We start from the raw sequence: 57,671 nt of genomic DNA, 5'->3' as shown, positions 1-57,671 counted from the left end.
TTCAAATGGTTGGACGTCAACTAACCCACAAACCCTGCCGCTTGCTTGCGGCAGGGTTTGTTTGTTGGGGCTATGCCGTTGTGACGCAAAAAAAGGGGACGTACCACGAAGTTGTGGTATGTCCCTTATCTAGATGATTACGCTTCGCGCTCAGTCCGCATATCGGCTGGTACGCGTCCGCGTTTCGAGATAATTTGCGCAATGACGAGCGCCACGACGAACGTCGCGAGGGCTGCGAAGAATCCGACCCACATCGAGTCTGAGATTCCAAGGACCAAGTAACCGACCGCTGCCACGCCGGCTGAAATCAAGGCGTACGGCAACTGCGTCAACACGTGGTCGATATGGTGCGACCCGGCACCCGTCGAACTGAGAATCGTCGTATCCGAGATTGGTGAACAGTGGTCTCCGAACACCGCTCCGGCGAGAACAGCGGCAAGTGTCGGTAGCAAGAGCTCCGGCTCGACTGCCATAATCAAATCGGCTCCGATTGGAAGCATGAGACCGAACGTTCCCCAGCTCGTTCCTGTCGAGAACGCCATCAGACCGGCGATCAAGAACAAGAGGAACGGCAAGTAAGATGGTGAAATCGAATCTGTAACGAAACTTGCCAAGTAGTCACCTGTCTTCATGTCACCGATGACGGCGATAATCGTCCAAGCAAACAACAAGATGAGCACGGCTGGCCACATGGCGCGAATTCCGCCCCATGTCGCTTGTCCATAGTCTTTCGCGGGAATCTTGCGGCCAATCAACAATAAGAGGGCGACAATCAAGCTGATGACAGCACCCGTTACGAGGGAACGTGTCACGTCTGTTGATTCGAACGCTCCGATCAACGAGAAGCTCTGACCGTCAGCGGCAAGCGCCTGTCCGCCCGTGTAGAGCATGGCCGACACCGTCGCGATAATCAAGGCGATAATCGGAACGATCAAGTCACGTACTTTCCCGCCTTCATGCTCGTTCAAGTCTTCACTCATCCCCATCGGTGCACCTTTCGATGTATCGTAGAGCTCCCCTTGGAGGGCACGGAGTTCATGTGTGCGCATCGGTCCGATGGCAAGTCCCGTGTAGGCGACGTAAGCCGTCAAGAGAAGCGCGAATACCGCGTAGAAGTTCATCGGGATGATTTGGATGAACGCTGAGAACGATGAGTAGCTATCAATCGAATACTTCGCCAGGATACCTGCGATGATGGCGATGATATAAGCTCCCCAACTCGAGAGCGGGCTGATGACGCAGACCGGTGCGGCCGTTGAGTCAATCATGTAGGCGAGTTTCGCACGTGATACTTTTTTACGGTCTGTGAGCGGTCGGCTGATATTCCCGACGGCGAGACTGTTGAAGTAATCGTCGATGAAAATTAAAATCCCAAGTCCGAACGAGACGAGACGAGCACCACGGGCTGTCTTGACATTTGAAGCGGCCCATTCTCCGAACGCGCGGGCGCCACCCGACGTTTGAATGATCGATGACAAAATCCCAAGCAAGAGCAAGAACGCAATCAAGAGCACGTTCCATTCATTAATGGCTCCGTCGGCCCAGAATAAGGCGATGACGTTCGACCACAAATATTGAATCGATTCGAGAGGATTAAAATTGTGAAGCAATAAGACCCCTGCAATAATCCCGACACCGAGTGACGGAATGACTTTCCGTGTTGTGATGGCCATAATAATGGCCAATAAAGCCGGTACGAGTGAGAGTACCGAAGTTGAATAATCTACCATGTGATTTCCTCCTCTTTTGTTAGAGATGAGGCCCCCCTATGCTTAAAAAAACGCAAAGCGAGGGCATCGGCAACAAAGCCGACACCCTCGCTGGATGTTCCGTCTTTCTTAGCCGACTTGGAGCGCTCCATACGTAAATATGTATGGCAGTCTGACGGGTATTTCCCGTCAGCCCAGCACAAAGTCAGAGACATGACTTTACACTTCGGCGATCTTGCCTTTCTGTAGTCTTCACCGTTGTCATCCTCGGACTACTTACTCATCAGCATCGCACCTCTACCTCATCGATAGCACGAATATTCATTTAAAGTTACGTCTAAATTATCATAGGTCATAGTGACTAATCAATAGTTTTTTTCATCTCGGATGATTTGTTTCAACACCGCGAGTGCAGCCTGGTCGTCTGACTCGACCGCTTTAAAGAAATCACTAAAGAAATGATATAAGACAAAACGCTCGGCGTGTGACGTCGTATGTTCTTTGATTGTTAAGAAAATAAGGTGACGCAATCGCCGTTTCGTCCGCGTCTCGTCGGGCAATTCTTGACATCGGTCTTGGAAGGCACGATATACAGAATTGATCAAATCCCCATGTTCATCATACGACCGGTTGTATGCAACTTGTTCCATCTGTGATATCCCCCCTTTCCATATTTACCGATGAAACTTGTCGTAACTATACCAACTTAAGCCGATCCATTCAATCGTTTCGGGTCGTTCTTAACAAAAATCATACGTTAGACTGACTTACGACTCGATGAATGAGAACGTCGTCACATCGAATAGTCCCATATCGGTCAACTTCAAATCCGGGATGACCGGAAGCGCGAGGAACGACATCGTCAAATACGGGTTGAAGTGACGATGGGCCCCGACGACGTCGAGCGCATCGTTCAACTGTTCGAGCACGTCCGCCACTTCCGCATACGGACGTTTCGTCATGAGTCCGCCAATCTCAAGAGGTAAGACGGCCAGCACCTTGCCCTCTGACACCGCGACGACCCCACCGCCCACTTTTTCAAGCGTCTCGGCTGCGAGCAACATGTCGTCCGGGCTCACCCCGGCGATGACGAGGTTGTGGCTGTCATGGGCGACCGTCGCTGCGAGTGCCCCTCGTTTCAAGCCGAAACCGGTCACCGGCGCGAGCGCCATATGACCCGTCCCGTGATGACGTTCGATGACAGCGAGTGTGGCGATATCTTGCGTGAGATCGGCACCCGACGCGTCCGGATTAAAGACGAGCCGCTCCCGTTTCGTTAAGAGACTGTTCGGCAGCACTTGAATCACATCGACCGCCTCTTCCTTCACGGCCAAGCGGAATGACTCCGGCGTCAAGTCCGGCAGCTTCAGCTCGCCTCGCATCGGTTTCGGCACTTCGATCCCATCAGCCTCGAACGTGGCCTTGCCTGCCTTGGCGACGACTTCCCCGTTCACGTACACGGTATCGATTGTTACCGATTCGACGTCTGACAAGATGACAAAGTTCGCGCGCTTGCCCGGTGCGATGGCCCCCACTTCTTTCAACCCGTACGCCTCGGCCGCGTGCAGGCTGGCGACAGCATACGCCGTTTCCGGCTTGACGCCTTGTTTGATCGCCATGCGAATGTTGTAGTCGATGCCACCCTCGGCGACGAGATTGTCCAAATGCTTGTCGTCCGTACAGAACAAGAACCGGTGGGCGTTGCTCTCGGTGATGGCCAAACTGACCTGCTCGACGTTCCGGGCGACCGATCCTTCCCGAATCTGAACGTAAAAACCGCGGCGCACCCGTTCGAGCGCCTCTTCAGCGGTCGTGCATTCATGATCGGTCATGATACCGGCCGTGCGATACACGTTCAACTGATCCGGACCAAGACCTGAGGCATGGCCGTCGACGACTTTCCCGGCAAGTTCGGTCTGGGCGATCTTTTGAAGCATGTCCGCACTCCCCGACTCGACGGACGGATAATCCATCACTTCGCCGAGACCGTGCACCCCTGGATCGCCTAAAAACGGCGCCAAGTCCTCGGCGTATAGTTTCGCCCCTGCGTGCTCGAACGGCGTCGCCGGTACACAGCTCGGGAGCATCATGCGCACGTCGAGCGGCAACCCCTCAGCATCCGCGAGCATATACTCAATCCCGAGTGCCCCGTTGACGTTCGCGATCTCGTGCGGATCGGCGATGACCGTCGTCACACCGAGCGGCAGGACCGCTTTGGCGAACTCGTGGGGTGGAACCATCGATGACTCAATATGGACGTGGGAATCGATGAACGATGGTGCCAATGTCCAAGACGGGTCGTGATACTCTGTCTCCCCTTCGTAGCCGTCCCCGATGGCCACGATGTATCCTGCGTCGATGGCGACATCCGTGCGAATCGTCTCGCGACTGTAGACGTCAATGACCGCCACATCTTTAAAGACGACCGCTGCTTTCTTTTTCTTCGCCGCGATGTCAATCAAATGTTGTTTCTCCATCTGTGTGTCTCCTTTTTTTTCTACGTATTTTTACTATCTTAACAAGAATAATCTTTCAGGCGCAATTTCTTTTTCAACTTATGCGACAATGAAAGCATATCTGTTTGAAAGGGGTTACACATATGCAATACAAATTAGGCGAATTGACGCCGCAAGTCGACGAGACGGTGTTTCTCGCACCCGGAGCCCATGTCATCGGTGATGTCACAATCGGTGCCCATTCCGGCGTCTGGTTCAATACGGTCATTCGGGGAGATGAAGGACCGATTCGCATCGGTTCTTACGTGAACATCCAAGACGGATCGATGGTGCACCAATATGAAGGCTCTCCGACGGTCATCCATGACCGCGTCTCCATCGGACATATGGCGATGATTCACGGCTGTGAGATTGAAGAAGGCTGTCTCATCGGCATGCATGCGACCGTCCTCGACGGGGCAAAGATTGGGAAGGGGTCGTTCATCGCCGCCGGGGCGCTCGTCACACCGAACATGCAAATCCCGGAAGGCGTCATGGTCATGGGTGTCCCCGCCAAAGTCGTCCGTCCGCTCAATGATGAGGATCGCTTTATCATGGAACGGACCGTCAACAAATACGCGAAGCGGGCCGAGCAGTACAAACAGACGTGTGAACCACTGACATCTACACAAAGTTTGTGAAAGCGTTTGCAATATTCATAAAGTGTTAACGATTCCCCCGATTTTTCTTCATGTTCCCCCTGTATACTGAGGATGTAGTCAAGCCGACGTTTCGAAAGGGGCCAATTGTATGTATCCAAACCATGCCGAACTGATTCTAGACTTGTACGCCTCGTCCATTAACCCAAGTCATTACCTGCATATCGAGGATTCATTTGACGATACGCTTCAAGGAACACATCGCGAGGTTTGGGAACGACTGCAATTGGATAATAGTATAGAGCAAGAAATTAAAATTGAGGGAACGTGAACACAATGATTCCAACGAATGTCATTCAAGACTGGCTTGCAGGCAAGTTAAAAAAATAAACTGAGCGCTCATGCGAACCACTCAGTCTCATTGACCAATAAATATAGGCCCGACCGTAGTCATCTACGGCCGGGCCTATTTGCTCACTCGAAAATCGTGAGACAGCTGTCAATCGACTGACGCCGCTTGTTCGGTGGCACGTCCTCGAATCGTCCGAGTTGGAGCAACCCGACGAACGTCTCCCCTTCCGCCCCGATCATGTCCTGCAGACGCGCGTCCTCAAAGATGCCCCCGGTCCGCCAGACGAGGCCGATGTCCCGCTCGCTGCACAGCAAGTGGAAGTTTTGAATGAACGTCGCTGTCGCAAGCAACGCATCCTTCCGATCTTTCTCCGTTTCGAACGCCTTCGTCGTCACGTAGACACATGCGGCCGCGTTACGAATCCGCCCGGCAATCTTTTCACGTTTCGAATCCGGTCCATCTTGAAACGCCGGCTCTAGCGCGGACAGTAACACATCTTTCCCGTCTCCGTTGAACAAGTAAACATTCCATGGTTCTACCTTATTGTGAAACGGCGCTTGGTGCGCCGAGGCGAGTAACGAGTATAGTTCTGACGTGTCGAGCGTACCTTCCGTAAACATGCGAATCGTCCGCCGCGATTCAATCAACTGTTGTCCTACTGTCTTTTCCATTGAAGTCACTTCCCCCTCTATTCTCTCTCTCATCATAATTGAAAACATTTCTCATTTGAAGAAGAACGACTCCTCAAAAAAACGCATCCCTGATTCAGGAATGCGTTCATCACATTATGTCGACTGTCCGACAATCTCACAGGCGACCAAATCTTCGAGTGTCTGTCTGCGGACGACGAGACGATGTGTCCCGTCCTTCACGAAGACGACGGCTGGACGGAGCATCTGGTTATAGTTGCTCGCCATCGAGAAGTTATATGCCCCTGTCGCTTTGACGAGCAAGAGATCACCGGCCTCGACCGGCGGGATGAGCGAGCGGTTCGAGATGATATCACCCGACTCGCAGCACGCCCCGACGATTTTCGCCTCGAGCGTCTTCGCCTCATCCATCCGTGTCGCCGCGATGACATCGTACTCGGCGTCATACAGGGCGGGACGAATGTTATCCGTCATCCCCCCATCGACCGAGACGTACGTGCGGACACCGCTCACTTCTTTCACCGTCCCGACTTCATAGAGCGTCGCACCGGCGTTGGCGACGAGCCAGCGGCCCGGCTCGATGCCGATTTTCGGGAGCGGTAGGCCGAAGCGTTCCACTTCCGCGACGAGCGTGTCCATCACTTGCGTCATCGTGTCGGCGAAGTCGAGCGGGTCATCCGACTCGAGATAGGCGACTCCGAAGCCGCCACCGATATTCAAGACGTCGGCCGTATACCCCGTCTCTTGACGAATCGTCTCGATGAAATTGACCATCGTCTTGACCGTATTGATGAACAGCGTCGGCTCTTGAATCTGCGAACCGACGTGACAATGAATCCCCGTCAAGTTCAACCGTTCCGCTTGCAGCGTCGCCTTGATCGCTTCGAGATACGTGTCGTCATGGGTCGGGAAGCCGAACTTCGTATCGACCCCGCCCGTCTGAATCGCCTCGTGGGCGCCTCCGACGACTTGTGGGACGATGCGGAGCAATACATCAACGTCTACCCCTTGCGCAGCGGCCAGACCCGACAACAGCCCAATCTCACGCATGTTGTCGATCGTGAAGTGAGTGATTCCGTTCTCGAGCGCGAACGTGATGTCCTGCACCGTCTTGTTCGACCCGTGGACGTGAATCCGGTCGGCCGGGACACCGGCGTGGAGCGCGACGAACATCTCGCCGCGCGAGACGACGTCGATGCTCAGACCGGCTGCCATCACTTTGTCGTACACGGCCGAGATCGACATCGCTTTCGATGCGTACAGCGCGTACGTGTTCGGATACTTGTCGAGGAACGCGTTCCGGATGAGGCCGAGGCGACGTTCGAGTTCAGGCTCGCTCATGATATAGAGCGGTGTCCCGTACGTCGCTTGAAGTTCACGGACGGACACGCCTTCGATCATACAAACTGATTGGTTGGTGGTGTACATACATTGCCTCCTTCAAAGCGATGCGGGACACGCCATGAGCGTGCGCATAATTGTTCTGAGTTGTTGGCGTGCCCGGTGCGGGTCACGTCATCGATTTTCGTGAGATGGCCGTAAAGCTCGACCTGGTCTCCGACTTGAATCGTGTCATCGACGCGTAGGAAGCTGTGGCTCATGAAGATGTTACTGATGAACGGATAGGCCCGTCCTTCGATGTGGGCCGGTAAGAAGCGCCGGGCCCGCATGAGTCCGTCGCCATAGCCGACCGCGAGCACGGCGATGCGTTCTTTCGTCTCGGCCGTGTAGCCCGTGCCGTAACCGACGTGGGCACCGGCCTCGATGTCGTGCACGGCGACGACTTCTGTCTCCCAGCGAAACGCCGGGACGAGCCAATCGACCGGTTCGACCGAAGAGTAGCCATACAGAAAGATGCCGACACGTACGTGCGTGCAATGTCCGAGACGCGGATCCGCTTGAAGCGTCGCCGCACTGTTGGCCGCATGCAAGATCTCGAACGTGTGCCGTTCCATGAGACGATTCGACCAGTCGGCGAACCGTTGCACGTGCACACTATGCTCGATTTCGGCGTTATCCGCGTCCGCGAGTGGGAAGTGTGTACATAAGCCGACAAGGTCGAGCCCTTCGTCTTGGCAAAAGGCGACGATGGCCAACGCTTCCTGGAACGTCTTCGCACCGAAACGGTTCATGCCGACGTCGAGCTTCAAATGAAGCCGGACCCCGTCGAGCTGGTCCCGTTGCGAGACGAGCCAATCGTAAGAACCGATGGCGACGTCAAGATGGTCCCGATGGACGCTTGTCCACTCGTAGACCGGGTTCATGACAAGGACGCGCGCTTCCGGAGCTGATGCCCGGACCTCGCTCGCCTCGTCAAGCGTCGTCACCATGAAGTGACGCACCCCTTCTTCGTACAGTGTCGTCACAACTGGCTCCATCCCTAAGTTATAGGCGTTGTTTTTTACGACGGCGAACACCGGTCGGCCAAGCGCTTCAATCCGACGTTTGTTTTCGCGAATCGCATTCAAGTCAATTGTGACTCCCATACAAAAAACTCCTTTATTCTTTGACTCCGGCTTTGACGAACGTGACCCAATCACGGTGGCCCGCGATTTGTCCGGTCACGGCCTCACGGTAACGCGTGAGCATGTTCGTCGCGACCGTTTGGACGCCGCCGCCAATCGAGATGTTGTCGATTTCGATGACGCTCGTCACTTCAGCCGCCGTTCCTGTTAAGAAGATCTCATCTGCGACATATAGTTCGTCACGTCCGATGTGGCGTTCGATGACCTCGAACCCTTCCTCACGGGCAAGTTCGATCACCGTTTGACGCGTGATGCCGTCGAGCACCGAGCAATCGAGTGACGGTGTGAAAATTTTGTTTCCTTTGACGAGGAAGATGTTGGCGACGCTCGCCTCGCTGACGTTTCCGTTCATGTCGAGGGCGATCGCTTCGTCATACCCGTCGCGGACCGCTTCTCCTTTAAGGAGTTGTGAGTTCATATAGTTCGCTGCCGCTTTCGCTTGCATCGGCATCATCGTCGAAGAGACGCGACGATACGAGGCGACTTTCGCGCGGATCCCGACCGTCTTGCTGAAATATTCGCCGAGCGGCCAGCATGAGATGGCAACGTGTACTTTCGTTTCCTGTGTCGGCATGAGTGCCTGCCAAGGTGTGCCGAGGAAAACGAATGGGCGGATGTAACAAGCTTCGAATCCGTTGCGTTCAATCAATTCGATTGTCGCTTGTTCGAGCTCATCGACCGTGTACGGCAAGTCGACGTGATAGTATGCACACGAACGAACGAGTCGCTCCAAGTGTTCACGGAGTCGGAAGATGGCCGGGCCTTCCTCTGTGTGGTATGCCCGAATTCCTTCAAAGAACCCGCTACCGTAGTGAATCGCGTGTGTCATGATACTCGTGTTCGCGTCACTCGGCTCGATCCAAGCCCCGTCTTGCCACATCCATTGTCCATACTGTTCCATTGTTCAACTCTCCCATTCATTTTTGATATTTTCTGTCTATTATACGTTACAGGGAGCGTAAGTCATCAACAAGTTGTGTTTTTTCTGCGGTTTTTTCATCTTTTTGCTTAATGACGCGGGCTGGTGTACCGGCAACGACGACGCCTGGCGGTACGTCTTGTGTGACGACACTACCTGCTGCGACAACGGCATTTTCACCGATGCGGACGCCTTCCAAAATGACGGCGTTCGCACCGACCATGACGCCATCTTCGATGATGACCGGATCTTTTGAAGGTGGCTCAAGGACACCCGCCACGACAGCGCCAGCGCCAAGGTGGACGTTTTTCCCGAGCGTCCCGCGGGCACCGATGACCGCGTTCATATCGACCATCGACCCGTCACCGATGACGGCACCGATATTGATGACAGCACCCATCATGACGACGACGTTATTCCCGATTTGAACGTGGTCGCGAATGAACGAACCTGGTTCGATGCGGGCATTCAACTGCGTCGTATCAAGCATCGGTACGGCGCTGTTGCGGCGGTCGTACTCGAGGTGCGTGTCCGTGATGACGGTAGCGTTCGCTTCTAGGAAAGCAGCCGCACGTTCAGCCGTCGTGAGGAACAGTTTCGACTCGTCCGTTCCAAAAGCTTTGGCATCTTCGATCGTCAGACCGGCCAATTGACCATTGACGTACAATTTGACAGGCGTTTCTTTCTTGGCATCTTTAATGTATTGCGCGATTTCATAAGCGTTTGTGAGTAACATGAGTGGCCTCCTCGTATAGGTTCGTTAAATTGTATAATCCGGCTGGGCGGTCAAGAATCGTTGCCGCCGCAGCGAGTGCCCCGTTCGCGAAGACGCGTTTGGACAGGGCCGTGTGTTTCAATTCAAGCATTTCGTCGTCTCCGGCAAAGAGGACGGTATGTTCACCGAAAATCGTCCCCCCGCGTACCGAATGCATGCCGAGTTCATCGGCTGCGCGCGCTTCACGACGCGGTGTACGGTCATATACCGGTGTCACGTCGCGTTTCGCCTCGATGGCACGGGCGAGCAGTTCCGCCGTCCCGCTCGGTGCATCGACTTTCTTACGGTGGTGCGCCTCAATCACTTCGATGTCATAACCGAGCGTGAGCGGGACGAGTTGGTCGAGCAACTGTTTCAAAAGAGCGATCCCGTAAGACGTATTATACGACTGGAAAATCGGGATCTCTTGAGACGCCGCCTCAATTTTGGCGAGCTCTGCTTCCGAGAAGCCCGTCGTCGCGATGACGAGCGGGATTTGTTTAGCTTTTCCAAACGCAAGCACATCATCCAACAGCGCCGGGTTCGAGAAGTCGATGACGACATCGACCTCGGCCTCGACATCTTGTAGCGAGACAGGATGTTCCCCTCCGGCCGGCGAAACAATGGCCGCAACGTTCAAATTTTGTGTCCGGGCGACTTCTTCGACGATTTGTCCCATCGCGCCGTATCCATGAATGAGTAAGTTCACTGTCTCACCTCATTGAACTGCTCCATTGCCGACAACAAGCGGGCCTCGGCCGTCGCACTCATCGGGACGAGCGGGAGACGTGGTGCACCGAACTCGAATCCGCGTGCATTCAATGCTGCTTTGACCGGAATCGGGTTCACTTCCGCGAACAATTCGTCGATGACCGGGAGCAGTCGGAGCTGCCATGTGCGTGCCGTTTCCAAATCTCCGGCGAGGAGCGCTTCAGCTAAAGCGACCGTCGCACCCGGATAGACGTTCGAGAGGACCGATACAACACCTTGCGCCCCCCAAGCCATATAAGGAAGGATTTGATCATCGTTCCCGCAATAAACTGGGAACCCTTCCGGCACATGCGCCATCATTTGAGCCATCACTGAGATATCCCCACTCGCTTCTTTAAGCGCAGCGATGCGTGGGTGATCAGCGAGTTCCCCAACCGTTGCCGGATCAAGTGCGACGCCCGTCCGCGATGGTACGTTGTAGAGCATGAGCGGAATCGGTGACGCGTCGGCAATCGCTGTGAAGTGGGCAATCAGACCCGCTTGCGTCGACTTGTTGTAATAAGGCGTGACGACCATCGCCATCTCGGCTCCGAGTTCGGCGGCCCGTTTCGTCTTTTGAATGCTGAGCGCCGTGTTGTTTGACCCGGTTCCCGCGATGATAACGGCGCGGCCGGCAGCGACTTCAATCGCTTTGACGAGAAGCGTCTCGAACTCTTCGTCCGTGATGGTCATGCCTTCACCAGTCGTTCCCCCGATGACGAGACCGCCGACACCTTCTTTAATTTGATCTTCAATCAACGCTTCCCACGCTGTGAGATTTAGCAGACCGTCTGCTTGAAACGGTGTAGCGAGTGCGGTTGCGACTCCTGTGAACATATAATTTCCCCCTTATTTCGTAGCAGTCTGCCCAATCATACATTGGGCGATTTGGACGGCGTTCGCTGCCGCGCCTTTTCGAACGTTATCAGCGACGCACCAGAGATGGAACGTGTTCGGCTGTGACTCGTCGACACGGATACGACCGACGTACACGTCGTCTGTCCCGTTCGCATCGAGTGGTGTCGGATAGACGAGCTCCCCTGGGTTGTCCATCAAGACGACACCTGGCGCGTCCGCGAGCACGGCTTTTACCTCGGCGAGCGTCGCGTCGCGGTCGAGCGTGACCGTGATGGAGACGGCGTGGCTGTTGCGGACCGGGACACGGACACATGTCGCTGTGACACCGAGGTTCGGCGCGTTTAAAATTTTGCGTGTTTCTTCAATCATCTTCTGTTCTTCTTTCGTATAACCGTTCTCTAAGAACACATCAATGTGTGGCAAGACGTTATCGTAAATCGGATACGGGTAGTTCTTCGGCTCTTCCCCACGTGCTCCGCGTTCCAAGTCCTCTATCCCTTTTTGGCCCGAGCCAGAGACGGCTTGATACGATGTATAGGCGACACGCGTCAACCCGTATACTTCCGCGAGTGGTGCGAGCGCGACGACCGATTGGATCGTCGAGCAGTTCGGGTTGGCGATGAGCGTCTTGTCCGGGCTCAATTCGACTCGGTTCACTTCCGGTACGATGAGCGGAATGTCCGTTTTCATCCGGAATGCGCTCGAGTTGTCGATGACGATGACACCTTGTTCGCTCAGGCGAGGCGCATATTGTTCACTGATGCTCCCACCGGCTGAGAAGAGCGCGATATCGATTGGGTCCTCATAAATCGCGTCCGACAGTTCTCTGATGACGACGTCCTTGCCGTTCACGTTCACGGTCTTCCCGGCTGAACGGGCCGATGCGTACAACATCAATTCGTTGATTGGAAATTCATACTCGGTCAATACTTCAATCATCTTTTGGCCGACGGCACCGGTCGCACCGACGACGGCTACGTTATACATGTGGCGTCCTCCTTATAACTTGAAGCGGGTCGCGATGGCCGCGACAGCTGCTTCGACGTCTTGTTCGTTAATCGTGTACGAGATGCTAATCTCGGATGTCGTGACTTGATAGAATGGAATCCCGCTCTCGCGGAACGTGGCGAACAGTTCGGCAGCGACACCGGTCGCATCACGCATGCCGATGCCGACGACCGAGATTTTCGCATGCTCGGTATGACGGTCGATTTTGATTTGTGGGAACGTCTCAGTCAGTTCCGCGAGTGCCTCTTCGAGAAACGCCTCTTCATCGAGCGGACAGGTGAACGACAGGAATACTTCACCATCGAACGCCGTCTGACTGATCATATCGATATTGACATGACGCTGTGACAATTTCTCGAAAATGTCGGCAACTCCTGCCACCGAATGTGGAATATGTTTGATTGAGACGCTGAGCACGTTCTTCACGACGCTCACGCTCGTCACCGCTTTTTGTTCCATCGCCTGTGTCATATCCATGATCCATGTTCCTCCTTCGCTCGCAAGCGTCTTTCCTACAAAGATGTTCACATCAAATTTTTTCGCGAGCTCTACGCTACGCATCTCCATCACTTTCGACCCGAGCGCGCTCATTTCCATCATCTCGTCATACAAGACGGTATCTAATCGGCGGGCCGTCGGATGGATGCGCGGGTCAGCCGTATAGACACCGGCGACGTCCGTGTAAATCTCACAGCGTTTGCTGAGGACGGCGGCCAAGGCGACAGCAGTCGTATCCGATCCGCCTCGTCCGAGCGTCGTCACATCGCCGAACTCGTTGACGCCTTGGAAACCGGCGACGATGACGACGTCATATGTCCGGAGCTTCTCTTCGAGCACCTCTTTGCGAATCGCTTTGATTTTACTTTTCGTGTGAATACCCATCGTGTCTATCCCGGCTTGTTGTCCGGTAAGCGAGATGGCCGCCACGCCTCGAGAGTTCAATGCGATGCTGAGCAGGCTGATCGTCTGCTCCTCACCGACCGCAAGCAGGCGGTCCAGTTCACGGATCATCGGGCGTTCCGTGATTTGTTTGGCGAGTGACAACAGTGAGTCAGTCGTTTTCCCCATCGCGGAGACGACGACGACAAGTTTCTCTCCGGCCGCGGCCCGTGTCTGTAAATATTCGGAAATGGCCTGGATTTGTTCAATCGTGGCAACGGAGCTGCCTCCAAATTTCAATACGGTTGTCATCAGGTTCCCCACTTTCATGATGTCCACCAACAGAAAAAGCGGCAGACCGGTAGGAAGCACTCTCCCTACGGTCTGCCGCTTGTACGCGCAGTTGAAAAACGATTAAAGAATCGTTCCGTAGATAGCGCTCCATGGCATTTCATCCATGGCAGTGTAGGCGTTATTCACGACTACCCCAGCCTTCGTTCGTACGCATGCGAACGTCGACTTCGGCGAAATTCCCCTTTCGGCTCGATCCGGAATGCGTCCGTGTCGATCAAGCGTACTCATGTCATTCGCAACCTCTATCTGTCAGTTGTTAGTTTTAGTTATAACAAATGCATCCCGGCTTGCCAACCTTTTTTTAGAAAAAAGGAAAATTTCTAAAAACAGTCACCACGTCTTCTTCATCATCCGATGCGGAATGTCCGCGTCTAAAAAATTGTCCCCGTACGCCTCGTATCCGAGACGCTCGTAAAACGGCAGAGCCGTCAGTTGGGCACCAAGTTTGAGCTCGTGCAACTCGCTCGTCCGGGCGACGGATTCGATGGCGAGCATGATTTCCTTGGCATACCCGTTGCCTCGTGCCAAAGCGAGCGTGGCGACCCGTTCCACTTTTCCGACCCCGTCGCCGATCGGACGCAGGCGCGCCGTCGTCACCGGCTCACCGTCCACCGTCCCGACGAAATGGATGCAGTCTGGGTCGAGCTCGTCATACTCGAGTTCGGGGTCGATGCCTTGCTCGTGAATAAACACTGTCGCTCGCACAACCCGTGCCTGTTCAATCAGTTCTGCTTCCGTACCGTGCTCAATCTTCAACATGATACCATTCCTTCCTGAAGCCGTTTCACGATTTCTGCCGTCGCACGTTCCAACTCGATGACCGATTCGAATCGGGCCTGGGCTTGTTTATGACTGCCGCCACCGCGACCGATGCCGAGGTCGTCGAGCGTCCGTTTTAAGAATTTACCGATGGCGATGTCATGTGTCCCGTCATGCATGAGCCATAGCTTTTGACCCGTATGATTGGCTCCGACAGCGATTCGGCCCGTCGCAGCGATGCGTTCGACGATGGTCGTCGTCAACGTTTCCGCTTCCGTCTTACCGATATGGGTGATGACGTAATTGTCTTCCTGCAAAAAGGCAGCGACTTTCGCTTTCGCGACGCGCGCCTCGAGCGCCTTCACTTCCTTGTCCCGCTCGAGACGAAGATTTCGTTCCTCGAGGACACGGGCAGCGACCGTCTCGTTTGTCGTCGATAACGTGTGGTGAATCGTCCGCAGCGCTGTCCGTGACGAATGGATGGCGGACAAGGCCCGGTGACCGGCCACATACGTCAGGCGGACGTTCCCACGAACTTTTTTCATCGAGGTCACATGGACGATCCCAAGTTGGCCGGTCGTCTCGACATGTGTCCCACCGCACGCGTTGTAATCGAGTCCCTCAATGTCGACAATCCGGATCATCCCGGTGCGGTCGGTCGGTTTGCGTAACCGATCGACCTCGACCTCTGCGGACGTGAGTTCGTACGTGGAGACGGGACGGTTCTCAAAGATAATGCGTTGCACGTCTCGTTCCAACGACTCGATTTGAGTCCAATCGAGCGTCTCTGTCTCGATTTCAAGCGACGACTCCTCTTGTCCGATGCCGAAGCTGAGCGTCTGAATACCGTATTCGTCTTCCAATAAAGCCGTCAACACGTGCTGAGCCGTGTGTTGAATCGAGTGGTCGTGCCGGACCGCGTCATCGACCATTCCAGTCACGAACTTCCCACGTTCGAGCCCCGTTTCGACTAAATGCCAGACGATTTCCTCGACCCGTTGGACATCGAGAACGGGTTGTCCGTCGAGTGTTCCGACGTCCGGAGGTTGGCCCCCGCCTTCCGCATAAAATAATGTGGATTCAAGCGCGACCCACGTCCCGCGCGCATCGGTGCGCACGTCGGTCACCGTCGTTTCAAATTGCCATGGCTTCATCTTGATCGCCGCCTTTTCTGTAGGATATGTTCAGACAACTAGTCTAATTTGGTCTATAATAAGAAACACTTACTTTAGCAGTCAGGAGCGATATGCATGTTACAGATTGATAAACAATCACCGCTACCTATTTATTATCAAATCGAAGCCTATTTAAAGCAACAAATAGATGCCGGCGAGCTTCAACCGGGAGAATCCATCCCATCCGAACGGGAGTTTTCCGAGCGCTATAACGTCAGCCGGATGACGGTCCGCCAAGCGATCACGAACTTGGTCAACGCCGGTTATTTGAGCCGTCAAAAAGGCCGAGGCACGTTCGTCGCCAAAAAAAAAATCACGATGGCCTTGTCCGGATTGACAAGTTTCTCGGAAGAAATCAAACATCGGGGCATGCGTCCGTTTAGCCGCCTGTTATCGTTCCAAACGATTCCGGCACCAGCCAAAATCGCCCAAAAACTGAGTGTCGCGCTCGACACCCCCGTCTATGAGATGCGACGTCTCCGTCTCGCCGATGAGAACGTGCTCGCCCTCGAGACAGCATACATCCCGGTCGCCTTACTACCGAACTTGACCGAGACAGATGCCGTCGGTTCGATTTACGAGTTCGCCGAGCAGTCCGGATTGCGACTAAAAAATGCGACCCAAACGCTTGAAGCACGGAGCGCGGGACCGGAGGAAGCGAAGCTGTTGACGATTTCTTCGAACGCCCCTGTGCTCTTAATCGACCAACGGACGTATCTCGAGAACGGGGACATGTTCGAGTATAGCCGTTCCTTGTTCCGCGGCGACGCCTACTCATTCACCGTCGCGATGGAACGCACATAAAAAATGGTTTGCCGCGGACGGCAAACCATTTTTTATTGTGCTTCGTACGTGATTCCAGCTGGGTCGTACATATACGTCTCAAGCTCGGTATCGGTCATCGGCTCGACTTCATTCCCGGCATCGGCCTGTTGGACGCGATAACGGACTTCTTCGAGCAACGGCTCGTTCAAGAAGTAATAGAAATGACCGTCGACACCGCGGGCCCCTTCACCGGTCAACTGATATTGAACCGTGTTGTTGAGGGCGCCGACGTCCTCGATTAAACGCATATAGTCGTTCGGACCGAGCGTCGTCTGCATGTTGTCCCCGACTGCTTTCAACACTTTGTCGTAGTTGTTGATGAGCGACGTGCCGAGCGCTTGGTCAAGGACGGCATTGATGACTTCCATCTGACGCTGTCCGCGACCGATGTCTCCGCGTGGGTCGTCATAACGGTTACGGACGTAAGCAAGTGCCTCTTCGCCCGATAGCCGCTGACGGCCCTCTTCGACACGAATCACTTCTTTTGACGTAGTGTGTTTAATTGTTTCAAAAGGAAATGCAACATTAACAGTCACGCCATTTACCGAGTCAATGAAGTCAATAAATCCTTGGAAGTTGAGCGAAACGACGTGATCGATATCGATACCAATCAAATCTTCGATAGCATTAGTCGCCACACGCATGCCGTTGTTCGGGTTCGATTCATCCATCGAACCGAAATAGTGCGCGTGCGTGATTTTATCTTGATCGAGACCCGTCTTACCGTACGGGATATTGAAGCCCGTATAGTCGATATTGACGTACGAATCACGCGGGATGCTGAGCATCGTCGTCTGTTTGTGCTTCTTGTTCAGAATGACAACGATCATGACGTCAGACCGACCGTACGCACCTTTGGCTTTCATTTTCGGGGACAAGTCTGTCCCGAGCACGAGGAAGCTCTCGGTATCCTCTTTATCAAATCGAGTCGGTTCGATAGTCGGATCATCCTCAAGCGTCACTTGAGTACCTGACAGCATGTTATGCGCTTTATAAAAAGCCGTTCCATACATGCTTGAGCCAACGATGACGGCAATCAATACAAGGGCGCTGAACAGCTTATAAAACGCAGACGGGCCTTTGCGCCGTCTACGAGCTTGGGTTCTTGAATTCATGAGTTTCTCCTTCGCAATCGAGTGATATGAGCTTCACTTATTATAGAGGAAACCTCGACTTTTGTCGAAAACGTTTTGATTACAAATCCATTTCCATACAATTTCCCACAGTTAACGAGAAAAAAACCTGGAGACACTTGTCTCCAGGTCATCAAGCTCGAATCGAAAAGAATCGGTCGGCCGCTTCACTGCCACGCGCCTGTAACACATTGCTACAAGCCGAGGCCGCCTCGGCATCGAGCACGATGGTCACACTTGGATGCGCCTGTAAGATGGAAGCCGGCCAGTCAATCGTCGGCACGCTCTCAATCATGTGATGCACGGCTTCGGCTTTACGGGTACCGGTCGCGACGAGGACGATCTCGCGTGCGTTCATAATCGTATCGAGTCCCATCGTGATGGCCTGCGTCGGCACGTCTTCGATTGAATCGAAGAAACGGCGGTTCGCTTCACGCGTCGACTCGGTCAGTTCGGTCACATGCGTCTTCGCATCGAGCGCGGTACCCGGCTCATTGAAGGCGATATGTCCGTTCTCTCCGATGCCTAGCAATTGCAGGTCGACACCAATCGAGCGGATGAGCTGTTCATAGCGGGCCGCTTCCGCTTCCGGGTCGGCCGCGTCACCATGAGGCAGATGGCTCTGTTTGAATGGGATGTCATTGAACAGCTTCTCTTCCATGAAGTGATGATAGCTTTGCGGATGGCTCGGTGCGAGCCCGATATACTCATCTAGATTGACGCTCGTCACGTGACTGCAGTCGAGTTGATCTCGTTTGAACATCTGATACATCCCGACCGGTGTACTGCCCGTCGCGAGTCCGAGCACGAAATCGCGCTTCCCGGCGACCCGCTCTTTGATGAGTGTATAGGCGATTTCTTCCGCATCCGTCGGTGTGTTCGCCACTAATATGTTCATTACATGTCCTCCTTCAAATAACTGACCTGTCCTTGATGAATCGTCGTTATAACCGTCATTGCATCATCCCAAATGACGAGATCCGCGTCGAAGCCAGGCGCGATGGCCCCTTTGTTCGTCAAGCCGAACTCACGCGCTTGGTTCGCTGACGTCATCTTCACCGCTTCTTGCACCGTGCATCCCGTGAACGCGATTACGTTGCGGAACGCCGCGTCCATCGTCAAGACGCTGCCGGCCAAGTTCCCGGCTTCGAGTCGAGCCGCCCCGCCTTCGACGATGACCGGTTGACCCCCGAGTTCATAACGGCCGTCCGGAAAACCTTTGGCGCGCATCGCATCCGTAATGACGACGAGACCGTCCGCCCCTTTCATGCGATAGGCGAAGTCGACCATCTCGCGCCGGCTGTGAATCCCGTCTGGAATGATTTCAACCATGACTTCCCGCTCCAACAGACAATAGCCGACCGTTCCCGGCTCCCGATGATGAATCCCTCGCATCTGATTGTATAAGTGCGTGCCATGCTTGACGTTCGCTTCCTTGTTCTCGGCAAACGTGGCGTTCGTGTGTCCGGTCGATCCGATTGCACCGGTCTCACCCATCACCTGTTCAAGCTCACGTGCTCCCGGACGTTCCGGCGCATACGTGACGAGGCGAATGTGACCGCCCGCTTCCTGTTGCCATGTGCGGAATTGACTTGCATCGGGATCGATAATATATTCGGCCGGCTGTGCCCCCGCATTGTCGACGTTGACGAACGGTCCCTCTAGATGGATGCCGACGAGTGACGTGTCTCCCGCCTCGATGACAGTCCGGGCTGCTTGCAGCGCCTTCGTAATGGCAGCCGGTGACTGTGTAATCGTCGTCGCAAAATAAGACGTCACACCTTCAGCGAGCATCGAACGGCTGAGATGACGTAGTCGATCCACGTCCGCATCCATCGTATCGACGTCGTAACCTCCATGAATGTGGACGTCAATCATGCCTGGCGTCACGAGCGCCCCGTGAACGTCAATCTCTTTATTTGTTCCTGCCTGATAGTCCTCCATCGCACCGACGCTCACAATCGTCGTGCCATCGAACTCGATATAGCCTCGTTCCCACGTTTCGTCCCCCGAAACGATGTGTGCATTGATGATCACCATAATCGGTCATCCACCTTTCTTCAAGTAGCTTCATCGTTATCATATCAAAAACCAGTATAGTTGTATAGACCAATTCAACTGACTAATAAACTCTATTTCCCCAATTCTTTGCCCGTCCTGTTTCCCCCTCAAACAACAAAAAAGGCTGACGCCGTAGCGTCAACCTGTCTTGTTTAGGATGTTTCGTTCGTAATCGGTTGGGCCTCATACCGTTTGACGATATGGATGAGACGCATGACCAGCAACACGGCTCCAGCCGCTAGACCCGCAATCAAACCGATCCAATAGCCGTCCGGTCCGAACCCGAACTGTTCGGCGAGCGCATAGCCGAGCGGGAGGCCGATGACCCAATAGGCAATGAGCGACAAGATGAGCGTCACGTTGACGTCCTTGAACCCACGCAAAATCCCTTGAATCGGGGCGGCGACCGCATCCGATAATTGGAAGAAGACCGCAAAAATCATGAAGTGGGCCGCGAGTTCCACGACGGCCGCGTCGTTCGTATAGATGGCGGCGACCCGTTCATTCTGCCAAAACAAAAGCCCACCGGAAAAGAGCGACACAGCCAGGCAGAGCACAATGCCGATTTTGGCGTAGCGTACGGCATCCTTCAGCCGCCGGGCCCCGAGCTCATAGCCGACGACAATCGTGAGCGCGCTCGACGCGGACAACGGCAACATGTAGACGAATGATGCGAAGTTGATGGCCGCTTGGTGGGCCGCGACGATATTGTCACCGTACTCACTCAAGAGCAACGTCACCGCCGCAAAGATGCTCACTTCCGCAAAAATGGCGAGCCCGATCGGCGTCCCGAGCTTGAGCAGTTCTTTCTGTCTCGGCCAGAAGATACGCTCCACTGAGCGCAAGAAACGATATTCAAGGAAAGGCTTGCCGTTCCGGACAAACGCGAACGCCATAAAGAAGAGCAGCCAATACGTGATGGCCGAGGCGATTCCCGCCCCGACACCGCCATACGCCGGGACGCCGAGTTTTCCAAAGATGAAGATGTAATTTAATCCGACGTTAATGGGTAACCCTAATAGTATAAGCAGCATTGAGATTCGTGTCTTGCCGAGTGAGTCCATGAGCGTGCGTAGCACGTTGAACAAGAACATCGGCAACACTCCGAATCCGAGTGCGAGCAAATACCCTTTGGCAATCCGTTTTCCTTCCTCGCTCAGTCCCATGCCGTCGACAGCCGTCGGCACGAGCCAAAAGCCGAGGACGAGCGTCGCGATGCTTAAACCGATTGCTAAGTACACGCCTTGGTACAGCGTCCGTTGAATTTGTTGGATATTACGGGCACCAAGCGCCTGAGCGACAATCGGTGCGACGGCGAGCAGAATCCCGCTCAACCCCGTATACACCGGCATCCATAAACTCGACCCGACACCGACACCCGCCAAATCGACGGCGCCGGCTCGGCCCGACATGACTGTGTCAAAAAAGCTGATTAAGTAAAAGGACACTTGTGTCACCAAAATCGGGAAGAAGATGGTGAAGAACAGTTTGATTTTTTCATTTAGTGAATGTGTTTGATACATGGGCAACCTCATCTCATTTCAGAAAGGAAAAATTAGAATGAATCAACGGAATGCGGAAAAATTAAAATATGAGCTGTTAGAGACGTGGAATACGTTCAATCATTACATGACCGAAGCGCTGACGTTTCAAAACAGCGAAGATATCCATCAAGCTCGGGTCCACTTGCGCAAGCTATTGACGTTCATCCAATTGTACGACACGAAGCCCTCGACGTATCGTCAATTAAAGCAGTTGATGGAGGCGCTCGGTGCGGTGCGTGAAGGAGACGTCCTGCTTGAAGGGCTCGCCGTCGAGACCGAGCTCGATCAAGCTTTTGTTGAGCATGTCGAAACACAACGGGCCAAGGACCGCACGCTGTTGAAAGCGCGTGTGACCGAAAAAATGACGCCTTCGCTCGACCAGCAAGTCCGTCGCTTCATTGGCGGGCAGCTGTTCCGCGCCTTTCGCAAACAAGACGCGGCGGTGTTTCTCGATAAAGCCAAAGCCGACCGCAAGCGCCGCATCGCGACCCATCACGCAGCGACGAAACGGAACGACCGGCTCGATACCCTCCACAAAGTCCGGCTCGCCGTGAAGCGGGAGCGCTATTTAAATGAGTACTTATTGAACTATGAGCCGAGCGCCTCAAAAGACCAAGTTCAAAAACTGAAGCGGCTCCAGACCGAACTTGGTGATATGAATGACCGGCATCAGCTGTTGTTGCGCTGGACCGATTTCACGCCGCCAGCCGCCTTGACCGACGACTATGAACAAGTCGTCCAGCAATTGCACACCCGGCTCGACGAATCGGTCGACGCCATCAAGCTTTAGCGCGACGTGTAGCGTTCGACGAGCAGTTCGAGCAACTTCATCCCAGCAATCGAGTTCCCTTTTGAATCGAGGGCAGGCCCAAAAATACCAAAGCCGACATCACTCAATCCGAGCTCGTGTTTGCCGGTCGCAAGAATCGCACCCGACACCCCGCTCTTTCCGGGCAGGCCGACACGGACGGCAAACTCACCCGATGCATCGTACATGCCGCACGTCGTCATGATGGCTTTGACGATACGGACGACACGACGTGGAATCAACTCTTCGCCGGTGACCGGGTCTTCTCCGTTACTTGATAGAATCCGGCCGATGCGAGCCAAGTCAAAACAATCGATTTCGATGGCACACTGTTTCGTGTACACATCGATAATCTCATCGACATCGCCCTCGACGATTCCGTGATGGCGCATGAAATAGAGCAAGGCCCGGTTCAAGTCGGTCGTCTCGTATTCCGAGCGGGCGACTTTTTCGTTATACGTGACTTCCTCGACCGGGACATCGAGCAACGTCGCCAAAAATTGACGGAACTGATAGATTTTCAGCTCCGCCGTGTCCCCTAAAATCATGCTCGTGACCGCGAGCGCCCCGGCGTTAATCATCGGATTGAGCGGTTTCGATGGCACCGTCTCTTCGAGTTTGGCAATCGAATTGAATGCATCCCCCGTCGGTTCCATACCGACTTTTGAGAACACGTAATCTTCTCCGAACTCCATCAAGACGTAACAGAGCGTCAACGCCTTCGAGACGCTTTGAATCGTGAACTTATGATGGGCGTCCCCCGCATGAATATAAGAACCATCAGGTAGGCAAATCGCCACGCCGAGCAAATCATCTTGTACATGCGCGAGCTCCGGAATATAGTCGGCGACTTTTCCTTGTGCTGTGTACGGACGACACTCGTCGACCAAATGCGCCAACTGCTGTTCCAATACGTTCATCCAATCACCCCATGTCCGATAGTTTTTACCCGGGTCATCTTAACATATTTGAAGACGGTTAACCATCAAGTGGACCGTCTTCCTTGTCCGGCTTATACCATTCCTCGTCGGCCCATATGACCGGCGGGCTGTCCTCGTCACCTTCGAGCTTCTCGCCATGCCGATTCATCGAGACGATGAACGCGATGATGCCGACGACGACGACCGCGGCCGTTATCCCGAACCAAACCATAGGTGGTCCTCCTTCCAATCGTGACGAATTTGTCTTGAACCGTGTGAGACTTATCCTATGTCTACGTCAACATTCTCGGTACCGTTAGTAGGAATACTACATAGAAATGGGTGAATGGATTGAACAAGATTGCAATCATCGGTGGAGGGATTACTGGCATGGCTGCCGCGTATTATGCGAAACAGGCGGGAGCGCACATCACATTGTATGAAGCAAGTGACCGGATTGGCGGAAAAATCAAGACCGTTTATCGGGACGGCTTCGTCTTAGAATGTGGGCCGGACGGATATATGGCCCGTAAGCCGACATTGACCGAGCTGATCACCGAACTTGGGCTTGACGACGATCTCGTCCGGTCGATGACCGGGACCTCGTACATTTACGTCCGGAACCGACTGCGACAGATGCCTGCAGGTTCGGTCATGGGCATCCCGACCAAGTTCTGGCCGATGGTCAAAACGGATCTGTTCACGTGGCGCGGCAAGTTTCGGGCCGGTATGGATCTCGTGTTACCCCGCGTCTATGCGGGATCAGATATCTCGCTCGATACGTTTTTTCGGGCTCGGCTCGGGTCGGAAGTCGTCGAGGCGATGATCGAACCGCTCCTGTCAGGGATTTACAATGGTACGCTCGACGATATGAGCATCGAGTCTACTTTCCCTCAGTTTATCACGATTGAACGAAAAACACGCAGCCTGATTCTCGGTATGAAAGCATTGACACCTCCTGTCCAAGCCGGTGTCAAACCGCGCGAGGCCGGTAAATTTTTATCGCTCGGCCAAGGGCTTGGTGTCTTGATCGAGGCGCTCCGTCCATCGATTGATCGCCTCTGTCTCGAGACACGAGTCGCGGCAGTCCGGCCCCATGAAGTGGTGCTCGAGGACGGAAGGGTCGAGTCGTTTGACGGCATCGTGTTAGCTACCTCGCCGAACGCGCTCGGCCCGCTCCTCGGTCTCCCGGAAGCGGAACGGTTGTCGTCATTGAAACGCACGTCTTCCATCACCGTGCTCACGGCGTTCGAGAAAGCAGACGTCGAGGCACTCGACGGGACGGGCTACGTCATCGCCAAAGGCGAAGGCAACGCCTTGACCGCTTGTAGCTGGATGCATAAGAAATGGCCGCATATGGCACCCGAAAACAAGGCGCTGTTACGCGTCTACATCGGCTCCGCGTTCGTTCCCGACTTGTTGACAGAATCCGACGACACGATTGCCGACTTCGCGCTCCGTGAACTTCGGAAAATTCAACACGTCGGTACCCCGATCTTCACGAGAGTCGAGCGTCACGTCGACACGATGCCGCAGTATGAGGTCGGTCATAAACAATACGTGCGCGCGTTCGAGGAGACGATGTCCTCCCTCGACGGCGTCGAAGCTTGCGGGGCGATTTTACACGGCGTCGGTCTCCCTGACTGCGTCGACTCGGCCAAACAAGCCGTCACACGCATCACGGCAAGACAGGCGGTGTCCGTATGAAACGAATCGACTACAACGAGAATCCGTTCATCGTCATTTGGGAAGTGACACGCGCCTGTGCGCTTTCCTGCGTCCATTGCCGGGCCGAGGCCCAGTTCCATCGTTATCCGGATGAACTCGACACCTCCCAAGGTAAGGCGCTCATCCGCGACATACATGCGATGGACAATCCGATTCTCGTCTTTACCGGGGGCGACCCGCTCATGCGCGAAGACTTGTTCGAGTTGACGGCATACGCCGCTTCGCTCGGCATGCGCGTATCGATGACCCCATCGGCAACGCCACGCGTGACCCATGACGCCGTCAAACGGGCGAAAGATGCCGGATTGACGCGCTGGGCGTTCTCGCTCGACGGTCCGGACGCCAAGTCGCACGACTATTTTCGGGGTACCCGTGGCAGTTTCGAACGGACGTTGCGCGGTATCTCTTACTTCCGGGAAGAAGGCATGTCATTCCAAATCAATACGACGGTCACGGAATATAACGTCGATCAACTCCCGGAAATCGCCAAACTCGTCGGTGAGCTCGGGGTGTCGGTGTGGACGCTGTTCTTCCTCGTTCCGACCGGCCGCGGGTCGCTCCTGCAGCCCATCTCTCCGGGACGGCATGAAGATGTGCTCCGCTGGGCGTTCGCCTTGCAAGAACACGTCCCATTCATCATCTCGACGACCGAAGCCCAGTTTTATCGGCGCATCGCCCGGCAAGAAAACTTGAACCGAAAACAAGTTGGATTGTCACCCATCGGCCATCCGCATGACGATCTCGCCAAAGCACCCCGCGGCACGAATGACGGGAACGGTTTCGTGTTTATCTCGCATACGGGCGACGTGCAGCCGTCCGGCTTTTTACCAATCACGTGCGGCAACGTGAAACAGACACCGCTCGCCGAGATTTATCGGCACCACCCGGTTTTTAAATCACTACGCGATCCCGATACTCATCACGGAAAATGCGGCTACTGCGAGTATCGTTACGTCTGCGGCGGCTCGCGGGCCCGAGCTTATGCCGTCACCGGCGACTATAAGGCCGAAGAACCATACTGCATCTATCAACCCGCACCCGTCTCCTAAACAAAGAGCGCCGGCATCAGCCAGCGCTCTTTCAATGTTTAATGCGTCACCGTTGCGGGACGAAGCGTCAGCTCGTCGTTCTCGACATCGATGACGACCGTCTGGCCGTCCTCGATGTCTCCGGCGAGGATGCTACGGGCGAGTTTCGTCTCAATCGTCCGTTGTACGTACCGGTTGATCGGACGGGCCCCGAACTGTGGCTCATACGCCTCGTCGGCGATGAACACTTTCGCGGCATCCGTGATCTCGATTTGAATCGAGCGCGCCGTCAAGCGACTACCCATGCGCGCGACTGCTTTTTCGACGATTTGGCCGATTTGGGCCCGCGTGAGCGGATGGAACAAAATCGTCTCATCGACCCGGTTCAAAAACTCGGGACGGAAGTGGCGGCGGAGCCGCTCGATGACTTGGCGTTCTTCCGCCTCATCGATGACACCATCTTTCGCCGCTTCGAGCAAGATGTCGGCCCCGATGTTCGATGTCATGATGACGATTGTGTTTTTGAAGTCGACGACGCGTCCGTGCGAATCGGTCAAGCGACCATCATCGAGCAGTTGCAGCAAGATGTTGAACACATCGGCGTGCGCTTTCTCGACCTCATCGAGCAGGAGCACCGAGTACGGGTTGCGGCGGACCGCTTCCGTCAACTGGCCACCCTCTTCATAGCCGATATAACCCGGAGGTGCTCCGACGAGACGCGACACGGCGTGTTTCTCCATATACTCGCTCATGTCGAGACGTACGATATGGTCTTCCGAGTCGAACATCGCCTCGGCGAGCGCTTTCCCGAGTTCGGTCTTCCCGACACCGGTCGGCCCGAGGAAGAGGAACGATCCAATCGGACGGTTCGGATCTTTAATGCCGGCTCGAGCCCGAATGACGGCATCACTGACGAGGCGAATCGCATCGTCTTGTCCAAAGACACGTTGATGGAGCACCGTCTCGAGGTTGAGCAACTTATCTCGTTCTCCTTCGGTCAATTTCGTCACGGGAATGCCCGTCCATTTCGAGACGACCTCGGCGATCTCTTCCTCGGTCACTTCTTCGCGGACGAGTTCACGTGTCACCGAACCGGCGAGCCGTTCTGCTTCCGCGAGTTCACGCTCGAGTTCCGGGATACGGCCATATTTGAGCTCGGAGGCCCGGTTCAAATCGTAGCGGCTCTCAGCTTCTTGCAGTTCGAGCTTCACTTTTTCTAAGTCGCCACGGATGTGTTGCACTCGGTGCGTCGACTCTTTCTCGTTCTCCCAGCGGAGTCGGAGCGCGTCCGACTGTTCGCGAATTGAGGCGAGTTCTTGTTGCAGCGCATCGAGTCGTTTCTTCGAGGCGTCATCACTTTCTTTCTTCAAAGCCGCCTCCTCAATCTCGAGTTGCATGACGCGACGTACGAGTTCATCGAGTTCGGCCGGCATCGACTCCATCTCCGTCCGAATCATCGCACACGACTCGTCGACAAGGTCAATCGCCTTGTCCGGCATGAATCGGTCGGTGATGTAGCGATTCGATAAGACTGCCGCTGCGACGAGCGCGTTGTCGTGTATGCGGACACCGTGGTGAATCTCGAAGCGTTCTTTCAAACCTCGCAAAATCGACACCGTGTCTTCGACGTCCGGTTCGTTGACGAGCACTTGTTGGAAGCGGCGCTCAAGTGCCGGGTCCTTCTCGATATATTGGCGATACTCATCGAGTGTCGTCGCGCCGATGCAGTGGAGTTCGCCGCGGGCGAGCATCGGTTTGAGCATGTTCCCGGCATCCATCGCCCCTTCGGACTTGCCGGCTCCGACAATCGTGTGCAGTTCATCGATGAAGAGGATGATTTTCCCTTCCGCTTCTTTCACTTCGTTCAAGACAGCTTGGAGCCGCTCTTCGAATTCGCCGCGATATTTGGCCCCGGCGACGAGCGAACTCATATCGAGGCTGAAAATCGTCTTATCTTTCAAGCTTTCCGGAACGTCGCCGCGAACGATGCGTTGGGCGAGCCCTTCGACGATTGCCGTCTTCCCGACACCCGGCTCCCCGATTAAGACCGGATTGTTTTTCGTCTTCCGGCTCAAGATGCGGATGACGCGCCGAATCTCGCTATCGCGCCCGATGACGGGATCGATTTTCCCGGTCTTCACTTCTTGAATCAAGTCGCGGCCATACTTCGTCAAGACATCATACGTCGCTTCCGGCGACTTCGACGTGATGCGCCGATTTCCGCGGACGGCGACAAGCGCCTCGCGTAGTTTCTCTTCGGTCACACCTTTGCGCTCGAGCATGCTTTGCGCTTGGCTCTTATTCATAATGATGCCGAGCAGGACGTGCTCGACCGAGACGTACTCGTCACTCATACCGGTCGCTTCCCGTTCCGCCGTCGTCAACACGTTCAACAGCGAGGCCGAGATCATCGGCGTCGTCGGCGTCTGAAGCTTCGGTGCGTTCTTGAGTGCCATCGCGACCTCGGCCTCGATGTCGGCGACGCTCAATTCCATTTTTTGCAGTAGGAGCGGCGCGATGCCGTCCGTTTGTGAAATCATCGACGCCAAGACGTGCCATTCGTTCATCTCGCTATGGTGGTACTGTTTCGCAAGTGCCTGCGAACTGACGATGCCTTCATGTGCTTTATCGGTAAATCGATTGAAATCCATTCTGCTTCCTCCTTAGGCTCAACGTTCGAGTTGTTCGTAAACAGATCGGTGGCCGGCGTCTAGCGGCAAGTCGACTTCGAGTTGGACGAAGAGATCCGACCGGACTTTCGAGGCGGTCATGAACCCGCGCCCTGGGATGCGCATCCGTTGACCCGGGCGTGACCCCGGTTTCACTTTCAGTTTGACCCGGCCACCATCTAATGTCGCCACGACGACTTCTGTGCCGTCGAGGAAAGCGAGCGGGCGCAACCGTTTGACGGTAATGACGTTCGCTCCTTCTCGACGGTACGTATCATCATCCGTGAAATGCAGCTCGACGTACACGTCGCCGCGGTCACCCGCTTGTCCGACCTTGCTACTCTTACCTTTGAGCCGTAACTTTTGCCCTTCGTGGGCGCCTTGCGGGATTTTCACGTTGACCGTTCCCGTCTGGAGACGCAGACTCACTTTGGAATCAGACGTCAATTGACTGAGTGGGACATTGACACGGACCGTCTCATCGAGGTCTTCTTCGACCGCTTGATTAAAGAAGCTGCCGAACATGTCCTCGAACCCGAACGTCCGCGACGTTGTCCGTGACCCGCCGCCAAACTGGCGGAACAAGTCTTCGAACTGGGCCGACCCTTCCCCATATCCGTCGCCGCTGTAAGTCCCTCCGCCGAACGTCGGCCCTTCTGGACTGCCATAGCGGTCATAGTTCGCTTTCTTATCGGGATCGCTCAGCACATCGAACGCTTCTTGGATCGCTTTGAACTTGTCCTGTGCGTCCGAGTCTTTGTTCACATCCGGATGGTATTGTTTTGCCAGTTTTCGATACGCTCGCTTAATGTCTTGGTCGGACGCCTCTTTCGGCACGCCAAGGACGTCATAATAGTTTTTTGCCATCTCGTTTCACCTCACCTATTTCTTACCCGATTCTGTTAAGTCTATTCTACCGATTTGGTCAAAGAAGGTCAAAGAATTTCCTCGTTACTTAGCATACGAAAAAAGAAGGCATCCGTTTCATCACGATGCCTTCTTACGATTAGAAATATACTCTTGGACTGTCCATGCCTTCTTCGAACACGATGGTCACTTCTTGTTGGCCACCGAGTGAGGTGACGTTAATGCGGACCGGTACGTTCCGGTTGTACTCCCACCGGTTCTCGAGCAGACCGACGACGTGTTGGGTGAACCCGACGAGCTCGGCCCGGCTATAAAACTGGATTGGGATGTCGATTTCGATTCGTGACAACTCGCCGTTTTGATAGAAGCCCTTCCCGATCATTCCGCTGAAATCCGGGAACACATCGGCAATCCGATCACTGAAGAGGGAGAACTTTTGGGCATCGTCGCGCACTTCTGTCGTCGCCGTGGCGGACGGGAAGTAATAATATGTCTCATCGATGGCGGTCCAGTCGTTTGCCGCCACTTCATTAGCTGAGCCGACGAATGCCGATTTGATATAGTTCCCTGGTGTCGGTGAACCTTGCGGCGCTTTCATATACAACGCGACGTTAATATCGAGGTCTTTAAAGTCCTCACGTTTCCGCAACTGGGCGACGAGTTCATTCGCCATGCGTTCTCCTTCAGCGATGACTTTCTTTTCGTCCAACTTTTCCGTATACGTCGGACCGAAATTCGGCGCCTGGAACACGTACTCTTGATTCAAAATCAAGGCGAATGACACACCGCCGAGTTGATACCCACTATCCGTTTTCGTCATATAGTTTTGTTCGACAAGCGATGCCAAATAGAGTGGCGACTTTTTATTCTCCTCGACGAACTGGTCTTCGGCCACTTCGGCCGTGCCGTTCGCATACGCCGGGTTAAGCGGGACGAGACCTTCTGACGTTTTGTCTTTACGGCCAAGCAGACGCGATACATCTTCACTCGTCAATAGCTGCCCTTCTTGATAGGCGTACTTCTCCGGATCGAACGCGCCGGTCGAATGGCGCATGAGGCCGAGTTCCACTTCTTCGAGCTCGAGCGATGAGCTGACTTGACGTTGCGCCAGCCCTCTGGCCGCAGCCGGTTTAAACGGAATGACCATCTGGTAATATGAATCACGCGCTTGAATCGCTTGCGTGACCCCTTCGGCTGCCGTCTCTTCGCCTGTCGGTGTGACTTCTTCTTCCCCCATCGGGATTTTCATAGAGCACCCACCGAGAAAAACCGTTGCGGCGAGAGCTGGGATGAGCATTTGTTTCCATTTCATCTATGTCAGAACTCCTTTAATGATTCGTTTCGTTACACTTTGTCCATTATAACAAAATCATCCGTTGAAAAAAGTGTCGAAGCGGAATCAGTGCCAATTCACAGCAAAACACCCTTCAACTCGAGTTGAAGGGTGTCCACGTCATGCTTTCGGGGATGGGCGACGTCGATGCGTCAAGAACAAGAGACCGAGCACGATCAAGACGAGTCCGAGTACCGTTCCCCACGTTTTGGTCGTGCCGGTCATCGGGAGGGTCGCTTGGTCTGGCGTCACCGGAGTCGTCGGTTCCGGCACATAAACCGATTCATCTTGGTCATCACGGTTATCGTTGTCCGGTTTTGGAAGGCTTTGCTTCACGTGCACGGTCGCCTCGACCGTCCGCGACACGCGCGCCTCACGATTGACTTCGAACGTGAACGTCGTCCGGTTCGTGAGCACTGCGCCGGCCCGCACATCGTAAGATGGCAAGAGTACTTTCTCCATCTCGAGTACGACCTCTTCGCCTGGGACTAGTCCGTTCTCGACTTCAGCCAGGGCACGCATTCCGTCTCGAAGCGTCTCGGTCGTCTCGCGCTGTTCTTTGGTCGTCAACGCCCCGCTCGTCCATTCGTCGAGGACGTCGACGAAGTACAACGTGACGTTCGACGTGTTCGTGATTGTATACGTATAGCGAATCGCCTCACCTGGATGCACCGTCTCGGGACGCGCCATCTTCGTGACGGTGAAGTCGGCTTGATTCAATAAGACGATTTGTTGACTCTCGGCATCGATGATCCGACCGTAAGCATCGGTCGCAGCGACGCGGAACACGTTTCCGATTTCAGGGGCGCTCGTCCAATCGTAATCGGTTGGAATCGATAAGTTGACGGTCGCCTCGACTCGTTCCCCAGCGAGAAGCCCATCATCGCCGACGAGTGCCAATAAGCGCTCGCGGACGTTTGCATTAAACGTATCGACCGCCTTGGCGTCGATGTCGCCGCTAAAGAACTCATCTTCGATGGACGTGATTGTGAGCGCCGTCTCGCCTGTATTCTCGATGACGAACGTATACGGAATCATCCCACCGACGACGGCTTGGTCAATGTTTGCCTCTTTCCCAACCTCAAGGCCAATCGTCTCGTTCGGTACGACCGTGATGCTCGCTTCCTTACAAGCTGACGGGACAGCCTCGTCTTCGACACCGATACAGAACGTATTCGTCACGACGGTCTCACTCGTCACGTCTGGTGCGAACATGTCGAATTGAATCGTCGTCGTCCCGACCGGTATCGTCGGGAATGTCCATTCAAATGCAGGCGGCCCACTCACGGTCGTTGGAGCGACCAAGCCTTCCGGACCGAGCACTTCGACCGAATCCGCGACGACGGTCAATGCTTCGGGCACCGTGTTGGTCACAGACAAGTTCTCAATTGGAGCGCCCGTCACATCGATGACGAGCCGATACGTCACCAAATCTCCGCTTAACACACGCTCGATTGGCCCATCGGCACCGAGCACCAATTGCTCGATGGCAACTGCCGGATTAGCGGAGGGTGCGGCCACTTCTTCTGTGACAGGTTCCTCTGGTGATGGCTCTGGATCAACGAGCGGGGGCTCGACCGGTGTGTCGACGTCTGGAACGGACTCCGTCCCATCATCGCCCGGTTCGCTTGACTCACCTGCAAGCTCCTCCACCTGAAACGCATAGACGGCGTTCGGAAATGAATAAGGAACACCGGCTTTATCATACAAGGTGACTTGATCGATCGTCGTCAAGTCGACCTCTGTCGCATCAATCATGAACCGCCAAATCGTTGACGTCTCACGCGCCCCGTAATACGTGACGTCCGCGTAAATCAAACTCGCGTCATCGTACGCTTCGATTTCTTCAGGGCTCAAATCAATTTGTGCATAAATTGGCGTAGGTGTCATTGTCGTGTTGGCGTAACTTCCATGCGGTGCCCACATGCCAATCAACACGAGGACGAATGTGATGAGTGCGATGAAACGTCGGTTGGTGCGTTGCATGATGGTCCCCTCCTCTAAGGTGTGACGAACGTCTGCGATGACACGCTCCGGCACGGGAGAGGGATGGAGGATGAGTGTGCGCGAGTCGTGGTGTAAGGTCTTGGTGTCGAAAAGTATTTGTAGATACTAATCATTACCCGTCCCATGAGGGCACGAATCTGCTCGAAAACGGAAACGTTTGAAAATCAGGTCAATGAAAAAAGGCCCTCCCTACGGAGGACCTCGTTCAAGATCGGTCGGCTAAGAAGGCGAGCAACGCTGCCTCATCCCACACTTCGATGCCAAGTGACTCGGCTTTCGTCAATTTCGACCCTGCCTTCTCGCCGGCGATGAGGAGGTCGGTGTTCTTGCTGACGCTGCCTGTGACGCTTGCACCGAGTAGTTCAAGTTGCTTACCGGCCTCGCCACGCGTCATCTCATGCAGTTTCCCGGTCAAGACGACTGTCTTCCCGGCGAGCGGCGCATCAGCGTCAGCGACCGGTCGTTTCGCACCTTTGAACGTCAGATTGACACCTGCAGCGCCGAGGTCACGGACGAGGTCACGAGCTTCCGGCTTCTCAAAGTATAAGACGATCGATTCAGCCATCTTCGTACCGATACCATCGATTGACGTCAACTCGTCGACGGATGCCTCCATGACCGCTTCCATCGTCTCGAACCGTTCCGCAATCAACGCGGCCGCTTTTTGTCCGACGAGGCGGATACCGAGCGCGAACAAGACGCGCTCGAGCGAGTTCTGTTTCGACTGCTCAATCGCCGCGAGCAAGTTCGTCACCGACGTTTCGCCCATCCGGTCGAGTGCGAGCAGCGCATCCCGGTCGAGACGATATAGGTCGGCCACGTTATGGACGAGGTCAGACGCATGGAGTTGCGTAATCACTTTCTCACCGAGCCCATCGATATTCATCGCCGGGCGCGATACGAAATGAATCAGCCCTTCGAGCAGTTGGGCCGGGCATTCCGGATTGACGCAGCGGTGGTCCGCCTCGCCCTCCAACCGGACGAGTTCAGATTCACAAGCTGGACAATGCGACGGGAAGACGATTTCCTTTTCCTCCCCGGTCCGCTCGCTGACGAGCGCCGAGACGACGGCCGGGATCACGTCCCCCGCTTTCTTGATGACGACACGGTCTCCGATGTGAAGGTCCTTCTCTACAATGAAGTCCTCGTTATGGAGCGTCGCATACGTCACGGTCGACCCTGCGACCGAGACCGGTGCGAACCGCGCACGCGGCGTGACTTTCCCGGTCCGCCCGACACTAAAGTCGACGTCTTCAATCGTCGTCACGACTTCCTCGGCCGGGAATTTATACGCGACGGCCCAACGCGGACTTTTCGCCGTGAAGCCGAGCTGTTCTTGCTCTTCGTAAGCTGCGACTTTGATGACGATGCCGTCAATCTCGTACGGCAACTCCGACCGCTTCGTCACATACGTTTCAATATAGTCCCATAACTCATCGGCCGTATGACACGTCGTGTATTCTTGGCTGACGGCAATCCCGAGACGGCGCAAATATTCGAGCGACTCGTCATGCGAGGCGACGAGATCGTCCGTCGAGACGAGCCCGTAGGCGAAGAATGCCAAATTCCGCGACGCCGCGATTTTCGAGTCGAGCTGCCGGAGCGAACCTGCCGCCGCATTGCGCGGGTTGGCGAATAGCGGTTCGCCGAGGCGTTCCCGCTCGTCGTTCAAATGTTCGAACGATCGTTTCGGCATGTACGCCTCACCGCGCACCTCGAACGTGACGTCCTCGTTCAACCGGAGCGGAATCGAGCGGATTGTCTTCAAATTTTGCGTGATGTCTTCCCCAGTCGTCCCGTCCCCGCGCGTCGCGCCACGGACGAGCCGACCCTCTTCGTATTTCAGCGACACGGCGAGCCCGTCAAACTTGAGCTCGGCGACGAACAGCGGACTGTAGCCGAGATCTTTCTCAATCCGTTCGACCCATTCGACGAGTTCTTCTTTGGAGAAGACGTTCCCGAGCGACAGCATCGGCGTGTCATGTGTCACTTTGACGAACGCATCGAGCGGGACGCCGCCGACACGTTGCGTCGGTGAATCCGGACTCCGGAGTTCCGGATAGTCCGTCTCGATTTCAATCAATTCGTTCATGAGACGGTCGTATTCCGCATCCGGGACACTCGGTCGGTCGAGCACATAATATTCATACCCGTATTGATTTAACTTTTGACGAATCGCTTCAACGCGTTCTGCCATCTCCATATGATCACCTCACGCTTTTTCGATTGGGGCAAACTTGGCGAGCAGGCGCTTGATGCCGACTGCCGGGAAAGCGATATCGAGCTCGAGCTGATCGCCTTCGCCACGCGTCTGAACGACCGTGCCTTGTCCCCATTTCTTATGATTGGCCTTGTCCCCAACGTTCCAACCGATTGATTCGGCGCCGGACGACTGGGCAAGTTTTGGTTTCGGTTTCGAGCTGAAGCCGTTCACAGGAAGTTTCCCCGGCGACTCGACTGGATTCCATGGCATCGGCTTCTTCGCTTTGCCCGAGCGCTCCAAGAGCGTCTCTGGCAACTCGTGCAAGAAGCGCGACTCCGGGTTGTTTTGGAAACGCCCGTACAACATGCGGGACTGGGCCCGTGTCAAATAGAGACGCTTCTCGGCCCGCGTGATGCCGACGTACGCGAGACGGCGTTCTTCTTCCATCTCTTCCGGGTCGTTCAAGGCACGGCTGTGCGGGAACAACCCTTCTTCCATCCCAATCAAGAAGACGACCGGGAACTCAAGTCCCTTGGCCGAGTGTAGCGTCATGAGTGTGACTTGGTGTAACTCGTCGACTTCTTCGAGCGTGTCGAGGTCCGAGACGAGCGTCAAATCGGTCAAAAAGGCGACGAGTGTCTGCTCGTCACTCTCTTTCTCAAAGTTTTGGGCGACCGAGAGGAACTCTTGCAAGTTCTCAAGGCGGCTCTCGGCTTCGAGCGTCTTCTCGATTTTGAGCATCTCTTCGTAGCCTGACTTCTTCAACACTTCTTCAATCAATTCCGAGATGGACAAGTAGTCGGCCATTTGACGCAAATCGACCATCAATTGACGGAACTCGGCGAGCTTCGTCGCTGTGCGCGGCGCAATGCCCGACAGTTCGATGTCACGAATCGCTTCCATGAGCGACACGCCTTGCATCCCGGCGAAGTCGCCGAGCTTATCGACCGTCGCGGCGCCGATGCCGCGCTTCGGTTCGTTGACGACACGGACGAATGAGATGTCCTCGTCCGGGTTGGCGATTAAGCGCAAATACGCCAAGATATCCTTGATTTCTTTTCGTTCATAGAACTTCGTCCCGCCGACCATCTTATACGGGATGTTCGACTTGAGGAGCATTTCCTCGAGTCCACGCGATTGGGCGTTCGTCCGGTACAGGACGGCCATCTCGCCGTAATCGATACCTTCTTGGCGGAGCTCCTTCATCTGATTGATGATGAAGAACGCTTCATCCCGGTCATCCGAGGCGACATGCAAGAGGAGTTTCTCGCCTTCGACGTTCTCGGTCCAAAGCTGCTTGTCTTTTCGACCCGAGTTGTTTTGAATGACACCGTTCGCCGCTTCCAAAATCCGCTTCGTCGACCGATAGTTTTGTTCGAGCAAGATGACGTGCGCGCTCGGGTAATCCTTCTCGAACGTCAAGATGTTGGCGATATCGGCACCGCGCCAGCGATAAATCGACTGATCCGAGTCACCGACGACACACAAGTTCTCATGTGCCTGCGCGAGCAACTTGACGAGCGTGTATTGGGCCCGGTTCGTATCTTGATACTCGTCGACGTGGATGTATTGGAATTTCTTCTGATAAAACGCGAGCACGTCCGGCGCTTCTTGGAACAACTGAATCGCCTTCATGATCAAGTCGTCAAAGTCGAGCACGTTGTTTTGCTTTAATTTCTTCTCATACGCCGTGTAGACGTCCGAGACGACTTTCTCGTACGGATTGTTGCCGACGAGTGCGGCCGCGTCTTGTGGCGTGCGGAGCTCGTTCTTATGGTTCGAGATCATACCGAGGAGCGTCCGCGGCTCATATTTTTTCGGGTCAAGGTTCAACTCTTTAAGCACTTGTTTGATGGCCGTCAACTGATCGGACGAGTCGAGAATCGAGAAGTTCCGGTCATAACGGATGCGGTCGATGTCGCGCCGTAAAATCCGGACGCACATCGAGTGGAACGTCGAAATCCAAATATCGTCCGCGACGCCACCGACGAGGCGGGCGATCCGGTCTTTCATCTCGCGGGCCGCTTTGTTCGTGAACGTAATGGCGAGAATGTTCCACGGCGCGATTTGTTTCGACGCCATCAAGTAGGCGACGCGATGCGTCAAGACACGTGTTTTCCCAGACCCTGCTCCGGCCATGATGAGCAACGGGCCGTCCGTATATTTGACCGCCTCCGCTTGCGGAGGGTTCATGCCTTTGACTAATTCTTCACTCAAGTTATACATAATCGTTTCCTTTCCCTATCCAAACATTTGTTCTTATTTTATCGGAGTGCCGCGACAGTCGCAAGCGCTCCTTCGAAATTGTCATAAATCACATTGCCCACGACGATTGTATCGACGTGTTCAGCCATCACCCGGGCTGACTCGTATCCGGTGATGCCGCCCCCATAAAACAGATGGGCGTCCGGCACCGCTAGCCGCACTTCTTGGACGAGCTCGACCGATCCGAACGTGCCGCTATACTCCACATACAAGGAAGGCAGGTGGAACAAGCGATGTCCCGCTTCCGCATAAGCGATGGCTGTCTCGATGGACAAATCGGTCTTCGCCTCGGTCACATGGGCCACTTTCGCATCTGGATTCAAGACGATATACCCTTGTCCGGTCACATCAGCATGAAACAAGTGTCCGTATCGTTCGAACGCCCTCGTTTGATGACCGATGACCCAGTCCACGGTGCCCGCGTTCAAGACGGTCGGAATGAAATAGTGATTGAAGCCTCGAATCACTTGCTCGGGATGGCTCATCTCAAGCGCGAGCGGGATACCACATCCTTCGAGACGAGTGTAGAGCGCGAACGTGTTCTCCGCGTCGACCCCGTCCGTCCCGCCGATGAGGAAAGCGTCCGTGCCCGAACGGATGAGCGCCGCGAGCGCCGAATCATCGAGCGGTTTATTCGGATCAAGTTTAAAGACGTGGCGCCACGATTGAAAATCCATTCGGCTTCCCTCCCATTCGATACCTTCTCTAGTGTAGCGATTTTTCCTGTCGCTTGCATCTGTTGAACAAAAAAGACTTGCCGAGGCAAGTCTCAAGCACGTCTAGCGTGCGTCTTTTGTTCGCGGGCCGTCATCCATTTGGCGACGACGAGTGCGAACAGTCCGTAAACTGGGATGAACCAGAGCGGATTGGCCAAAAAGAAGCCGAGCACTGGAATCTCGAGTAACGGTGAATCCGGCGAGCAGAGCGCCGTTCCGTTTACGACCGCGATGAACGGTAAGACCGGGACGGCGAACACGTAACCAAAATTGATCCAAAAAGCCTTCATGATCTGAGCTCCTTAGCCTAAGATGATTGATTCTTTCGGATAATTGTACATCCGTTTCGGCTGTCTCCGCTGCAAAATCAAAATGAAGGCGATGACACCGATTCGACCGATGAACATTAAAATCGTGAGCACCCATTTTCCGACGTTACTGAACTCTGCCGACAGACCGACCGACAAGCCGGTCGTTCCGAACGCTGAGCACGCCTCGAACAAGATGCGGGTAAGCGATGCGTCTTCAAAGAAGGTGAGCACCATGACCCCCGTGAGCAGGACAGCGAGTGACACCGTGATGATGACAAACGCTTTCCAAATATCCTCGAGCACAATCTCGCGCCCGAAAATTTTGATGGACGAGTCCCCGCGAATGAACGCGACGACCCCGAGCACGGCGACGGCGAACGTCGTCGTCCGAATCCCCCCGCCGACCGAGGACGGGGACGCCCCGATGAACATCAGAATCGATAACAATAACATACTGCCTTCCGAGAAGAGGTTGACGTCGACCGTCGTCAAGCCTCCGTTTCGCGTCGTCACGGACTGGAACAACGAATCCGAGAGCGCCAGCCAGAGCGGTAAGTCTTTGAACGCGTTATTGTATTCAAATAGAAACAAGCCGACGGTACCGACCGCAATCAATCCGAAGAACGTGGATACCGTCAATTTCGTGAACAACGAGAAACGACGCGGGAAATTTTCACGTTTCCGCATAATTCGGTTCGTCAAATAGGTGCGAATCTCGACGAGGACCGGGAACCCGATGGCGCCACCGGTCATGAGCGCGATTTGCGTAAAGATGACGAACGGGTCTTCCCGAAACGGCGCGAGCGAGCTGCCGGTGATATCGAACCCGGCGTTCGTCGTCGCACTGATTGAACCGAACAGCCCTTGCAGGAACGCCTCTCTGGCCGTATCAAAGTAATTTAAGTAATGAATTCCGAGTATGATTGCCCCAATCGCTTCAATCGTGATAACGGTGATGACGATTTCCGCAATATACTTCACGATTCCAGACATCGACGTCTGGTTCTGGTCCCGTAAAATCAGCTGACGCTCGCGAAAACCGATGCGCTTGCCGAGCAAAATCCACATGATGACGTGCAAACTGATCAGACCGACCCCGCTCACTTGAACGATGAACAGGATAATGAACAGCCCGAACGTCGAAAACGTCTCCGTCACGACGATTGGCGTCAAGCCGGTGACGCTTACACAGCTGACCGCGAAGAAGACGAGATCGGTGAACGTGATCGTGACACCCGGCTGTCGCGCAATCGGTAAGGCGAGCAGAATGATCGACAACACGACCGCCGCACTATAGATGAGTACGAGCGTCTGGACCGGTGTCAGGTTTCGAAAGAACAGCTGTACATTTCGTTTCATAAACTTGTCTTGCATCTCGCCCCTCCTCTCCCATCAAAAACAAGATGACTCTTACGAGTCACCTTCTGATTGTTGTAGACGTTCAAGGGCAAGATCATAACCGCCAGACCCGTAGTTCAAGCAACGCTTGACGCGGGAGATGGTGGCTGTCGAAGCGCCTGTCGCTTCTTCAATTTTATGATATGTGCTACCTTCGCGAATTTGGCGGGCCACTTCAAGCCGTTGGGCGAGCGCCTGTACTTCGTTCACGGTCGCTAAATCTTCAAATAGTTGATAACAATCTTCGAGTGTATCGAGCTTCAAAATCGCCTCAAACAGCTGATCGAGCTCTCGTCCTCGTAATTTATCGAGTTGCATCCGCAAGCATCCTCTCTCATCGTACTTCTTTATCATTCTAAAGCACGACCGGCTCGGACTCAACTGTTCATCGTAAAATTGCCGGAAATAGTATTTGTTTCTTCATCACTTCGTAAATTCCGAGTGGCGTGGCCCGGACGTACGGCAAGTGCGTCGATGCCAAGAACAGGAGCGTATAGATCGGGTCTTCAAACTTGTACCCGCGCGTGAGCAGTTCGGACCGCAACACCTCTTCTTGGACAATCAACTGTTCAATCGGCTCCTTCGACGTCATGCCACAGAGCGGGAGCGGAATTTCCGCGATAATTTCGCCACGGTCGACGAGGACGATGCCGCCTCCAAGTTCCTTCATCCGCTCGAACGCCGTCAGCATGTCTTGTTTACATTTCCCTAAGATCAAGTAGTCGCCACTAATCGAATACGAGCTGACGAGACCGCCAAAGTCGTTGGCAAATCCTTTCAGCACCGTGTTGAGGCGCCACTTCCCTTCTTTATCAAGCAACATGAGGAACGACTCGTCCCCGTCACGCGGCAATTCGTCTTGACCGGTGTCGTGCGAGATTTTGAACAGTTTCATGATGACCGAGTTGACCATGTCGAGCCCGACAGGCATGCTGAATGATAAGTCGTTCGGCGTCAGTTCGATGTCGACGTTCGTTGACGGCATCAAGGCAAGCGCCGCATCGACGAGCTCGTTCGGAAATTCGGACGTCCCGTCCCGATAAATCCATTGCCCTTTAGCAATGACAGCGGTCGGCCGTGGCTCATCAATCGCATCAAGAATATTGAGATGGGCGATGCGTCCCGGCGCAATCGAACCGAGGACGTGATCGAGCCCGAAGTGGCGCGCCACGTTCAACGAGACGATGCGGTACGCTTCAACCGGAGGCAATCCGGCCTCAATCATGATTTTTACGAGTGCGTCTTGGAGCCCGTCTTGATAAAAGCCTGGCGTCGAACCGTCTGTCGTGACCATAAGATGATCGAACGCCTCGAGTCCTGCGTCGAGCAGACCACGGATGATGCCCGGTAGGTCGGGACGGATTGAGGAATGACGGAGCGTCGTCGTATAACCGTGTTCAAGCCGGCAGAGCGCTTCTTCGGCCGTCATCGCTTCATGGTCGCTGTGAACACCCATCAGCGCCATCTTCGTCAACGTCTTCGCCGAGGCACCTGGGAAGTGTCCTTCGACCGGGAGCCCGCACGTCTCCGCATCGAGCATCCATTGAAGCATCTCGTCATCACCTTTTAACGTTCGCGGCCAGGCCGTCAATTCTCCGGCCATGATGACGTCCGGGTGATTGAACCAAGCGTGAATCCGCTCGGAGTCGACGAGGACGCTATCACGGTCAAGTTCGGTCTGCGTATCGAGACGCGCCCACCAGTACGTGCTCGTCGGAAGCTGTTGCATCGCTTCCAGTTGCGCAAACGCTTGCTCCTTATTTTGTAAAAAAAGAAGCATGTTGTCATTCACGAGCGTTGTCGTCCCCCGCTCACCTGCATACTTCGATAGCGTCGCCGGATTATATAGTTGGAATGGATGCGCGTGCGGCTCGATATAGCCCGGCACGATGTATTTCCCTGACATATCCACCGTCTCGACGGCGGCTTTCGGTACATCTGGCCCGACATAGACGATTCGGTCATGCTCAATCCATATGTTTGCTTGTTTCCACTGCTTCACGTACATGTTTAAGTATGTGGCATTCGTCAATACGAGCGAAGGTGGTCTGACTTGGCTCACGACTTCTAATTGTGACCGAATCATCGCTTTAGACCACGGTGCCCGCGCCGATCGTTTTGGTGGCATCGAACCCAATCCTCCCTTAATCGCCTCGCCATTATTATTAGAAAATAATTTTGTAAGCGTTTTCTTTCATCTGATTCAAGTTTACCTTTTCTCTGAAAGGCTCGCAAGCTATGTTGCCCATTGTAACGGAATTCACATGAAATTCACACAAATAAAGACGTCTCCCGCGGGAGACGCCTTCACCATTCATACATCGTGACCGTCTTTTTCAAATAATGCTCGAGTTGAGCGAGCGGAACGGGCCTGCTGTAATGATAGCCTTGAATGAGGGAGCTGCTATGTTCGAGCACGAAGGCAAGCTGCTCTGGACGTTCGACTCCTTCGGTGACGATATCGAGCCCGAGCGTGTGGAACGTCTGATATAATCCTTCGAGCAACGCCCGGTCAAACGTGTTCTCCGGAATCCCTTTGACGAAATTCTGGTCGATTTTAATCAAGTCGAGTTGGAGCGACTGTAAAAACGACAGCGACGACGTGCCGACCCCGAAGTCATCGAGCGAGATTTTGACGCCGATGGCCTTGAGCGATTGAATGAACTGCTGAAGCTCATATAAATTGCCGCCGACCTCGCTCTCGGTGATTTCCACATGGAGACGGTGAGGGTCAAACTTCGAACTCATCAACACTCGTTCTAATGAAGCTAAAAACGATCCGTCGGCGATTTGGCGCTTCGACACGTTAATCGATAGGAACAAGTGATGTCGTTCCACGTGGTCTTTCATCTCTATGACCGCTTGTTCGAGCACCCAACGACCCAAATCAGAGATGAGACCGAGCTGTTCGGCGACAGGTATGAACAGTCCAGGTGAGATTTGACCTTTCGTCGGATGATTCCAACGAACGAGCGCCTCCACGCCACGTACGGTAAACGGTCGCGGCGACACGATTGGTTGATAATATAGTTCGAATTCATCATGTTCGAGAGCATGGCGCAAGTCACGCTCCATCTCGAGCGTCTGTAAGTAGTGGCTTCCATCCTCAATTTCTTGGAACGTGAGCACTCGATTCTTTCCTGAAAGTTTTGCCTCATGAATGACGACATCGAGCCGCCCCATCATCATCTCGTACGTATGGTGCGGTTCGGCACAAGTGAACACATCGATACCGATTGTCGCCGCCATCCCCTTCACCCCGTTGACTTCAGCCCAATCCTTCAAGTCTTTGATCAAACGCCGGGCGACCGGCTGCAATTGTTCGAGCGTCCAGCTTGGGTGGACGAACATGAATTCATCGGCACCGATTCGGGCGACAAATCCGTCTTCTTTATAAAAGTTAAGTCGGGAAGCGATATAAATCAGGACGGCGTCGCCTGTCCGGTGTCCATACTGGTCGTTGACGCGCCGGAAATCGTCCAAGTCCAAACCGAGCACGCCGATTTGGTCTTGTTTGCCGCGTATGTTCGAGAAGTAGTCCTCAAGCGCGAGCCGGTTCGGGAGCACCGTCAACGCGTCACGGAACGCCCGATCAATCACTTCGGCACGTGTGTCTTCGAGTGCCGCGAGCACTTCATTCATGCTCGTTGCCATCTGTTCAATCTCATCGTGGCTGTTCGCATCACGACTGAGCCGGAGCCGACTATCCCGTTCGAGCGTGATCACTTTCAACTCACTGACGATTTCCATGAGTCGCCGAATCACGACCCGGTGAATCGTCCATAGCAACGAAAAGAACAGGCCGAGCCCAAGGACGACGAGGGCGATCATCCCGAGTCGCAACATCGCCACCGTATTTTCATAATGTGTTTGTTCGACGGTGAATTTGACTTCGAAATCGGACTGTTGAAACACCGTGCCAAGTGGAATCACAACGTTGGTCCCCGCATCGCCATCCGTGATGACCGTCTGATTTTGACGCGCAGGTTGAATCGTCAATGGAATTTTCGTCTGAGTGCTCATGTCCGCCAGAAATGCCGAATCCACGAACTCGAACATGACGAGCGTACCTTGACTTGGACCACTACTATCACTTCGTAAAATCGGGTGGCTTACGTACAGCGTCGGACCGAAATCACTAGCATATATGCCGTTTTGCGTACCTTCCTGATTGCTCAATCGAGAAGTGACCGCCTTGATGAGCGTTTGTTGATCGGATTTTGACAACGTCGTGCCCGCTGAACGGAACGACGAATAGAAAGTTTCTCCGTTCTGATCCAAATAGACGATGGCGTTTACGCTCAAGTTTTCAAGCGATTCCTCACTAATGTTACTTTGAACATAGGAGGCGTTCCGTCGCTGCACGAACGTATACGTGTCATTCCAGACAGCCCAGTCGACGAGTGTGCGCTCGAGCGTATGCTTCCGATTGGCAAGCGTCTCTGACACGCTCGCGACGTGACTCTCGACCGTCTGCCGGTCTTGTTCCATGCTTTTTTCGATAAAATAAGGGCGGACCCCAAAAAAGATGACTCCGACAAACACGACTATATTCACGGCCACCGCAATCATGAGTTTCGTCCGAATGCGCACGTCGACCACCTTCTTCCTTCAATCTACTCCATTATTGTAGAGCAGGAAGTGTGAATTCCCTTCTTTTCGCATGAAAAAAAGGACGGGTTGACCCATCCTTTAAAAAATATGTGCCAACGCCCGTCCCCCGATGTCTCGACGGTAGAACGTCTTTGGCAAATCAAGTTGTTCGAGTGCCGTATAGACGGCATGTTTTGCTTCGAGCAAGGTCGGTTTTGTCGACGTGAGCACGAACAAACGCCCCCCATTGCCGACGATGTCCGCCCCGTCACGGGTCGTGCCCGCATGGAATACGAGCACATCGTCTCGTAAGTCACCGAAGCCTGATAGTACCTGTCCGGTCGTCGCTCGATCAGGATAACCTTCTGCCGCGACGACGACTCCAATCGTATAGCCTTCCACCCATTCAATCGGATACGGTTTTTGGTCCACGACCGCCTCGATGACGTCGAGGAGAGGAGATGCCAAGTTCGGGAGAATGACCTCGGTCTCGGGATCGCCGAACCGAGCGTTGAACTCGATTACTTTCGGGCCATCCGCCGTCAAGATCAAGCCTGCATACAAGAACCCTTCGAACGGAGTGCCTCGTTCGACCATCGTCCGCGCGAGCGGGAAGAGCACGCGCTCGACCGCTTCCGCGTACACGGCATTGTCGAGATGAGGCATCGGACTGTACGCGCCCATGCCACCCGTATTCGGCCCTTTGTCGCCGTCAAACGCACGCTTGTGATCTTGTGACGTGATCATCGGAATGACGTGCTCGCCTGAGACGAACGCCATGAGCGAGAACTCTTCCCCGTCTAAAAACTCTTCGATGACGACACGGGACTGATCCCCGAACTTATCGGTGCCGAAGATGTCGTGAATCGCCTCTCGCGCCTCTTCGAGTGTGAACGCGACGGTCACGCCTTTCCCGGCAGCGAGCCCGTCCGCTTTGACGACGAGCGGCGCTTCCGACTGATCGATATGACGTAGCGCTGACTCGGCGTCGGTGAACGTGTCGTACCCTGCGGTCGGGATATTTGCTTCGCGCATCACTTCTTTGGCGAAGGCTTTACTACCCTCGAGGAGCGCTGCCGCTTTCGTCGGTCCGAAGATGTGTTGACCTTCTGCTTGGAACGTATCGACGACACCGGCCATCAGGGCCGATTCGGGGCCGACAATCGTCCAGTCGATTCCTTCGCGCTTCGCAAACCCAACGAGGGCCGAGACATCCGTCTCTTCAATCGGCACGCACGTCACACCGTCCATATTGAGATTACCCGGGGCGACGAACACCTCATGTCCATCTTGTCCCAGTTTCCAGGCGAGCGCGTGTTCACGGCCGCCACGTCCAATGACGAGTACGTTCATCTTATCGCTCCTCTCAATGTTTGAAGTGTCGAACCGACGTGAACACCATCGTGATGCCGTGACGGTTCGCCGCTTCGATCGACTCTTCGTCACGAATCGACCCGCCCGGTTGAATGATGGCCGTGATCCCAGCCGCAGCCGCAGCCTCGACCGTATCGCCCATCGGGAAGAACGCATCGCTACCGAGAGCGGCCCCTTGAGCACGTTCCCCTGCTTGTTCGAAAGCGATTTTCGCCGCGCCGACGCGGTTCATCTGTCCCGCACCGATGCCGATTGTCGTCTCGTCTTTGGCTACGACGATGGCGTTTGATTTCACGTGTTTCACGACACGCCACGCAAGCTTCAAGTCTTCCCATTCAGACGCCGTCGGACGACGGTCCGTCACGATTTGGCATGACGCATCATCGAGTGTGACGTCGTCCCCGTCTTGCACGAGCAGACCGCCCGCGACGGCTGTCAACCGCATCCCTGTCATCTGGCCCATGTCGAGCGTCAATAACCGAAGATTCTTTTTCTCTTTCAATCGGTCAAGTGCTGCCTCACTAAAGGATGGTGCAATGATGATTTCTAGGAAAATGTTGCGGAGCGCCTCTGCCGTTTCCACATCGACTTCACGGTTTAAGGCGACGATACCCCCAAAAATCGAGACCGGATCGGCCGCATGCGCTCTTGAGAACGCCTGGCTGATCGTTTCTCCGACAGCGACACCGCACGGGTTCATATGTTTGACGACGACCGCTGCCGGCTCCGTCAATTCGCTGAGCGCCTCGAGCGCCGCATTCGTATCTTGGATATTGTTATATGAGAGTTCTTTGCCGTGCAGTTGTTTCGCGTTCGCGAGCGTCATCCCGTGATAGAGCGGCGTCTTATAAAACGCTGCCTGCTGGTGCGGGTTTTCCCCGTAACGAAGGTCTTGTACTTTCTCATACGTGACCGTGAGCTGTTCCGGGAACGTCTCACCGATCTGCTGCCCTAAATAGTCGGCAATCAAGGCGTCATACGCCGCCGTGTGACGGAACGCTTTTGTCGCAAGACGTTGACGTGTTTCGAACGTCGTCCCGCCGTCACGAACCGCTTCGGCCACATGACCATAGTCGGCCGGGTCAACGACGACCGTCACGCTGGCATGGTTTTTCGCGGCCGAACGAAGCATACTCGGTCCACCGATATCGATATTTTCAATCGCTTCTTCATACGTCGCGTTCTCTTTCGCAATCGTCTCTTTGAACGGGTATAAATTGACGACGACATAGTCGATTGGCTCGATGTCGTGGTCTCTCATCTGTTCGACGTGCGAGTCCAAATCGCGGCGTCCGAGCAGACCACCGTGAACGAGCGGATGGAGCGTCTTCACACGTCCGTCGAGCATCTCTGGGAACGACGTCACTGCTGAGATGTTTTTTACCGGAAGGCCGGCCGCGATGAGCGCTGCTTCCGTCCCACCTGTCGAAATGAGTTCGATGCCCGCTTCATGCAACGCCTGCGCGAGCTCGACGATTCCTGTTTTATCTGACACACTCAGTAATGCTCTCACTTGAAAACCTCCTGTTGGATAAACACTTGTTGTAGTACGCGCGGATAGAGCTGATGCTCGACCGCTTGGATGCGTCTTGCCGCTTCGGCCGCATCACAGCCTGCGATGGCGACGTCTTGTTGGGCGATGATTGGTCCCGTGTCCATCCCGGCATCTACGTAATGAACCGTGACCCCGCTCGTCGGCACATTCGCCGCGAGCGCCTGACCGATGGCGTCTTTTCCAGGGAACGCTGGTAAGAGCGACGGATGGATGTTGATGATTTGCTTTGGATACGCGGTAAGCAGCACGTCCCCAATCAACCGCATATACCCGGCCAAGACAATATAGTCGGCGCCGAGTGCCTGTAGTAGGACGAGTATTTCTTGTTCGAATTCCGCTTTTGAGGCGTACGTCTTCGGTTCGAACGAGAAGGTCGGGATGTTGAACCGATCGGCCCGCTCGAGTACTTTCGCTTCTGGTTTGTCCGTGACGAGCAGGACGCATTCCCCTGACAAGTCGCCTCGGTCAATGGCTTGCCAAATCGCTTCGGCGTTGCTACCGGACCCGGAGGCGAAGATGGCAAATTTTTTCACTGGTCGACCCCCATGATGCGGACGCCCGGTTTGGCATCAACTTTCCCGATGCGGTGCGACGTCTCTCCAGCGCGTTCGAGTGCGGCTTCGACGGCTTCGACATCTTCAGGCCGGACCGTGATCATGAAGCCGATGCCCATATTGAATACGTTGAACATCTCTTGTTTCGAGACGTGCCCGACTTGCTCGAGCCAGTCGAACACGGGCAGACTCGGCCAATTCGATGCGTCGAACGTGACACCGAGACCTTCCGGCAACATGCGTGGCACGTTCTCGTAAAAACCGCCGCCCGTGATGTGGGCCATGCCTTGGACACGCCCCGTCGCGATGGCCGCTTTCGTCGCCTCGGAATAGATGCGTGTCGGCAACAAAAGGGCGTTCCCGAGCGTCGTATCGAGCATGGCGATCTCATCAGTGTAGGCGAGCCCTTGCGACTCGACGATATGGCGGACGAGCGAGAATCCGTTCGAATGGACACCTGATGATGCTAAACCTAGGACGATGTCCCCCGCTTCGATTGTCCGTCCATCGATCAGTGCTTCCTTCTCGACGACACCGACGGCGAATCCAGCGATATCGTACTCGCCGTCCGGATACATCCCCGGCATCTCGGCCGTCTCGCCTCCGACGAGGGCACAGCCCGCTTGGACGCAACCTTCGGCGACCCCTGCGACGATGCGCTCGAGTTTGGCCGGTTCTGCCTTGCCGGTCGCGATATAGTCTAAGAAATAAAGCGGTTCGGCCCCGTGGACGAGACAGTCGTTGACACACATCGCCACACAGTCAATTCCAATCGTATCATGTTGGTCGAGCGCGAACGCGAGTTTGAGTTTCGTGCCGACCCCATCCGTTCCGCTGACGAGAATCGGATGTTTCAACTGCATCGAGCCGAGGTCGATCATCGCCCCGAAACTACCGAGCCCGGTCATCACTTCTGGACGCATCGTCCGTGCAACGTGACGCTTCATGCGTGATACTGCTTCATAGCCTGCTTCTAAATTCACACCCGCTTGTTCATATCTTAAACTCATCGTCAGTCCCCCTCAAGCTTTTGTCTCTGTTACAAGTTCCGCCAGTTCAGTTGGATAAAGTCCGGTGAAGCAAGCGGCACACTGCCCGCGCAAGTTCCCTTCGAACGGTCGGTCGATCGCTTCGACCGTTCCGTCCAATGTGAGGAACGCCAGTGAATCGGCCCCAATCTCTTCTTTAATCTCTTCGATGGATTTGGTGGCCGCAATCAACTCTTCCTTTGATGATGTATCGATGCCGTAATAGCACGGATGCTTGATTGGTGGTGACGTGATGCGAACATGCACCTCGGTCGCCCCGGCTTCACGGAGCAACTTGACGATGCGTCTGCTCGTCGTACCGCGGACGATCGAATCGTCGACCATGATGACCCGTTTTCCGTTCACGACGCCTCGAAGCGCCGACAGCTTCATCTTGACACCGCGCTCCCGTAGTTCTTGCGACGGCTGAATGAACGTCCGGCCAACATAGCGGTTTTTAATGAGTCCCATCTCGTACGGAATCCCGCTCGCCTCGGCGTAACCGATGGCCGCCGAAATGCTCGAGTCCGGTACGCCGGTGACGACGTCCGCTTCGACTGGTGCCTCGTCGAACATCTTCTTCCCCATCGCCTTACGGGCGGTGTGCACGTTGACGCCATCGATAATCGAGTCCGGCCGCGAGAAGTAGATGTATTCCATTGAACACATCGCGCGGACCGATGCCTCGCTGTACCGCTCCGACACGATCCCGTCTTGCGTGATCATGAGGAGTTCCCCTGGCTCGACATCGCGTACGTACGTCGCCCCCACGACGTCAAACGCACATGTCTCTGAGGCGAATACGTAGGCTCCGTCCTCGGTCTGGCCGAGCGAGAGCGGGCGCAAGCCGTGAACGTCGACGCCGACGTAGAGCGCGTCTTCCGTCAAGAAGAGGAAGGCGAATGCGCCGACGAGACGGGCCAAGCTATCTGCAATCCGCTCTTTCATCGAGTTGCCGCGGCTTCGTTTAATCAAGTGGGCGACGACTTCCGTATCGGACGTCGTCTGAAAAATCGCACCTTCCGCTTCGAGCATATGTTTCAACTCGTTGGCGTTGACGAGGTTACCGTTATGCGCCATCGCCAAGTCGCCCGTAAGCGACTTGAAGTGGAGCGGTTGGACGTTCTCGAGCGTGTTGCCGCCTGCCGTCGAATAACGGACATGACCGATGGCGTGATGCCCGGTCAATGCGTCGAGCGACGGTTCGTCGAACACTTCAGCGACAAGGCCAAGCCCGCGTTTGGCGTGCAAGCGCTCCCCGTCAGCCGTGACGATGCCTGTCCCTTCTTGTCCCCGGTGTTGCAGGCTGTGGAGGCCGTAGTAGGCGAGGTGTGACGCTTCGTGATGATTGAATACCCCGAATACCCCGCACTCCTCGTTCATGCCTCGGATGTCATATAACATGGAATAGCTCCTTCCCATACCCGTTCAAGTTCCGTGACGTCCATTTCGATTAGGCGGTCGCTCGCACGCACCGTCAATTGTGGCGCGTCTGTCACCTGTCCGATGCGTGTCGCCTTCGTCAACTTCGCGAACGCATCGGCCTGATGTGGCGCGACTGTGACGAGGAACCGTGACTGTGATTCGCTGAAAAGTGTCGTCACGAGATCTGTGTCGACTGTGACGTCTGCGCCGAAGCCCGTGCCAAACACGAGTTCAGGGAGTGCTGCGGCGAGTCCACCTTCCGATACGTCGTGGGCCGCCGTGACAAGACCTTCCCGAATCGCCGTAAGCAATACTTGTTGCTGACGGCTCTCCGTCTCCAGGTCAAGCGTCGGCGCCTGTCCGCTCACTTGACCGTCTTGCAGCATTTGAAGCGCACTGCCACCGAACTCAGGTTTCGTCTCTCCGAGCAAGAAGATGATGTCGCCTGCTGCTTTCGCGAACGACGTCGTGATATGTTCCGGTTTGTCAATCAAGCCGACCATGCCGACGACCGGCGTCGGATAAATCGCCGTCCCGTTCGACTCATTGTAAAGCGAGACGTTTCCACCGATGACCGGTGTATCGAGGGCACGGCACGCTTCGGCCATCCCTTCGACAGCTTGGTCGAGCTGCCAGAAGCCTTCTGGTTTGTCCGGGCTACCGAAGTTCAAGCAGTCCGTGAGGGCGAGCGGTGTGGCGCCGCTGGCAACGATGTTGCGCGCTGCCTCTGCGACCGCAATCGCACCACCGACACGTGGGTCGAGGTACACGTATTTGGCGTTGCAGTCCGTCGTCATCGCGAGTGCTTTGTCTGTGTCGCGAATCCGGATGACGGCCGCATCACTTCCTGGCGCGACGACAGTTGACGTTTGGACCATATGGTCGTATTGCTCATACACCCAACGTTTCGAGGCAATCGTCGGCATGGCGAGCACGTCTTTCCATGTCGTGAGTACGTCCGTGACGACCGGTTGGACCGGTGCCATCGTTTGGAACGTCTCATAATATGCCGGTACTTTCGACGGCTTATGGTAGACCGGTGCGTCTTCTGCGAGCGCGTCGACCGGTACTTCGGCTGCGACTTCCCCGTGATGAAGAAGACGGAGCACTTTGTCTTCGATGACGACACCGACTTTGATCGCATGAAGTCCCCACTTCGTGACGATTGCTTCGATTTCATCTTCATGCCCTGCCTTGACGACGAGAAGCATCCGCTCTTGTGACTCGGACAACATCATCTCGTATGGCGTCATGTCAGCCTCGCGTTGTGGGACGAGGTCGAGGTTCATCTCGATGCCCATGCCTGCCTTCGATGCCATCTCGGCTGAAGACGACGTGAGACCGGCCGCTCCCATGTCTTGGATCCCGACGAGGGCCGGGTGCTTAATGACTTCCAAACACGCCTCAATCAACAGCTTCTCCATGAATGGGTCACCGACTTGGACGGCCGGGCGTTTCTCGTCCGCATCCTCACCGAGTTCTTCCGAGGCGAACGTCGCCCCGTGAATGCCGTCGCGTCCTGTCGTCGCGCCGACGTACATGACCGAGTTGCCGACACCTTCGGCAATCCCTTTTTGAATGTCTTCATGGCGAATGAGTCCGACGCACATCGCGTTGACGAGCGGGTTGCCGGCATAGGCCGGGTCGAACGCGACTTCCCCACCGACCGTCGGGATGCCGACACAGTTGCCGTAACCGGCGATGCCGGAGACGACGTGGCCGAAAAGATGTTTCACACGTGATTCGTTCAAATCTCCGAAACGGAGCGAGTTGAGGAGTGCGACCGGTCGCGCGCCCATCGAGAAGATGTCGCGGATAATCCCGCCGACCCCTGTGGCCGCACCTTGGTACGGCTCAATCGCCGACGGATGGTTATGGCTCTCGATTTTGAATGCGACGGCCTGGCCATCGCCGATGTCGACGATGCCAGCACCTTCCCCGGGTCCTTGAAGGACGTGTTTCCCAGTGGTCGGGAATTTCCGGAGGACAGGCTTCGAGTTTTTGTACGAACAGTGTTCAGACCACATGACCGAGAATAACCCGATCTCTGTGTAATTCGGCTCACGACCGAGCAGTGACACGACGAGCGCGTATTCCTCATCGGTCAAGCCCATCGTGGCGTAAAGTCGCTCTTCACGGATGTGTGTTGCTGTCGGTTCAGTTGTAAGTAGCATGTCGAGTCCCCCATTTCACCATTGAAGTGAATAATCGTTTGCCGTCTTCCCCGCCTAAGAGTGCTTCGACCGCTCGTTCCGGGTGTGGCATCATTCCGAGTACGTTGCCTTGTACGTTCGTGATTCCTGCGATATTCGCGACCGATCCGTTCGGATTGTCGGTATACGTGAAGGCGATCTGTCCGTTCGTCCGGAGCGTCTCAAGTGTCGCCTCGTCACAGTAGTAGTTGCCTTCCCCGTGGGCAATCGGGACTTGAATCGTCTCCCCGAGCGCATAATCGTTCGTGAACATCGTCTCGTTCGTCTCGACTTTCAATTCGACCGTCTTGCACATGAACTTCAAGTCACGATTGCGCATCAACACACCCGGGAGAAGCCCGGCTTCGACGAGCACTTGGAAACCGTTGCAGACGCCGAGTACCGGACGCCCTTCTTCGGCGAACCGTTTGACTTCACTCATAATTGGTGAGAACTGGGCGATGGCGCCACAGCGCAAGTAATCCCCATATGAGAATCCGCCTGGCAGGAGCACACCGTCGTAACCGTCAAGCGACGTTTCCGTATGGAACACATAGTCCGCTTCTTCGCCGAGGACATCTTTTACAGCGTGATACATGTCGAGGTCACAGTTCGATCCGGGGAAGACGATGACAGCAAATTTCATGCGAGTACCCCCATCTCGATTCGATAGTTCTCGATGACCGTGTTGACGAGCAACTTCTCACACATGTCACGCACCATCGCTTCGGTCGTCTCATCTGCCACTTGAAGCTCGATGACTTTCCCGATGCGTACCGACTCTACCCCTGTAAAACCGAGATGTTCGAGTCCACCTTTTACGGCGACGCCTTGTGGATCCAGTACACTTTCACGTAATGTCACGTACACGTTTACTTTTTTCATCGGTCCATTCCCCCTATGCGTGTTAACAGTTGGCTGTATGTGTCTGTCAGAGATCCAAGGTCCCTGCGGAAAACGTCTTTATCGAGCTTTTGTTTCGTCTCTTTGTCCCAAAGCCGGCATGTGTCTGGTGAAATCTCGTCGGCAAGGATGACCGTGCCGTCGACTTTACCGAACTCAAGTTTGAAATCGATTAAATCGATACCATGTTCATTGAAGAAATCGAGCAACACATCGTTGACCCACAGACCAAGTTGTCGCAATGTTTCGACTTCTTTATGTGTGGCAACTTGCAGTAAACGGATATGATCCTCCGTTAAGAGTGGATCTCCGAGTGCGTCATCTTTATAGTAAAACTCGACGATTGGTGACAGGAGTGGTGTCCCTTCTTCCCAACCTAGTCGTTTGGCAAGGCTTCCGGCGGCGACGTTGCGAACGACGACCTCGAGCGGAATGATGTCGACACGGCGCACGAGCTGCTCGCGATCCGATAGCCGCTTAATGAAATGCGTCGGAATCTTGTTATCGTGCATGAGTTCGAACAAGCGCGTCGTGATGGCATTGTTCAACACGCCTTTGCCGGCGATTGATTCTTTCTTCTCCCCGTTAAATGCTGTCGCGTCGTCTTTATAATAAACGCGGAGCACACCCTGTTCTTCAGTCTCAAATAACGCTTTCGCTTTACCTTCGTAAATTGCTTCCATCTGTATCGTCCCCCTTAAAAGTGAGAGGGGCATGAAGCCCCTCAACGATCACAAACCACAGCGTTCAAAAATAACATCGACACGGCGCACGTGATGGCTCGGGTCGAATAGGTCGTCGAGCTCGTCACTCGTGAAGAGTGCGCCCATCTCGGCGTCTTGTTCAATCAAGGTGCGGAACATCGTCTCTTCTTCCCACGCTTGCATCGCCTTCGGTTGAACGGCATCATAAGCGGCTTCGCGCGACCATCCTTTTTCAATCAACGCGAGCAAGATGCGTTGGGAGAAGATAATGCCAAACGTCCGGTCCATATTGCGCCGCATGTTGTCTGGGAAGACTGTCAAGTTCTTCACGATATTGCCAAAGCGGTTCAACATGTAGTTGAGAAGGCTCGTCGCATCCGGAAGAATGATTCGTTCGGCTGAAGAGTGCGAGATGTCACGTTCATGCCAGAGCGGGACGTTCTCATACGCCGTCACCATATGACCGCGAATGACACGGGCCAGGCCGGTCATGTTCTCTGAACCAATCGGGTTACGTTTATGTGGCATCGCTGAAGACCCTTTTTGACCTTTGGCGAAGAATTCTTCGACCTCACGTGTCTCTGTCTTTTGAAGGCCGCGAATCTCTGTCGCCATCTTCTCAATCGATGTGGCGATTAACGCGAGCGTCGACATGTATTCGGCGTGACGGTCACGTTGTAACGTCTGCGTCGAAATCGGTGCTGCTTGAATCCCTAATTTGTCACACACATACGATTCGATGAATGGATCAATGTTTGCGAACGTACCGACCGCACCACTCATCTTACCGAATTCAATCGTCTCGCGGGCTGCCATAAACCGTTTCTTGTTGCGCTTCATTTCTTCGTACCAAAGGGCGAGCTTCAACCCGAACGTCGTCGGTTCTGCATGGACACCGTGTGTACGACCCATCATGATGTCATACTTATGTGCTTTTGCTTTCTCAGCAAGGATGTCGATGAAACGGTCGATATCAGCTTCTAAAATATCGTTCGCTTGCTTAATCAAGTACGATAAGGCCGTATCGACGACGTCTGTCGAAGTCAGTCCGTAATGCACCCACTTCCTCTCTTCACCGAGTGTCTCTGAGACGGCACGGGTGAATGCGATGACATCATGACGCGTCTCTTGCTCGATTTCAAGGATGCGTTCGACATCAAACGACGCCTTGTCCCATAAGACGGCGACATCTTCCTTCGGGATGATACCAAGTTCGCTCCACGCCTCGCAGGCGTACAGCTCTACTTGGAGCCATGCTTCAAATTTATTCTGGTCTGTCCAAATCGCCGCCATCTCAGGACGGGTATAACGTGAAATCATAAAACGGTCTCCTTCCAAATTGCCAATTGTTCGATGGTCTGAAGCGCTTCTTCGACGGAAGCAGCAATCACGTTCAAATGTCCCATTTTCCGCCCCTGCTTCGCTTCTTCTTTCCCATACAAATGTAGTTTAACATTCGACGGTAACGTTTGCGGGTTCAGCTCGTCCATATGTTCGCCTAACAGGTTGACCATGACGATTGGTGTGTAAAGCGTCGTTCGTCCAAGCTTCATCCCGGTGATTGCCCGAATGTGTTGCTCGAACTGTGATGTCTCACAGGCATCAATCGTGTAATGCCCTGAGTTGTGAGGGCGTGGCGCAAGTTCATTCACGTACAATGAACCGTCTTCCATAATGAACAACTCAACCGCAAGCGTACCGATCAGTCCGATGTGGTCAGCGAGTTGGAGGGCCAAATGACGCGCCTCCTCTAAAATATCAGGCTCCACTCGTGCCGGTACAATCGAAAGATATAAAATATTGTTTCGATGAATGTTCTCGCTGATGGGGAACGTCGTCGTCTCGTGCGTCCCTCTCGTCACGATAACAGAGATTTCTTTTTTAAAAGGAAGCCAAGCTTCGGCCACATATTCCGTCTCTTCGAACTGATCTGTGAACGAGCTTACGTCTTGTTCTGAACGTATTACCGTTTGACCTTTACCGTCATAACCAAAACGGCACGTCTTAATCACAAACGGAAAACCTAACACGTCTCTTGCTCGAATGACATCACGGACGGAACGGACTGGAACGTACGGTGCGACTTGAAGACCTGCCCTTTCAATCATTTGTTTTTCAAAGATTCGATGCTGTGTCGCCTTCAAGACATCCATCCCTTGAGGACATTTGTCAGCAATGGCTTCAATCATCGCTGTATCAATGTTCTCAAATTCATAGGTGATGACGTCTGAACGATGTGCAAGTTCACGTGCTGCCGTTACGTCGTCAAATGCGGCGACGATGCTTGGTGCAACCTGAGCGGCGGGCGCGTTTGCGTTTGGATCGAGGCTTAGCGTTTCGTACCCCATAGCACTCGCACTGAGAGACATCATGCGACCTAACTGACCTCCACCTAAAATGCCGATTTTCATTAGATCAGTTCCTCCGTCGCTTGAAGTGCCATATCGCGCTTCGCTTGGCGATATGTATCTAGGCGTTCAACCAGTGCGGGGAATTGCAGGCTGAGGATTTGAACGGCGAGTAGGGCCGCGTTCGTCGCCCCGGCACGTCCGATAGCGACCGTTGCCACTGGTACTCCTGCAGGCATTTGAACAATCGAGAGCAAGGAATCAAGTCCATTTAACGCTTTAGATTGAACAGGCACTCCGATGACAGGAAGCGTTGTTTTCGCTGCGACCATTCCCGGTAAATGGGCTGCTCCTCCTGCGCCTGCAATGATGACTTGTATGCCTCTAGCACGGGCCTCTTCAGCATATTTAAACATTAAGTCCGGCGTCCGATGTGCCGAGACAACTTGTTTTTCATATGGAATACTCAATTCTTCTAGGATGTCACAAGCATGGCGCATCGTTTCCCAATCAGACGAGCTACCCATGATCACACCTACTGTTGTCTTCATTCAAATGTCCCCCTTAAATAAAGAAATCCCTAAACCGAATAACCAGTTTAGGGTATAGGCCACGACAAAAAAATGTCGACTATACCCCATAGTCTGATCAGAATCGGCGATCAGGTAGAAACTTGCGAGCCATTTCCTCGCGATTATATGGAGCACTATTTAATTTGTTATTAACTCACACGCCTATCGTACCTTGTTCTTTCAAAACATGTCAACAAACTGCGAACAATTTAATTGTCTGAATATTTATCGTTCGTCTTTAGTGGTGTTAAAATACAAAAAAACCGCCACGCATTCGTGACGGTTTGGCATTATGATTCGAGAGCAACGCACTCAAACAAAATCGATTGATGGGAATGTACAGGTTCGTCTTTGGTTCCCGTTTGTTCAAAGACAGGCTTTTCAATCCTACGTACCGGGCGATACCCCATTTGAGCAATTCGATTTAAACAGTCATCGATTGTCTCGTTTGGCTCGACGTATACTTTGATTTTTTTGGCCATCTGTTCTTCCTCTCTTTCATTTGAATCACGATATAAATAAAAAAAGCGGCGGCCCTTGAGCGAATGCTCCAGAACCACCGTTTGCCTGGCGACGTCCTATCCTCACAGGGGGAGACCCCCAACTACTTTCGGCGCTGAAGCGCTTAACTTCCGTGTTCGGCATGGGAACGGGTGTGACCACTTCGCCATCGCCACCAGACATAGAGAGATCGTTCTCTCAAAACTGAAGACTCATCAATTCACACAAACCTTAGACTAGATCAAAGCCTCGACCGATTAGTATCATTCAGCTCCACACGTCGCCGTGCTTCCACCCATGACCTATCTACCTCATCGTCT

General features: G+C 54.4%; 52 protein-coding genes, 2 rRNA genes and 3 riboswitches (1 of these 57 running past the window's edge). Of the genes, 7 read left to right on the top strand and 47 right to left on the bottom strand.

Annotation, left to right across the window (positions count from 1 at the left end):
- Nucleotides 1–24: the 3' end of a peptide ABC transporter substrate-binding protein gene (locus tag KNP72_RS10310; protein WP_214719819.1), read on the top strand. Its footprint begins 1,605 nt before the window's first position; 24 of the gene's 1,629 nt are visible here — the last part of the coding sequence; its start codon lies off the left edge, out of view; it ends in the stop codon at nt 22–24.
- A gap of 113 nt (nt 25–137) precedes the next feature.
- On the opposite strand, the gene KNP72_RS10305 is transcribed toward KNP72_RS10310, so the two are convergent.
- From KNP72_RS10305 to ade, 3 genes are all read right to left on the bottom strand, one after another.
- Nucleotides 138–1,730, bottom strand: a complete 1,593-nt coding sequence (locus KNP72_RS10305) for a Na+/H+ antiporter NhaC family protein (protein ID WP_214833190.1) — start codon at nt 1,728–1,730, stop codon at nt 138–140.
- A gap of 112 nt (nt 1,731–1,842) precedes the next feature.
- A riboswitch (Lysine riboswitch) is annotated at nt 1,843–2,017 on the bottom strand.
- Nucleotides 2,018–2,074: 57 nt separating this feature from the next.
- Complete coding sequence (locus KNP72_RS10300) at nt 2,075–2,359, bottom strand: hypothetical protein (protein ID WP_021065238.1); 285 nt, start codon at nt 2,357–2,359, stop codon at nt 2,075–2,077.
- A gap of 117 nt (nt 2,360–2,476) precedes the next feature.
- A complete protein-coding gene (ade, locus tag KNP72_RS10295; RefSeq protein WP_214833188.1) occupies nt 2,477–4,186 on the bottom strand; it encodes an adenine deaminase in 1,710 nt (569 codons plus the stop codon).
- Nucleotides 4,187–4,308: 122 nt separating this feature from the next.
- Between ade and KNP72_RS10290 the strand changes: the two genes are divergently transcribed.
- The gene (locus tag KNP72_RS10290) at nt 4,309–4,845 is read left to right on the top strand and encodes a gamma carbonic anhydrase family protein (RefSeq protein ID WP_214833186.1); all 537 of its coding nucleotides are present in this window, start codon (nt 4,309–4,311) and stop codon (nt 4,843–4,845) included.
- A gap of 109 nt (nt 4,846–4,954) precedes the next feature.
- Nucleotides 4,955–5,134, top strand: a complete 180-nt coding sequence (locus KNP72_RS10285) for a hypothetical protein (RefSeq protein ID WP_214833184.1) — start codon at nt 4,955–4,957, stop codon at nt 5,132–5,134.
- Nucleotides 5,135–5,277: 143 nt separating this feature from the next.
- Here KNP72_RS10285 and KNP72_RS10280 read toward each other — a convergent pair whose 3' ends face one another.
- The 11 genes from KNP72_RS10280 to KNP72_RS10230 form a co-directional block, all read right to left on the bottom strand.
- Nucleotides 5,278–5,826, bottom strand: a complete 549-nt coding sequence (locus tag KNP72_RS10280; protein ID WP_214833181.1) for a nitroreductase family protein — start codon at nt 5,824–5,826, stop codon at nt 5,278–5,280.
- 114 nt (nt 5,827–5,940) lie between these two features.
- Nucleotides 5,941–7,233 carry a diaminopimelate decarboxylase gene (lysA, locus tag KNP72_RS10275; protein ID WP_251128964.1) on the bottom strand — a complete coding sequence of 431 codons (1,293 nt, stop codon included), beginning with the start codon at nt 7,231–7,233 and terminating at the stop codon, nt 5,941–5,943.
- Nucleotides 7,203–8,291, bottom strand: coding sequence for an alanine racemase (alr, locus tag KNP72_RS10270; RefSeq protein WP_214833179.1), 1,089 nt, complete (start codon nt 8,289–8,291; stop codon nt 7,203–7,205). The genes lysA and alr overlap by 31 nt, the downstream gene beginning before the upstream one ends.
- A gap of 13 nt (nt 8,292–8,304) precedes the next feature.
- Complete coding sequence (locus KNP72_RS10265; protein WP_214719813.1) at nt 8,305–9,231, bottom strand: branched-chain amino acid transaminase; 927 nt, start codon at nt 9,229–9,231, stop codon at nt 8,305–8,307.
- A 46-nt stretch (nt 9,232–9,277) separates the two neighbouring features.
- On the bottom strand, nt 9,278–9,985 hold the full coding sequence (gene dapD / locus KNP72_RS10260) for a 2,3,4,5-tetrahydropyridine-2,6-dicarboxylate N-acetyltransferase (RefSeq protein ID WP_214719812.1): 708 nt from the start codon (nt 9,983–9,985) through the stop codon (nt 9,278–9,280).
- Nucleotides 9,963–10,712: a 4-hydroxy-tetrahydrodipicolinate reductase gene (gene dapB, locus KNP72_RS10255; RefSeq protein WP_214719811.1), complete on the bottom strand. Its 750-nt coding sequence runs from the start codon at nt 10,710–10,712 to the stop codon at nt 9,963–9,965. Before dapB ends, dapD begins: the two co-directional genes overlap by 23 nt.
- A complete protein-coding gene (gene dapA / locus KNP72_RS10250; RefSeq protein WP_214833176.1) occupies nt 10,709–11,590 on the bottom strand; it encodes a 4-hydroxy-tetrahydrodipicolinate synthase in 882 nt (293 codons plus the stop codon). Before dapA ends, dapB begins: the two co-directional genes overlap by 4 nt.
- A 12-nt stretch (nt 11,591–11,602) precedes the next feature.
- Nucleotides 11,603–12,598 (bottom strand): aspartate-semialdehyde dehydrogenase, encoded by a 996-nt coding sequence (locus KNP72_RS10245; RefSeq protein WP_214833174.1) that lies wholly within the window; start codon nt 12,596–12,598, stop codon nt 11,603–11,605.
- Between the two features lie 12 nt (nt 12,599–12,610).
- On the bottom strand, nt 12,611–13,810 hold the full coding sequence (locus KNP72_RS10240; protein ID WP_214833172.1) for an aspartate kinase: 1,200 nt from the start codon (nt 13,808–13,810) through the stop codon (nt 12,611–12,613).
- A gap of 114 nt (nt 13,811–13,924) precedes the next feature.
- Nucleotides 13,925–14,105, bottom strand: a riboswitch (Lysine riboswitch).
- 77 nt (nt 14,106–14,182) lie between these two features.
- The gene (locus KNP72_RS10235) at nt 14,183–14,611 is read right to left on the bottom strand and encodes a GNAT family N-acetyltransferase (protein WP_214833170.1); all 429 of its coding nucleotides are present in this window, start codon (nt 14,609–14,611) and stop codon (nt 14,183–14,185) included.
- The gene (locus KNP72_RS10230; RefSeq protein WP_214833169.1) at nt 14,605–15,765 is read right to left on the bottom strand and encodes an alanine--tRNA ligase-related protein; all 1,161 of its coding nucleotides are present in this window, start codon (nt 15,763–15,765) and stop codon (nt 14,605–14,607) included. The genes KNP72_RS10235 and KNP72_RS10230 overlap by 7 nt, the downstream gene beginning before the upstream one ends.
- Before the next feature lie 96 nt (nt 15,766–15,861).
- Between KNP72_RS10230 and KNP72_RS10225 the strand changes: the two genes are divergently transcribed.
- Complete coding sequence (locus KNP72_RS10225) at nt 15,862–16,590, top strand: GntR family transcriptional regulator (protein ID WP_214719806.1); 729 nt, start codon at nt 15,862–15,864, stop codon at nt 16,588–16,590.
- A 32-nt stretch (nt 16,591–16,622) separates the two neighbouring features.
- On the opposite strand, the gene KNP72_RS10220 is transcribed toward KNP72_RS10225, so the two are convergent.
- The 4 genes from KNP72_RS10220 to KNP72_RS10205 all read right to left on the bottom strand — a co-directional run bounded on the left by KNP72_RS10220 (nt 16,623) and on the right by KNP72_RS10205 (nt 21,328).
- Nucleotides 16,623–17,726: an LCP family protein gene (locus tag KNP72_RS10220; RefSeq protein WP_214833167.1), complete on the bottom strand. Its 1,104-nt coding sequence runs from the start codon at nt 17,724–17,726 to the stop codon at nt 16,623–16,625.
- A gap of 151 nt (nt 17,727–17,877) precedes the next feature.
- The gene (gene nagB / locus KNP72_RS10215) at nt 17,878–18,642 is read right to left on the bottom strand and encodes a glucosamine-6-phosphate deaminase (protein ID WP_214719804.1); all 765 of its coding nucleotides are present in this window, start codon (nt 18,640–18,642) and stop codon (nt 17,878–17,880) included.
- A complete protein-coding gene (gene nagA / locus KNP72_RS10210) occupies nt 18,642–19,784 on the bottom strand; it encodes an N-acetylglucosamine-6-phosphate deacetylase (protein WP_214833164.1) in 1,143 nt (380 codons plus the stop codon). The genes nagB and nagA overlap by 1 nt, the downstream gene beginning before the upstream one ends.
- A 173-nt stretch (nt 19,785–19,957) precedes the next feature.
- Nucleotides 19,958–21,328, bottom strand: a complete 1,371-nt coding sequence (locus KNP72_RS10205; RefSeq protein WP_214833163.1) for an MATE family efflux transporter — start codon at nt 21,326–21,328, stop codon at nt 19,958–19,960.
- Between the two features lie 37 nt (nt 21,329–21,365).
- Between KNP72_RS10205 and KNP72_RS10200 the strand changes: the two genes are divergently transcribed.
- On the top strand, nt 21,366–22,139 hold the full coding sequence (locus KNP72_RS10200) for a CHAD domain-containing protein (RefSeq protein WP_214833161.1): 774 nt from the start codon (nt 21,366–21,368) through the stop codon (nt 22,137–22,139).
- On the opposite strand, the gene glsA is transcribed toward KNP72_RS10200, so the two are convergent.
- Together glsA and KNP72_RS10190 are read right to left on the bottom strand one after the other, a co-directional pair.
- A complete protein-coding gene (glsA, locus tag KNP72_RS10195) occupies nt 22,136–23,077 on the bottom strand; it encodes a glutaminase A (protein ID WP_214833159.1) in 942 nt (313 codons plus the stop codon). The two genes, KNP72_RS10200 and glsA, sit on opposite strands and share 4 nt — an antisense overlap.
- A gap of 58 nt (nt 23,078–23,135) precedes the next feature.
- A complete protein-coding gene (locus KNP72_RS10190; protein WP_214719800.1) occupies nt 23,136–23,309 on the bottom strand; it encodes a hypothetical protein in 174 nt (57 codons plus the stop codon).
- Nucleotides 23,310–23,419: 110 nt separating this feature from the next.
- Between KNP72_RS10190 and hemG the strand changes: the two genes are divergently transcribed.
- Nucleotides 23,420–24,784 (top strand): protoporphyrinogen oxidase, encoded by a 1,365-nt coding sequence (hemG, locus tag KNP72_RS10185; RefSeq protein ID WP_214833157.1) that lies wholly within the window; start codon nt 23,420–23,422, stop codon nt 24,782–24,784.
- Nucleotides 24,781–25,854, top strand: coding sequence for a TIGR04053 family radical SAM/SPASM domain-containing protein (locus KNP72_RS10180; RefSeq protein WP_214833155.1), 1,074 nt, complete (start codon nt 24,781–24,783; stop codon nt 25,852–25,854). The genes hemG and KNP72_RS10180 overlap by 4 nt, the downstream gene beginning before the upstream one ends.
- Before the next feature lie 38 nt (nt 25,855–25,892).
- Here the strand turns inward: KNP72_RS10180 and clpB are convergent, their stop codons facing one another.
- From clpB to KNP72_RS10045, 27 genes are all read right to left on the bottom strand, one after another.
- Nucleotides 25,893–28,484: an ATP-dependent chaperone ClpB gene (clpB, locus tag KNP72_RS10175; RefSeq protein ID WP_214719797.1), complete on the bottom strand. Its 2,592-nt coding sequence runs from the start codon at nt 28,482–28,484 to the stop codon at nt 25,893–25,895.
- 18 nt (nt 28,485–28,502) lie between these two features.
- A complete protein-coding gene (locus KNP72_RS10170) occupies nt 28,503–29,369 on the bottom strand; it encodes a DnaJ C-terminal domain-containing protein (RefSeq protein WP_214719796.1) in 867 nt (288 codons plus the stop codon).
- Nucleotides 29,370–29,508: 139 nt separating this feature from the next.
- Nucleotides 29,509–30,681: a CamS family sex pheromone protein gene (locus tag KNP72_RS10165; protein ID WP_021065211.1), complete on the bottom strand. Its 1,173-nt coding sequence runs from the start codon at nt 30,679–30,681 to the stop codon at nt 29,509–29,511.
- A 141-nt stretch (nt 30,682–30,822) separates the two neighbouring features.
- Nucleotides 30,823–32,688 carry a DUF7507 domain-containing protein gene (locus tag KNP72_RS10160; protein ID WP_214833270.1) on the bottom strand — a complete coding sequence of 622 codons (1,866 nt, stop codon included), beginning with the start codon at nt 32,686–32,688 and terminating at the stop codon, nt 30,823–30,825.
- A gap of 226 nt (nt 32,689–32,914) precedes the next feature.
- Nucleotides 32,915–34,912 carry an NAD-dependent DNA ligase LigA gene (gene ligA / locus KNP72_RS10155; RefSeq protein WP_214719794.1) on the bottom strand — a complete coding sequence of 666 codons (1,998 nt, stop codon included), beginning with the start codon at nt 34,910–34,912 and terminating at the stop codon, nt 32,915–32,917.
- Between the two features lie 9 nt (nt 34,913–34,921).
- On the bottom strand, nt 34,922–37,138 hold the full coding sequence (gene pcrA / locus KNP72_RS10150; protein ID WP_214833153.1) for a DNA helicase PcrA: 2,217 nt from the start codon (nt 37,136–37,138) through the stop codon (nt 34,922–34,924).
- A gap of 38 nt (nt 37,139–37,176) precedes the next feature.
- Nucleotides 37,177–37,854: a geranylgeranylglyceryl/heptaprenylglyceryl phosphate synthase gene (locus KNP72_RS10145; RefSeq protein WP_214833151.1), complete on the bottom strand. Its 678-nt coding sequence runs from the start codon at nt 37,852–37,854 to the stop codon at nt 37,177–37,179.
- Nucleotides 37,855–37,946: 92 nt separating this feature from the next.
- A complete protein-coding gene (locus KNP72_RS10140) occupies nt 37,947–38,183 on the bottom strand; it encodes a hypothetical protein (RefSeq protein ID WP_021065206.1) in 237 nt (78 codons plus the stop codon).
- Nucleotides 38,184–38,195: 12 nt separating this feature from the next.
- On the bottom strand, nt 38,196–39,578 hold the full coding sequence (locus KNP72_RS10135) for a TrkH family potassium uptake protein (protein WP_214719791.1): 1,383 nt from the start codon (nt 39,576–39,578) through the stop codon (nt 38,196–38,198).
- A gap of 36 nt (nt 39,579–39,614) precedes the next feature.
- Entirely contained in the window at nt 39,615–39,920 is a 306-nt protein-coding gene (locus KNP72_RS10130) for a YerC/YecD family TrpR-related protein (protein ID WP_034781303.1), read from the bottom strand.
- Nucleotides 39,921–39,987: 67 nt separating this feature from the next.
- Nucleotides 39,988–41,730, bottom strand: a complete 1,743-nt coding sequence (locus tag KNP72_RS10125) for an adenine deaminase C-terminal domain-containing protein (protein ID WP_214833149.1) — start codon at nt 41,728–41,730, stop codon at nt 39,988–39,990.
- A 179-nt stretch (nt 41,731–41,909) separates the two neighbouring features.
- Nucleotides 41,910–44,195, bottom strand: a complete 2,286-nt coding sequence (locus KNP72_RS10120; protein ID WP_353048448.1) for a bifunctional diguanylate cyclase/phosphodiesterase — start codon at nt 44,193–44,195, stop codon at nt 41,910–41,912.
- 99 nt (nt 44,196–44,294) lie between these two features.
- The gene (gene purD / locus KNP72_RS10115; RefSeq protein WP_214719788.1) at nt 44,295–45,548 is read right to left on the bottom strand and encodes a phosphoribosylamine--glycine ligase; all 1,254 of its coding nucleotides are present in this window, start codon (nt 45,546–45,548) and stop codon (nt 44,295–44,297) included.
- Nucleotides 45,549–45,561: 13 nt separating this feature from the next.
- Nucleotides 45,562–47,082 (bottom strand): bifunctional phosphoribosylaminoimidazolecarboxamide formyltransferase/IMP cyclohydrolase, encoded by a 1,521-nt coding sequence (purH, locus tag KNP72_RS10110; RefSeq protein ID WP_214719787.1) that lies wholly within the window; start codon nt 47,080–47,082, stop codon nt 45,562–45,564.
- Entirely contained in the window at nt 47,079–47,657 is a 579-nt protein-coding gene (gene purN, locus KNP72_RS10105) for a phosphoribosylglycinamide formyltransferase (protein WP_021065199.1), read from the bottom strand. Before purN ends, purH begins: the two co-directional genes overlap by 4 nt.
- On the bottom strand, nt 47,654–48,688 hold the full coding sequence (purM, locus tag KNP72_RS10100; protein ID WP_214833145.1) for a phosphoribosylformylglycinamidine cyclo-ligase: 1,035 nt from the start codon (nt 48,686–48,688) through the stop codon (nt 47,654–47,656). The genes purN and purM overlap by 4 nt, the downstream gene beginning before the upstream one ends.
- 12 nt (nt 48,689–48,700) lie before the next feature.
- Nucleotides 48,701–50,110: an amidophosphoribosyltransferase gene (gene purF, locus KNP72_RS10095; protein WP_058765678.1), complete on the bottom strand. Its 1,410-nt coding sequence runs from the start codon at nt 50,108–50,110 to the stop codon at nt 48,701–48,703.
- Nucleotides 50,086–52,305 carry a phosphoribosylformylglycinamidine synthase subunit PurL gene (gene purL, locus KNP72_RS10090; RefSeq protein WP_214833143.1) on the bottom strand — a complete coding sequence of 740 codons (2,220 nt, stop codon included), beginning with the start codon at nt 52,303–52,305 and terminating at the stop codon, nt 50,086–50,088. The genes purF and purL overlap by 25 nt, the downstream gene beginning before the upstream one ends.
- The gene (purQ, locus tag KNP72_RS10085; RefSeq protein WP_214719784.1) at nt 52,289–52,969 is read right to left on the bottom strand and encodes a phosphoribosylformylglycinamidine synthase subunit PurQ; all 681 of its coding nucleotides are present in this window, start codon (nt 52,967–52,969) and stop codon (nt 52,289–52,291) included. The genes purL and purQ overlap by 17 nt, the downstream gene beginning before the upstream one ends.
- Nucleotides 52,966–53,208, bottom strand: a complete 243-nt coding sequence (gene purS, locus KNP72_RS10080) for a phosphoribosylformylglycinamidine synthase subunit PurS (protein WP_021065194.1) — start codon at nt 53,206–53,208, stop codon at nt 52,966–52,968. Before purS ends, purQ begins: the two co-directional genes overlap by 4 nt.
- On the bottom strand, nt 53,205–53,909 hold the full coding sequence (purC, locus tag KNP72_RS10075) for a phosphoribosylaminoimidazolesuccinocarboxamide synthase (protein ID WP_214719783.1): 705 nt from the start codon (nt 53,907–53,909) through the stop codon (nt 53,205–53,207). Before purC ends, purS begins: the two co-directional genes overlap by 4 nt.
- A gap of 48 nt (nt 53,910–53,957) precedes the next feature.
- A complete protein-coding gene (gene purB, locus KNP72_RS10070) occupies nt 53,958–55,250 on the bottom strand; it encodes an adenylosuccinate lyase (protein WP_214833141.1) in 1,293 nt (430 codons plus the stop codon).
- Entirely contained in the window at nt 55,247–56,341 is a 1,095-nt protein-coding gene (purK, locus tag KNP72_RS10065; RefSeq protein WP_214833139.1) for a 5-(carboxyamino)imidazole ribonucleotide synthase, read from the bottom strand. Before purK ends, purB begins: the two co-directional genes overlap by 4 nt.
- Nucleotides 56,341–56,829, bottom strand: a complete 489-nt coding sequence (purE, locus tag KNP72_RS10060) for a 5-(carboxyamino)imidazole ribonucleotide mutase (protein ID WP_214833137.1) — start codon at nt 56,827–56,829, stop codon at nt 56,341–56,343. Before purE ends, purK begins: the two co-directional genes overlap by 1 nt.
- Nucleotides 56,830–56,898: 69 nt before the next feature.
- A riboswitch (purine riboswitch) is annotated at nt 56,899–57,000 on the bottom strand.
- Nucleotides 57,001–57,140: 140 nt separating this feature from the next.
- Nucleotides 57,141–57,332, bottom strand: coding sequence for an NETI motif-containing protein (locus KNP72_RS10055; protein WP_021065189.1), 192 nt, complete (start codon nt 57,330–57,332; stop codon nt 57,141–57,143).
- Between the two features lie 83 nt (nt 57,333–57,415).
- Nucleotides 57,416–57,531 (bottom strand): 5S ribosomal RNA (gene rrf, locus KNP72_RS10050).
- 57 nt (nt 57,532–57,588) lie between these two features.
- Nucleotides 57,589–57,671, bottom strand: a 23S ribosomal RNA gene (locus tag KNP72_RS10045); the annotation flags it as partial.

The sequence above is a fragment of the Exiguobacterium sp. s152 genome, assembly GCF_018618335.1.
GTDB lineage: Bacteria > Bacillota > Bacilli > Exiguobacteriales > Exiguobacteriaceae > Exiguobacterium > Exiguobacterium chiriqhucha.
Note: the sequence above shows the minus strand (reverse complement) of the source record. Positions and strands in the feature narration are given on the sequence as shown.

Excerpts from the sequence above, each read along its gene's own strand:
- KNP72_RS10305 (WP_214833190.1), bottom strand. The coding sequence starts at position 1,730 with ATGGTAGATTATTCAACTTCGGTACTCTCACTCGTACCGGCTTTATTG.
- KNP72_RS10300 (WP_021065238.1), bottom strand. The coding sequence starts at position 2,359 with ATGGAACAAGTTGCATACAACCGGTCGTATGATGAACATGGGGATTTG.
- ade (WP_214833188.1), bottom strand. The coding sequence starts at position 4,186 with ATGGAGAAACAACATTTGATTGACATCGCGGCGAAGAAAAAGAAAGCA.
- KNP72_RS10290 (WP_214833186.1), top strand. The coding sequence starts at position 4,309 with ATGCAATACAAATTAGGCGAATTGACGCCGCAAGTCGACGAGACGGTG.
- KNP72_RS10285 (WP_214833184.1), top strand. The coding sequence starts at position 4,955 with ATGTATCCAAACCATGCCGAACTGATTCTAGACTTGTACGCCTCGTCC.
- KNP72_RS10280 (WP_214833181.1), bottom strand. The coding sequence starts at position 5,826 with ATGGAAAAGACAGTAGGACAACAGTTGATTGAATCGCGGCGGACGATT.
- lysA (WP_251128964.1), bottom strand. The coding sequence starts at position 7,233 with ATGTACACCACCAACCAATCAGTTTGTATGATCGAAGGCGTGTCCGTC.
- alr (WP_214833179.1), bottom strand. The coding sequence starts at position 8,291 with ATGGGAGTCACAATTGACTTGAATGCGATTCGCGAAAACAAACGTCGG.
- KNP72_RS10265 (WP_214719813.1), bottom strand. The coding sequence starts at position 9,231 with ATGGAACAGTATGGACAATGGATGTGGCAAGACGGGGCTTGGATCGAG.
- dapD (WP_214719812.1), bottom strand. The coding sequence starts at position 9,985 with ATGTTACTCACAAACGCTTATGAAATCGCGCAATACATTAAAGATGCC.
- dapA (WP_214833176.1), bottom strand. The coding sequence starts at position 11,590 with ATGTTCACAGGAGTCGCAACCGCACTCGCTACACCGTTTCAAGCAGAC.
- KNP72_RS10245 (WP_214833174.1), bottom strand. The coding sequence starts at position 12,598 with ATGTATAACGTAGCCGTCGTCGGTGCGACCGGTGCCGTCGGCCAAAAG.
- KNP72_RS10240 (WP_214833172.1), bottom strand. The coding sequence starts at position 13,810 with ATGACAACCGTATTGAAATTTGGAGGCAGCTCCGTTGCCACGATTGAA.
- KNP72_RS10235 (WP_214833170.1), bottom strand. The coding sequence starts at position 14,611 with ATGTTGAAGATTGAGCACGGTACGGAAGCAGAACTGATTGAACAGGCA.
- KNP72_RS10230 (WP_214833169.1), bottom strand. The coding sequence starts at position 15,765 with ATGAAGCCATGGCAATTTGAAACGACGGTGACCGACGTGCGCACCGAT.
- KNP72_RS10225 (WP_214719806.1), top strand. The coding sequence starts at position 15,862 with ATGTTACAGATTGATAAACAATCACCGCTACCTATTTATTATCAAATC.
- KNP72_RS10220 (WP_214833167.1), bottom strand. The coding sequence starts at position 17,726 with ATGAATTCAAGAACCCAAGCTCGTAGACGGCGCAAAGGCCCGTCTGCG.
- nagB (WP_214719804.1), bottom strand. The coding sequence starts at position 18,642 with ATGAACATATTAGTGGCGAACACACCGACGGATGCGGAAGAAATCGCC.
- nagA (WP_214833164.1), bottom strand. The coding sequence starts at position 19,784 with ATGGTGATCATCAATGCACACATCGTTTCGGGGGACGAAACGTGGGAA.
- KNP72_RS10205 (WP_214833163.1), bottom strand. The coding sequence starts at position 21,328 with ATGTATCAAACACATTCACTAAATGAAAAAATCAAACTGTTCTTCACC.
- KNP72_RS10200 (WP_214833161.1), top strand. The coding sequence starts at position 21,366 with ATGAATCAACGGAATGCGGAAAAATTAAAATATGAGCTGTTAGAGACG.
- glsA (WP_214833159.1), bottom strand. The coding sequence starts at position 23,077 with ATGAACGTATTGGAACAGCAGTTGGCGCATTTGGTCGACGAGTGTCGT.
- KNP72_RS10190 (WP_214719800.1), bottom strand. The coding sequence starts at position 23,309 with ATGGTTTGGTTCGGGATAACGGCCGCGGTCGTCGTCGTCGGCATCATC.
- KNP72_RS10180 (WP_214833155.1), top strand. The coding sequence starts at position 24,781 with ATGAAACGAATCGACTACAACGAGAATCCGTTCATCGTCATTTGGGAA.
- clpB (WP_214719797.1), bottom strand. The coding sequence starts at position 28,484 with ATGGATTTCAATCGATTTACCGATAAAGCACATGAAGGCATCGTCAGT.
- KNP72_RS10170 (WP_214719796.1), bottom strand. The coding sequence starts at position 29,369 with ATGGCAAAAAACTATTATGACGTCCTTGGCGTGCCGAAAGAGGCGTCC.
- KNP72_RS10165 (WP_021065211.1), bottom strand. The coding sequence starts at position 30,681 with ATGAAATGGAAACAAATGCTCATCCCAGCTCTCGCCGCAACGGTTTTT.
- KNP72_RS10160 (WP_214833270.1), bottom strand. The coding sequence starts at position 32,688 with ATGCAACGCACCAACCGACGTTTCATCGCACTCATCACATTCGTCCTC.
- ligA (WP_214719794.1), bottom strand. The coding sequence starts at position 34,912 with ATGGAGATGGCAGAACGCGTTGAAGCGATTCGTCAAAAGTTAAATCAA.
- pcrA (WP_214833153.1), bottom strand. The coding sequence starts at position 37,138 with ATGTATAACTTGAGTGAAGAATTAGTCAAAGGCATGAACCCTCCGCAA.
- KNP72_RS10145 (WP_214833151.1), bottom strand. The coding sequence starts at position 37,854 with ATGGATTTTCAATCGTGGCGCCACGTCTTTAAACTTGATCCGAATAAA.
- KNP72_RS10140 (WP_021065206.1), bottom strand. The coding sequence starts at position 38,183 with ATGAAGGCTTTTTGGATCAATTTTGGTTACGTGTTCGCCGTCCCGGTC.
- KNP72_RS10135 (WP_214719791.1), bottom strand. The coding sequence starts at position 39,578 with ATGCAAGACAAGTTTATGAAACGAAATGTACAGCTGTTCTTTCGAAAC.
- KNP72_RS10130 (WP_034781303.1), bottom strand. The coding sequence starts at position 39,920 with ATGCAACTCGATAAATTACGAGGACGAGAGCTCGATCAGCTGTTTGAG.
- KNP72_RS10125 (WP_214833149.1), bottom strand. The coding sequence starts at position 41,730 with ATGCCACCAAAACGATCGGCGCGGGCACCGTGGTCTAAAGCGATGATT.
- purD (WP_214719788.1), bottom strand. The coding sequence starts at position 45,548 with ATGAACGTACTCGTCATTGGACGTGGCGGCCGTGAACACGCGCTCGCC.
- purM (WP_214833145.1), bottom strand. The coding sequence starts at position 48,688 with ATGAGTTTAAGATATGAACAAGCGGGTGTGAATTTAGAAGCAGGCTAT.
- purF (WP_058765678.1), bottom strand. The coding sequence starts at position 50,110 with ATGTTATATGACATCCGAGGCATGAACGAGGAGTGCGGGGTATTCGGG.
- purL (WP_214833143.1), bottom strand. The coding sequence starts at position 52,305 with ATGCTACTTACAACTGAACCGACAGCAACACACATCCGTGAAGAGCGA.
- purQ (WP_214719784.1), bottom strand. The coding sequence starts at position 52,969 with ATGAAATTTGCTGTCATCGTCTTCCCCGGATCGAACTGTGACCTCGAC.
- purS (WP_021065194.1), bottom strand. The coding sequence starts at position 53,208 with ATGAAAAAAGTAAACGTGTACGTGACATTACGTGAAAGTGTACTGGAT.
- purC (WP_214719783.1), bottom strand. The coding sequence starts at position 53,909 with ATGGAAGCAATTTACGAAGGTAAAGCGAAAGCGTTATTTGAGACTGAA.
- purB (WP_214833141.1), bottom strand. The coding sequence starts at position 55,250 with ATGATTTCACGTTATACCCGTCCTGAGATGGCGGCGATTTGGACAGAC.
- purK (WP_214833139.1), bottom strand. The coding sequence starts at position 56,341 with ATGAAAATCGGCATTTTAGGTGGAGGTCAGTTAGGTCGCATGATGTCT.
- purE (WP_214833137.1), bottom strand. The coding sequence starts at position 56,829 with ATGAAGACAACAGTAGGTGTGATCATGGGTAGCTCGTCTGATTGGGAA.
- KNP72_RS10055 (WP_021065189.1), bottom strand. The coding sequence starts at position 57,332 with ATGGCCAAAAAAATCAAAGTATACGTCGAGCCAAACGAGACAATCGAT.